Below are 48,045 nucleotides of genomic sequence, written 5' to 3'. Positions count from 1 at the left end.
GCGCTTGGAGCCGTTTTATCGTAAATCTCGGCGTACGGCCTGCCTCGCTCCTTGAGTGGCGGATTGTCATAGGCGTGGATCGCGTAGTGAATGACGCCAGGATGTTCTGGTACCTTTTGATGAAGCGCGTCGAGCGTATCTCCCACCTGCGACTTTACTTTGATTCCGTCGGCCCCTCGCGGCGCCGTTGCAAGGCGCGCCAGCGCCGCAAACGCCGCTGCGTCCAAGTCGTCTGCATGTTGGTCCGCAGCTGCCACCTGTTTCTCCGCCCACGATTTAAGCTGAGCGCGGTAGCCTTCCTGGCTTGAGGCGTAGAAAGCAACAGCGGCGTCGATCAATGCTTGTTCAACGGCGCTTTCGGAGGACATTGACGCGAGTCTTTCCGCTGCAGCAGACCCTCTCTCTGTTTCGGCTTCACTGGGAGTGCCCGGCCAAAGAGGGTGAAAGTTCGACATCGCGATGCCCCACTGTGCAATGGCACAAGTTGGATCCGCAGACGCTGCTTTGTCGAACGCTTCTTCGGCTTGAATGTACATCATGTTGTGAATGAGATTCAGACCTTCGTTGAAAGCCTGGTCCGCTTTTGGGTTGCATGTCGTCTGGAAATTAGCCTCCGCTGAGACTGCGGGCGCGAAAACAAAAAACGAGCTAATACAGGCGACAAAAGTATTGCGGGCTTTGGTATGCAAATGCTGCATCTATCGTCTCCATATAAAATATTGTTCGAAATTGTTTGAGCGTATGGCTCGGCGGCATCATACACAAAATTGTGCGATATGTCCGAACTGTCATCTAAGCGGCGATGCGCTCTGTTCGATCGAATATTTTCTTACGCGGCGTGTCCGCGTTATCCGCTGAGCAGTTGTTCAAGCAAAACAAACGTGCCGCAGCGCAGCTAAGGACAGCTTAGTCCGCAATGCGGCAATTTAGTGAAGTCCGCCCGACGTCTGCTGTGTCCGCAATTCGGTCATAGACCGATTTTCGAACAGTGTTGGCTATTTCGGAAAGCAATCGTTGCCAGTGTTGGCCATTTATAAGTCCGATCCCTTAAGAAAGGGTTTCAAAAATACTCATTTACTCACCCCCCTCACAGAGGGAATGAGTACTTTAGTAAAACGCGATTTTCAGCGTTTTCTCTGAGCCTTATAAGTCGATGAAAACAATAGCGTAATCACTAATTCCTCATTTTCCAGCGCTCCTCTTATCTGCGACAGTTTTTAGAGACCAAATCAATTGGTCTGAAATTTTTAATGTTTTTCGACACCCTTATCAGGGGGCCGATCATGAACGGACATGAGCGCCGAAAACAGGCCGCTAAAGACCGCAAGAAGGGTGGCACGGTCACGATGGAGGCGACGCCGATCTTCCCCGAGTTTCGGGAGGGCAGACCCGAAACATGGGAAGTTCTGCGCAAAGTGTTCCGCAGCGTGTGCAAAAACACGCACGCCTGCGCCACCTGTGACGAGGCGTGGCGCGACGGGCTCGGAGTTGGATTTTGACAGGCAAGGGAAAATCCCGAAAATAACCCCCCACCCGGACGAAATACGGGGGCGAGTGGAGCTGGGCACCCGCACAGCCCGTCACCCCTTCCGAAAAATTTTTTCGATTTCTTTGGAATAAACAACCTCAGACAGCGGCAGGCTGATCGCTCACGCGTCTCCAAGAGCTGCAATTCATCTGAAGTTCAGTAGTTTGACTTGTCGGCAAAGAAGCCACATCCGCACAATAATCCAAAATGAGGTCCAACTGACGCCAAATCTCTGTGGTGACTTCACGATGCAAAGGTCAACTCTGCAACCTCCCTGTTGGACTGGCCGGCGCGTTTGCGCCGGTCTTTTTCTTCTCAGTCACGTGCCCTCAAAGTCGACATATTTTTTAAGGCCACTTTGGGCTCAACGCAGTCGCCTGACGGATTTACTCAGATGGCTGCTTTGGACTCAAACCGGTCGTTCGCTGCAACTTGCTTGAAGGTCTACTTTGTGGACAAAGCGGCCGTTAGTTGCACCGCTGCACAGGACCTTGGAAAGAGTGCTTTAAAGTTGAATAGTCACGTTTCTCTTTCGACTGTTGCGCCTGGCACTTTTTCGAAGCTCGAAAAATTAACAGGTTTTGGCCAATATCGCGAACGAACGCGCGTAAGAATTTTCAAACCCATCGCTAGAGAATTGAGCGTTCGAAGACAAACCGAATGACACGAGCCTTCGGCTGTAACAAGATGATGGTGGAGGTGTAAGTGATGGCGGATGTTTTCGATCGCATTGCAGATTGGCTGCAAAAGCTGGCCTTTTTTGATGCTGATCTTGGTGGACTAGTCGAGCAGTTAAGTAACAGGCTGATCGATGGTGGCGTGCCGGTCACGCGTGTTTCCTTGGGCCGCCTGATGATGCACCCTGTAATTGGATTGCTCGATGCAACGTGGGATGCATCGAACCATCGTATTGAATGGACCGTTCTTCCACGCAGCTCGGTAACGGCTGATCTCTTCGACAAAGCACCCTTCGGAGAGAATTCGAAATTGGCCAATGAGATTGCGAAACAGCACTTTAATGAGGAAGTTTGGGACTTGGCGGACGGACTTGCGAACGGCACAATCAAGTTTCCTTTCATGCGAGCAAATCTGACAGACCAAGCGACCCGTAACAAATTTCCGCTTTTCCGAAAACTCGCTGAAGCAGGTGTCACCGACTATGTCGTATGCAGTGCGCCATTCGGCAATCGTACCGTTGTCTTTGACGGAGAGATGGAGTGGGCTTTGGGCGCGTCTGTATCTTTTGCTACAAAACGTCGTTCTGGCTTCACAGCCCGTGAGGTAGATGGTCTGTCGCGGCTATCTTTGCCTTTGCTTGGTGCAGCGCGTGTATTGTCGGAGCAGTTCTTGGCAGCTGAGTTGATGGAGGTCTATCTAGGCAAGTTGTCCGGTCGATCCGTACTGAACGGTCAAATAGCCCGGGGAGATGTCAGCATAATTGACTGTGCTCTCTTGTTCAGCGACATGCGCGGCTCTACGGCTTTGAGCCAGCGCTTGTCATCGGAAAAATATGTCGCGACGGTCAACCAATTCTTCGATTGTGTCGGTGGGGCGGTACACGATCACGGCGGAGAGGTTCTTAAATTCGTTGGCGATGGATTGCTTGCGATCTTTCCTTTTGATGGTCAACGAAGACTACCCGAAGACATGTGCGAAGCTGCCCTGTCCGCGGCGCGTGAAGCGTTCCAACGGAATGAAGAACTTGATCCACTAGAACGTGCTGAATTTGGGGTTGGTTTGCACACTGGGGCGGCTGTCTACGGGAATGTTGGCACTGAAAAGCGCTTGGACTTTACGGTAACTGGCCCATCAGTCGCGATAGCCAGCAGGTTAGAGGGCCTGACGCGAAAACTGGAGGCGCGGCTTTTAGCAACGGGCGATTTTGTGAACTTGGTATCTGAAAAGCCGAAAAAAATGGGGCGGCATTCTTTGCGGGGTTTTGAGGAAGACTTAGAGGTCTTTTCTTACGAAATTTTCACATAACACTCAATTGCATTAGGCGATTGGCAATCATTCGTGTAGGCGCGGGTGCTGGAATTAAACCGGTCTGCTTTGGGCTCAGTTCGATCGTTCGCAAAATTTTCCTGAGCGTCTGCTTCGCGGACAAAGCCACCATTTGGTCAATGACCGCTTTCCAGAAGTGGGCTTCGTTCGCGGGGTAAGCGTATTTGTTGGATCGTTTGAAAGCTGCGGGGGCCTTATCAGCCCATATCCGAAACGCCCGTGAGAAGCCTGTTGAGTCGGTATGGCCTAGTCTTTACGCTTTTCGCGGCGTTGAAGTCCCACGGAAAAACGCCGGATATCCGAAGCGAGCCAACGCCTGCAGTAAGTTGGGACTTGCGTCGTCGCTTCTGAATCTTGGAGCGGTAATCTTTAGCTTAACGATCAGTCGGAGTTGCATATCTGATTGCGTTTTTTGAATTCATTCGGAGTCATCCCGGTCCATCGCTTGAAACTCCTGTGAAAACTGGGTTGGTCCAGAAGCCCAACACTTTCACCAATTTCTTTTATCGAAAGTTGGCTGTTTACAAGCAAAGTCTTCGCTCGCTTCGCCCGACATTTTTCCAGTTCTGCTTTGAAGCTTGTACCATTGGCTCGGAAGGTGCGTTTCAAACGGTCGGGGCTTTGCGAATACAACTCTGCAAACCAGTTCAGGGTGGCAGGTTGCTTGTCGAGATGCAGTTCAAGCAAATCGCGGGTTTGCTGAAGAAAGTCGTCGGCGCCTGTGAAGTTCTCCGGGAGATTCTGGCTTTGCCCACCTCCTGACCGAAGCAACAACCAGTTTGCTGGAAACTCGATGTGCGCCCCCATGCGGTTGGTCCTGCGTACCGAAATTTCCTTTTTCTGCCAATCAGGGATACAATCAGGTTTGCAAACCCAGAATTGTAGTTTCTTGGAGTCCCAGTCGGGATCGCAGACGGATCGAACTAGTCGAACCATAAATCCCAGATAATAGCCGTCGACTTGGCCAGGTGGAGAAGATGGCTTGAATGTGCGTTTTGCAACCAACCTAGCGACATGACCGTTGGTCTCGAGATTGTAGTTCGCCATGGACGAAATCCTGCCGACGTCCACAACAAGCGATATTAAAAGATCACCGAGCGTCGCGCTTTGAGTTTCAAGGATCGACAGGTTGGGCAATGTATTGAGAGCCGCATTAGCACCGACGTCAAACCCTAAATGCGGGTTACTCAATGCCTTCGCGAGATTGTCGATCAGATCGTACCAATGCTGCCCTGCCATGAACGCTTCGCCGCGCTGCACGTCCTTCAGACAGAGGCCGGATGGCTCAAGAAATTTTTCAACTTCAAGGCCATGGCTGAGGGCAAGGGACACAAAAGGTTGCGCCATCGAGCATTCAACAGTTGGGAGTTTCATTTGCCGACCTGAACTATCGCGATTTAATTTTTTATTCGCATTTTCGAGCATTTTTTTGGACAATTCAACCATATTGCTAATGACAGTCTGAGCGCCACACGCAAAGATACAATCGTGCAGAGCAGTGCTTTGCCAAGAAGGAAACTCCAAAATGTTCAAAAGATTTATAGTCGCCACTGTTCTTTCAGCGGTCGCAACATATTCATTTGCTCAAGAGGAGAGCTTTCCGATCCTCTTCACCAATGTGCATGTCTTTGACGGGGTGAACGAAGAGCGGATCGAGAATGCCAATGTGCTGGTCGTCGACAACTTGATCGCCGATGTCTCGACCGAACCTCTGGCCGTCGCCAACGCCCAGATCATCGACGGCGGCGGGCGCACGCTGATGCCGGGGATGCATGACCAGCACGTGCATCTTACGGTATTCAATCCGCTCAGCGACGGGTTACGCCAGAACATCACTCCCTTTCACCTTGGCGGCGTCGCCACGATCCGGTCCGAACGCATCCTGATGAACGGATTCACAACCGTGCGCGACCTTGGTGGTCCGGCCAAATCCATCGCCCGCATCATTGACACCGGAATGTTTCCCGGCCCGCGTATCTATTCCTCGGAAGCGTTTATCACTCAGACATCCGGTCATGCCGATTTCCGCAAACTGAACGACCGGCATCCGACACTCTCCGGACAGGGTCCTTCGCATTGGGTCGAGACGGACATGAGCTTTATCGCCGACGGACCTGAGCAAATCCGAATGGCGGTGCGTGAAAACCTGCGTCGCGGGGCAACCCAGATCAAGATCATGGTCAGCGGCGGGGTTACGTCAGAGTTCGATCCGCTGCACTCACTTCAGTATCAGGCTGACGAGATCCAGATGGCGGTCAAGACGGCCGCGCAATGGGGCACCTATGTCACCTGCCATGTGTTCACCGAAGAGGCGATCCGCAAATGCATCGACAATGGCGCCAAGACGATTGAACACATCCCGTTCCTGACCAAGGAGGCTGCCGAGATTATGGTCGAAAAGCAGATCATGTTCGCGACGGCGGTGGCCCCGGTCTACTCGGTGACCACCGAACAAGCGGAAGCCTTTTACACGCCAGCGTCCTTTGTAAAATGGAAAAGCGTGCGCGATGCTGCAGCCAATATGATCGAAGTAATCCAGACGACGCCGGGCATGATCGATCTCTACACACTGGGCACAGACCTTGTGAACAACTGGGATCAGACGCTTGAGCAAGACAAGAAGATGAACGACGAAATCGGGTATCTGCACGAAGCGGGTTTCAGCGCATATGACATTCTGCGCATCGCTACGTCGAACGGCGCCCGCATGAACCAACTGACCGGCTTGAACAACCCGTATCAAGACGGCCCCCTCGGCGTGGTCGAGGAAGGTGCCTATGCAGATCTTCTACTCGTCGATGGCAACCCGCTGGAGGACATCCTTCTGTTGGCCGAGCCGGACGCCAATCTGAAAATCATCATGAAAGACGGCGTGATCTACAAGAATACACTCGATTGAGTGTCGCGCGGGGTGAATTCACCTCGGCACCCCGCGCACCCCGATAGCGGAAGGGAAAGGAAGCCCATGAAATACCTCGGCAAATCTACAATGATGGCGAGCGCAGTCGCTCTCACAACAAGCGCGGCTTTTGCACAGGAGGCCGCAGGTGACATCCCCCCTGTTACACTCTTTAAGAATGTGATGGTTTTTGATGGAGTGAGTGACGGGCTCAAGGACGTCGACGTTCTCGTCGTAGGCAACAAGATTCACAAGATTGACGCTGACATTCCTGAGGGCGGGAAGTGGGAAGTCGATGTGCGCACCGGGGGATCCAAGCGGTTGCCTGATCCAGTCGGCGGCATCGACGGCTACTCCTTCACCGTTCAAACGGAACGCGGCATCGAGACCAAAGAAGTGGATGTGACCGTCATTGACGGAGACGGTCGTACGCTCATGCCCGGGCTTATCGACAGCCATGTGCATGTGAACATGTACAAGAACGGGACTATCCCGGGGCTTCAGGACACCACATGGGAAGAGATTGGCGCACGTGCTGCCGCATTCGCGCAGGAAATGTTGGCGATGGGCTTTACAACGGTTCGCGATATGTGCGGCGCTCATGGTGGGCTTAGAGCGGTTATTGATGAAGGATCACTTCCCGGCCCAAGAATTTATTCCTCCGGCGCATGCCTTAGCCAAACGGGCGGACACGGCGACTGGGGTATCGCTGGTCAGCGCAAGAACGAGAGCAATCTTGAGCGACTGGAGATAACCAGATTGGTGGACGGGCCCGCCGAGGTGCTTCAGGGTGCGAGGAGGAATTTTGCTTTAGGGGCAAACTATCTAAAGATCATGGTCAGCGGTGGCGTGACATCGATCAAGGACCCGATCTATCAGTCTGCTTTCACAAACGAAGAGATTTCTGCTGCAGTAGAGGTTGCAGGCGATATGGACTCATACGTCGCTATGCACGTATTTATGGACAGCGACCTGTCCCGTGCTCTCGATCTTGGTGTCAAAGTGGTAGACCACGGCCTGACTATTACCGAACCGACGATGCAGAAGCTGGTCGAAAAAGAGGCGTTCTTTTCGCCCAACCTGACTGCGCTTGCGCCCGAAGCTCTGGAACACCCGATGCATCAGGACCCGACTTTCCCGCCGACGGCGAAGTTTCTGTGGTTGCGGGAAAACAGCAAGCAGCTCATGGATCTTGTGAAAAAATACAAGCCGAAGATGGTGTTCGATTCCGATTACGTGCTTCTCACGGGTGTCCCTTATCGCCAGTCAATGGATTTTACGAAGGCGTTTGTCGCGCGTGAGTTTGGCAACCTCTGGGCATTGCAGATGATGACCTCGAATGGTGGCGAATTGGCGGCTCTGACCGGACGAGGAAACCCTTACCCTGAAGGCAAGCTTGGTGTGATCGAAGAAGGCGCCTACGCCGACATTCTGATCGTAGACGGGAACCCACTTGAAGACATCTCGGCCATCGGCGCGGTGGATACATGGTTTGATGCGCCGCCGCGCGGACAGGATGTCCCAAGCATTCGAATGATCATGAAGGACGGCGTGATCTACAAGAACACGCTGAACTGACCTCTCCATTACGGCGGGGTCATCGGTCTCTGTCCGCCAACAACTTTTGGAGTCTTAGAAATGAAAACATCCGCGATAGCCATTCTGGTCGCACTCTCAGGTTTCGCAACCCCGGCGTTTGCCGCAGATTGCGATGTTGCACTGCTCAACGGGCGGGTCATGGACCCGGAAAACAATTTCGACGCCGTTCGTAACGTCTGCATCAAGGGCGATAGGATCACGTCGATTACCGAAGATGCAATTTCGGGTGAACGCGAGATCGACGTTGCAGGCCACGTGGTCGCGCCCGGCTTCATCAATACCCACTCGCACTCCTTCGGGGGGTTTGATCAGAAGATGATGGCCCACGACGGGACCACCACGATCCTCGACACGGAAAGCGGTGTGGCCGATGCCGACCTGTTCTATGACAAGTATGAGGGCAACTCCTTTCTCAATTACGGCACCGGGATGGGACATGAAGAGATCCGGCGTGTGGTTATGGACGGCGTACCGGTCGAACTGGCATCCGATCCGACATACATCCTCAAATCGCGCGGGGCGGCCGAGGAAGAAGACGGCCATGCCAGTTGGGCCCTCGATGTCCCGTCCAAGGAACAACTCGAAGAAGTCATGACCATGTACGTCAAGGGTCTGCGCGCCGGCGCGATCACCGTTAATACGACGGTCGGCTACATGGGGTACAACACCTTCCCGAAAGAGATCTTCGCACTCCAGAAGCTTGCCAAGGAATATGACCGGTACTTTGGCGCACATACACGGTTCGGGCCGACCGAGAGCCTGCCGCTCTACTACTCGCTGGGTGCAAACGAGGTGATCGCAAATGCCGTGGCCCTGGATGGCGCGCTGATCCTGTCGCACATTCAGAATCAGGGCTGGGAAGAGATTTACGAACTCGCCCGCCGCCTGCAGCAGCGCGACATGGACATCTTCGCCGAGTACTATCCGGCGATCACCGGAAATCCCAACATCGCAACCCCACAACTGCTGCCCGACAAGATCGAGTCGAACAATATCGTTCCGACGCGGGATATCTTCGATACCTCCACCGGGGAGCTCTATGAAACGGACGAAGAATTCTTCCGTCAACAGGCAGAGGACCCGTCCAAGCCAATCTTCATCACTGTGCGCCCGGAAGCCGATCTGAAGCGCTGGATCCACATGAAGGACATTGCGATCGCCAATGATATCGTCGGCTATCTCGTCGATGGCGAACCGCTGCCAGTTGAGGCCGATTTCAGAGAGTACGGCGGCCACCCGCGCAATGCCGGCACTTATGGCATCGTGTTCCGCGAAGCCCGCGAGCAGGGTATCCCGCTCATGGAGATCGTCAACAACGCCTCTTACATCCCCGCCAAGTACTTCTCCCGCGTCGGTCTTCAGGCGATGCAAGAGCGCGGCCGGATGCAGGAAGGCATGATCGCAGATATCACAATTTTCAACCCCGAGACGATCACTGAGACATCATCGATGAAAAAGGGCATGAACGGATCATTCACCAAGGGGATTCCCTACGTTCTGGTGAGCGGTCAGATCATCATCGACGGCGGCGTTGCAAACACCGATCTGCGGCCCGGAAAGCCGATCCGGTACGCGCGCATCACAGACGGTGAAATCGATCTCGATCTGGGCGACAAGGCATTCTCGTGGCATGCGGATATCGAAACGCCAGAGGATGAACACTCGGAGTTCCCTGATCGGCCGGCAGCGCTCGAAACCACGATACCCGGGAGCCCGGAGCAATGAGGGCTTTCCGGTCGGTCCTCGCCTCCTTTGTCTTCTCAGCCTGTTGGCAGGCCGCAGTTGCCGAACCTTTGGTAACTGACTGGCCCGATCTCGTTGATGAGGCGGCTCAGAACTTCGAGGATCCCTTCCGTGATCTGACCTTCGATCAGCTTGTCGCACTGCGCACCTTTGTGAATGCTCAGGAGAGCCTGACATCCGGAGACACTGCGGAAGATGACCGATCGCAACTGGAAGCTCAGCTCGCCGACGTCGAGGCGGAGCTGAAAGCCGAGGGGATTGATGCCAATTGGCTTATTTCGCAAAGGTGGGTTGTTGCGGATCGGAGAAAGCTGGCAGGAGAAGCCGGAAATCCGGCGAAAGACGGGGAAATCATCAAGCTGGGTGGATTTGTCATTCCGGCACCCGCCGCCGAGGACGGCACGCCTGTGGGCTATCTGGTTCCAGAGCGGGGAATGTGCAGCCACGTACCACCACCACCGCCAAACCAGATGGTTCGCTTGCGTCTGACCAATGGCTGGAAGTCGACCGAGATGTATGAACCAATTGTTGTGACGGGACAGTTGCAAATCCAGCCGTCGGATGAGCGGATGTTGGTAGTCGACGGTTTCGTTTCAATGCGTGCCACCTTCGAAATGGATGTTACTGACGTTCAAACGTTCAGTAAAAATGACGTCCGCCAGTCAGTGGGCACTACCGATCCATCAGCCGCCACCAAGGCTTGGGCGGAAGGTCTCGCCGAAAAGCTCAAGCAAAACCGTCAATCTCAAACAGAGAACCAATAACCTCGTCAGGCTCTTCATCGAAAGGACGTACGATGAAACATCTTATCCTAGGGGCTCTTATGGCGGGATACGCCACATTGGCCACTGCAGAAGATACCCAAAACATGCGCACGTTTTTGTTCATTGGCACGTCCAACAGTGCCGCGTGGGAAATGCAGATTGCAAATCCAGGCGATCGTGCAGCTAGCGTCAAAGGTGGAATTGAGGCGCTTGGCGGGGAGCTTCTCAGTTACTATTGGGGGCTCGGAAACGGGAAAAACTATATCACTGTTTTGCTACCTGACGATCCCACCTTCATTCAGGCGTTTTACGTCAGCCGTCTTGGGGATGGACTGCTGGACGACTACCAGATGATCGAATTGATGAGCAGCGCGGACATGGCCGAAGCGTTGTCCCGCGTGCCCGAGATCAAGGCGCAGGATGATTTGAAGTAGTGTCAGTCGTATCAGGAACAAAACCATGCGCTCAAACCTCAATGTAACAGTTGCAATGGCGCGGTTGAAACAGACCATGAGCGTTTGCGCAGGAGTGGCGGCCATCGCATCCGGGGCGGCAGCCCAAGAGAACAGCACGGTACGGCAACTGGAGGCGGCAGCCACCGCATCGCTCGGGGGGCCAGCGTCGGCTCAGGCGCAATTGGAGCAGGACAGGCTCCGGCGTCTCGAGAATTCCAGATTGCCGGGGCTGGATCGGTTTTTCGATCCCTTCGAACATTCGCGCGAGGCTTTTGCCAAACGCACTGGGTTGAATTTGTCCTTCGACTACCAAGCGCTGTACCAGAAGTCTTCAGACAGCCTGAGTGGCACCGACGAGGCGGCATCCGGGCAGGCGCGGATCATTGGCAACTGGGCACTCTTTAATCGTGGCAGTGAAAATGCGGGTAGCTTTGTCTTCATCCTCGAAAACCGTCATCGGCTAGGAACGGATATCGCGCCGGGCGGTCTCGCGGGCGAAATCGGATATCTCGGTGTCACGGCAACGACCTTCAGCGACACAGATTCAACGCTGTCGGTTGCTTATTGGTCGCAGGCGCTGTCCGGCATCGACGGAGGCTTCGTTGCAGGTCGCATCGACCCCGGCGACTATTCCGATATCCTTGGCTATGTGAATCCCCGCACGACCTTTTCGAATTTTTCAATTCTGTTCAGTCCAGTCCTTCCCATTCCCGATCCCGGCTTTGGCATTGCTGGCGGTGGTTACTTTACAGATCAGATCTACGCACTTGGCGTGGTCAGCGATGCCAATGGATCATTGACGGATATAGACTGGTTTCCCGGCGGTTCGGAGTTCTTCACCTACGGAGAGATCGGCTGGACGCCTGCAAGAGACCAACGATACCTCACCAATGTTCACCTCGGTGTATTCCATGTGGATGACAGAGAAGACGCCGGCGTGCCCAGCAGTCACGGAGCGATGCTGTCGGGCAATGTGACCCTTGACGAAAGCGTTATGCTGTTCGGCCGCCTTGGCTGGTCCGACGGCGATGCTCCGATTGCCAGACGTGCGGTCAACGCCGGGGTCATGTGGCGCCCCGGGTTCTATGACGACTTGTTCGGGTTTGGCGTGACGGTCGCCGACCCAACCGATCAAAGCCTTGACACGCAAACCACCGTCGAAGCGTTTTACCGGCTGGATATCTCCGACAACCTCGCGCTCACGGCAGATGTCCAATATTTGAACAATCCCGGCTTCTCCGATGATGATCCTCTGGTGTTCGGGCTGAGGTTGAGATTCAACTTATGAGACAGAAAAAAACCGAAACTTCTGTCTAGCACTTAGTATTCTGAGAGCCGGCCTCCGCTGATTAACCGGCCCGTCAATTCGATGTAGAATTACAGGCTAATGATGATTGGATGGCTTCTCTGGCAAAGTTGAAAACTTCGTTTTCGAGAAGCTTGTCACAGTTTTAGCCAGACAGGTTCGCGTTGAAAGCCGGATGTAGCGTAGCTTCCTTTCGAAACCCGGCGCTTAAAACCACAATCGTAGCTCGAGCTCAGTGAAAGAGAGGATAAAGCAGACGTTCGCAACCTATCCTCCAACGGCAAGTTTGGGCTCAGAGCAGACGTTCGGCAGAATTCAGTGAAAGTCTGCTACGCGGACAAAGCCGTCTCAGGCCGGCGCTGCAGATTTCGCATTTCCACCGACAACCCACAAACACAACACCGCAAGCAAAACCTCTATCGCAAATGCGGCAAGAATGTTTTCGGATGGCCAACCATCGAGGACGAAACTGATCGTCCTGCCCACGGCGAAAGCTGAGAAAACCGTAGCCCCAAGCAAGGCTGAGGCCTGGACCAACTTTTTGTAAAATGCTCCGCACAAAATGATCAGGCCAAGTACCGCGAGATTGGCAGCAGGTGCACGCAACTCACTCATCAGGTTTGGCTGCGGCGAGAGTACGATGCCGTAGTTGGCGTAGAAAGACTGTGGGTCCAGAGTGATGGCCAGACCTATAGCGAATGCAGTTAATCCGGACATGCCCAAGATAAGTCTGCCTCTAAGTTCAGGTTTCATGTTTGTCTCCAATGTCCTTTGGCCTGGCTTAAGCGGCTTTGGTCCACGCGCCAGACATTTCAGCTTTGTTTGCGAAGTCGGCGAAGTCGCGTGGCGCGCGTCCAAGCGCACGCTGGACCCCGTCCGCGAGGTTCGCATTGCGCCCGTCCAGCGTTTCACGCGCGATGTCCGTAATCACATCAGCAATCATCTCGCCATTCGCATGGGCAATTTCCGCGTGGAAGTCTTCGAATGAAATTGGCAGGTATTGCACAGTCCGTCCCATGGCACGCGAAAGCTCTGCGGCAATGTCAGCAAACGTCATGAGGCGTGGTCCCGTGACCTCGTACAGTTCGCCGTCGTGTCCTTCTTCTGTCAAAGCAGCTACGGCAACATCGGCGATGTCGTCCACGTCGATGATTGGTTCGCGTACATCACCGGCGGGCATCGGCAAGACACCTGCCATGACCGGACCAAGCAATGCCCCTTCAGAGAAGTTTTGTGCAAACCATGCTGCACGAACGATAGTGAACGGAACTCCGGAATTGCGTACGACTGCTTCCGCTCGTTCCGCATGAAACTCGCCACGCCCGGTTAGCAGCACAAAACGCCGTAATCCCTTTTCACGAGCCAATGCTGTGAAGGCTTCGACTTGCTCAACCGCGCCTGGAAAAGCGATGTCAGGAAAGTAAGAAATATAGGCAGACGAGACGCCTTCCAGGATTGCGGGCCAGGTCTGCGGTTGTTCCCAGTCAAATGGCGTTTCACTGTTCCGCGATGCGCGCCGGACTGTCTGCCCTTTTTCTTCCAGACGTGTCGCGATCCGCGATCCGGTTTTGCCTGTTGCGCCAAGTACAAGAATGGTTTGCTGTATCATTGGTCATCTCCATGAGTTCACTTGATGGCCCGAAATTAGGCAATCAATAGAGATGTTCTATTCTTCAGAATCCGATATTCTTATTCGATCGTCCAAATTCGATAGACGAAGAGCTAAATTTCAGCCAAGGTCCCCACATGAACAAGGTTGAACCGCATGTCCCTGACCCAGATGCACTGGCACAGCCGATCGGCGATCCGCTGGGGGAAATCCTCCATTTGCTGAAATTGACAGGTACATTCTATTGCCAGTCCCGCATGACTGCACCATGGGGCGTATCGATACCGGGATTTCCCGGCGTACTGAGTTTTGCGGTCATCACACACGGGCGGTGCTTGATGAAGGTCGGTGACGATGACCCGTTCGAGGTCGAAAAAGGCGATCTGGTCTTGATGACCAACGGAGCTCCGGTCGGTTTCTTTAGCTCAGATGACACGCCGCTTTTGACGCTGGAGGAGTTGCCCATTCGCAAGGTAACCGAGCTTTATGAAACACTGGAATACGGCGGCGGCGGCGCGGAGACGGGCATCATGTACGGCTTGGTCCGAATAGATCACGCCGCCAGTGATATGTTGATGCGTTTGCTTCCGGATGTACTCAAAATCGACCCGTGGGAGGAGGACGCCGGAAGCTGGTTACAGGCAACTTTGCAATTCATCGCAAAAGAGGCGCGGGAATTGAGACCGGGCGGCGAAACCGTGATCACGCGACTGGCCGATGTGGTTGTCATTGAGGCCATTCGTCGTTGGCTGAACAGCGCACCCGATGCAGATCGAGGCTGGTTAAAAGCTGCGCGAGACCCGCAGATCGGGCGCACGATAGTCGCGATTCACCGTGCGCCTGCTGCGGGTTGGACAGTCGAGTCTCTCGCGGAGGTTGCTGGTATGTCCAGATCCGCTTTCGCGGCACGGTTTACTGAGTTGGTAGGCGTTCCAGCAATCCAGTATCTTGCAACGTGGCGTATGCACCTTGCCAGCGAAAGGTTGGTGTCCACCGATCAACCAATCTCGCAGATTGCCGCTGACATCGGATACTTGTCAGAGCCTGCGTTCAACAAAGCCTTTAAACGGGTATTTGGCGCACCACCGGGAAAAATCAGAAAGAACGGAGTTCATTCCGTATCCAGGCGAAACTTGAGAAACTGAGCATCTTCGTATTCGATCTCGCCGATGTGTTTGGCACCGAGTTTCCGGAGCGCACCCAGATTTTTTCTACTTGGTGGCAGCAGAAACGTGACAAAGGGGATACGTTTGTCAGCAATCGCAAAGTCGATTGCCATTTTGGAAATCCGTTTCCCAAGGCCAAAGGCGTCGGGCCGCAAAACCAACCCAAAATCCCATTCGTCATCTTCTTTTTGAAAGCCCCCCCAACCAACATACCGACCGCCTGACAAAAATGCCCAATGTCCAAGACCGTCCCGTGCCCAGTAGCCTTCCTTCTTGGCGATAAACTCTCTTGCGACGTCAACATTCCATTTGAACGTCAAAAGCGGCATATGCTCTGCTACCCGGGGGTCGGACATATGAACCGCAATGTCATTCGGATCGATTTCCGAAAGGCGTGCAAATGAAATCCCATCTTTTATCATTATACTCATTTGATGGCCCGAGCTGTCCCTTGCATGCAAAGTAATTATGGCGCGAATACTGTTTCACAGCTTTCTCGCGACAATGTACCGGCTCGGCAATAACCCGGCTTGATCCGCTGTCTCGACGATATCGAAGCCCGCAAGTTCAATGGCGAGCTGGAGTTCAGCTACGGATACAAAATTTACGAACGGAGCTTTCCCGAGCACCTGCATAATCGGGATCGCTATTCGGCTGATTATGCCATATTTGAACCCTCCACTCTCTGGAGCGCAAACGGTCTTGGAAATGAATACCCCACCGGGTTTTGTAAGGGTCGCAATGTGTTCGAGTGCATGGCCCATATCGGGCACAAGGTGCAGTAGATTATGTGCGAGGACAGCGTCGTAAGAACCGTCGTTAGGATCGTGCTGCAGAACCTCGGCCACTTTGAACGTTACATTCTCCAGCTCTTCTTCAGCGAGTTTTTCGTTGGCGATTTCGATCATCCCCGGTGCGAGATCGGTGGCAGTGACTTGAGCCACATGTGGTGCCAGTAGCAACGCGGTTGACCCCGTCCCACACCCGATTTCCAGCACGCTGTCTTCGGCTTTCAGGTAGGACTTTGTACGTTCGAGCGTGTTCAGATACCCTTCCATATTTCGGATAGGATCAGCCGCATATTTGCGCGAAATCTTGCTCCAAAATGCGGTATCTTTGGACAATGCAGCCATATCGTTTCTCTTTTCCTTTGTTGTCACCGCAGCCAATATCTTAAAACGCCGATTTATTAAATTGCCAGATATTGCAGAACTGTTATGCATTAATGCATGAATTGGAAGGCTATCAACTTCGATTGGAACCAGGCTCGGTCCTTTCTTGCAACGGCAGAAGAAGGCTCGTTTTCCGCCGCGGCGCGCGTGCTTGAGCAGACCCAGCCAACCGTCGGTCGTCAGGTCGCCGCGCTGGAACAGGCGCTTGGCGTCACCTTGTTTGAAAGGGTTGGCAAGTCGCTTAATCTGACAACAGCCGGTGCTGAGCTTTTGGTGCATGTCAGTGAAATGGCAAATGTCGCTAACAGAATTTCTCTGACCGCAACAAGCCAGTCACAAGCAGTTGAAGGGCAAGTCAGGATCACTGCGTCCGACGTGATGTCAGCCTATCAGCTACCGCCTATTCTCAAACAGATCAGGCTCGCGGCACCGCGGCTTGAGATCGACGTTGTCGCAGCAAATGACATACGAGACATACAGCGGCGCGAGGCAGATATCGCAATTCGGCATGTGCGCCCGACACAGCCGGATCTGATTGCAAAGCTCGTGGCAGAAGCGACGGCACATTTTTACGCTGCCCCTTCATACCTCGAACAGGTTGGGCGACCACGAAATGAAGACGAACTTGCTAAGTTGGATTTCGTCGGCTTTGGCGATGTTGACACGATGATTGGATTTCTCAATCCGGCTGACATCGAAGTAACCCGCAAGAATTTTCGGATTGGATCGCAGAGCGGGATAGTGTCATGGGAGCTTGTGCGCCAAGGCTTCGGCATTAGTGTTATGTCAGACGATGTGGCGGCCCTTACACCCGGTGTGGAGCGTGTTCTGCCCGAACGCGAACCATTCAAATTTCCTATCTGGTTGGCCACACACTCTGAGTTACAAACAGCGCGAAGGATCAGGTTGGTTTTTGATCAGCTTGCAGACCATCTCGGCTCGCGGACAAATTATTGAACGTGCGTTGGTCTGGTGTCGTGAACCGGAGTCTGCTTCGGGCTCAGTGCAGACATCTGACAAAAATCGTCGGATGTCTGAGGCGAGATCATAAGCGGACATTCATTGATCGGAACTCTCTCAAAAACCGTGCCGTTCAAAGACTAGTGTCAGACTTTTCTCCTACACCCGATCTGACGATATCCATCTCATCTGAGGCATAGGGCTTTAGCAGTTCAAAGGCCTGCGCTGCGCTGCCATTCAACCAGGCCTCATAGTCACTAGGACGGAGTATGACTGGCATTCTCTGCGGATGTATCGGACGCACAATGTCATTCGCTGAGGTGGTTATCACAGTATACGCTGGAACCTCTTCTGGGCCCTCTTTGCCTTCGTATCGCGAGGCCTGCCACATCCCGGCAAACGCAAATGGTGGGCGAGCCCCGGAGCCCTTGAGCGCGAACCAGTGGTATGTGGCTGGATTGCGCCCTTGCGCCTCGCAGAACGAACTTGCAGGTATGAGACAACGGCGCTCTTCGAAACTGTTCTTCCACAGCCCGCTCTTCAGGACCTTGTCGTCACGCGCATTGTTCCAGGCATGAGGTTGCAAGATGGCGCCAGTCTTTTTTGATTTCTTGGTCGTTCGAAACCCCCAGGACAGAGACACGAGTTCACGCGCCCCGTCTTGGTCCTTCCTGACGATGGGCGCCATGTGCTTTGGGTAGATTGCTGAAAGCGGCTCCGCGTTTCCGAGCCTGTCTTTTTCTACAGCGACGTCGAATAGCTGCCGCATCGCATCTGCCGGTGTCGTATTCGAATAGAGGTTACACATTAATCTGCCTCACTTACCTTAGCGTCTACGAAAAATAAGTGGCGAACAACAGTTCAGCCCACGATGGCGGAAGCCACGGCTTCGCTAATCCTGAATGCATTTGTACAGCATCCCTAGGACATTTGAGAGAGCGACATAGATGCGGGCACCTGTACGACCTTGCCTGGTGCGTCTATCGAATGCGCAAATGATCGCAATTTGGCATCCATTATGCTATATAAAATAGACACTTATTCCTAAATGCTTTCACTTTCTGAGAACAGAGGAGTCCACTGTGCCAACACAGCTCTTCAAGCCCGGTCATTCTGGTAATCCCGGCGGGCGACCTAAACTGGACCCCGAGACAAGAAAGTTGATCCAGTCGAATGGCGAGATCGCTGTAAAACGCATGAACGATCTTTTGTCGATGGATGAACTCTTCAATCGCATAGATGGGAACGGCGAATTTTTATCAGGAAAACTCTCTGGCAAAGAACAAATCGCTTTGTTGGCCCTAGCTCAAGACCGAGCCTTCGGACGAGCAGACGGTGTAAGCGTTACACATACCCACAGCGGAACTGTCGGCATGAGCGTCAATCCAGCAAAGCGGCTTAAAGACATCAGCGACCGCTTTCCAGAAAGGTTGGCCCAGCAGAAGGTGATTGAGCCAAAACTGGATGACGTCGAGTAGTCTCCAACCATCACGTAGCTACTGCCGGGTTTAGAGGTTTGGGTTTGTGCCTACAGGCCATGCGCCCGCGCACGTAACGCGATGCCATGCCGTGGTAGACCCTCCGACTGCTTACCATGAAGACAGGGAGACCGTCGTGATGTTCCCAGACTACATACCAAAAGGAAACCGTGTCCCATTGCGGTGCAGATCCGATCTGTTCGGGGGCGAATGATGAAGAAACCGAAGGCCGAGATCAACAACCCCGTACTGTGTCAGTTGGCGAAGGATCTCGGTGTCGATCCCTCTGAGTTGCTCGCCGATAGCCCGCGCGGCTTGAGCTTTGGACAGACGGTGAAAGAGCGATTGGCGGAAGAAGGCGAATAAGTGGTCTTTTGGCATCCTATGTCCGCACAATGTCCGCATCAAGCATCAAATGAAGCGAATGAATGATTGTTTTTAATTTTTTAAAACAGCTACTTAGATCAATTTATGTTTTTAAACCACTATTAATCCTCGGCTCAGAGCCGTGGCGATGGCGTGGGTTGTGTTCTGCGCCCCGAGCTTTGCGCGCGCGCTTTCGATGTAGACGCGCAGCGTATGCTCGGAAATTGACAGGGAATGAGCGACCTGCGCCCGGTTATAGCCCAGCGCCAGCAAGGTCATTGAATCCACTTCTCTGGGCGACAGTCCGCGCGGCGCATCCGGCTGCCTGTCACTTTCAAACTCCAGCGCCTTTCGATTGAAAAAATGTGCGATCAGGATCAGTTCGCGCCCGTGCGTTTCCATGAAGCCTTTCCAGGTTTCATCGTCGCAGGAGTGATTCACTGTAAACAAGGCGAATTGCCCGTTGGGGCCGCGGATCGGGATCGAATAACCTTGGTTACCCACTCCGTGCTCCAAAGCATCCCTAAGAAAGTTCTTCGCAACCTTTCCCGACCAATCCAATGTTTTCCAGTCGACGGGATGGAACCGTTGAAAGCACCCCAATATCACGGGGTCAATTCGATGGTAGTTCTTCTCTCGGTACCGTTCGGCCCAGGTATCAGGATAGGTTGTATAGCCGTATTGATCACCGGCACCGTCTACCCAATGATAAACGAGATGTTCGATCTGCAACCGGTCGCGCAGCCGAATGGCGACTTCGCCAAGTTCGTCAAGCGTGTTGGTGTTTTCCAAGTCCTCCAGAACCTGGCTCAAATCGAGTTGTATTCCCATCCGCGGGTGCCCGTGCCTCATGCTTCGCGGACGCGGTCTCGGCTGCGGCGATCAGTTTGGTGTCATCCAACTGTTCGGCAAGCGCGGTCAGGCCGTTCTCAACAGCGAAGGCGTTGAGGTCCGACAACACGTCCAGTATCCACTCATTTTTCGCCATCCAAAGTCACTCCGAAACAGTTAACGAAGGGTTAATACAACTATAGCATGTGTTATATTTTTTGCCATATTCACCGGTTTCTACTCCCCTAAAATAGCGGGAGCCTCACCAGTAAGACCCTGTAATCATTTAATATAGGCAAAAAAGAAAACGCCCGCGAACCGAAATGACGGTTCGCGGGCGACGATGATTGGCTTGCAGAGTGTTTAGCCGCGCGCGTCCAGAACTTCTTCCAGGGTACGCATACCTGTCCGAGGTGCCTGAACCAGAACCGACATGTTGCCGGGCTTATGCTCGTTCCGCATCATCTTCATGTGCGCTTCGGGCAGTTCATTCCACGAGAACACTTCGGACATGCAGGGGTCCAGACGACGCTCGACCATCAACTGGTTCGCAGCCGACGCCTGCTTTAGGTGCGCAAAGTGTGAACCCTGCAGGCGCTTCTGGTGCATCCACATGTAACGCACGTCGAAGGTCAGGTTATAGCCAGTGGTGCCGGCACAGATCACAACCATGCCGCCCTTTTTCACCACGAAGGTCGACACCGGGAAGGTGCTTTCACCGGGGTGTTCAAAGACCATGTCAACGTTCACACCCTTGCCGGTGATGTCCCAGATCGCCTTGCCGAACTTGCGGGCCTCTTTGAACCACTCGGCATATTCCGGCGTGTTCACCGTAGGAAGCTGACCCCAGCAATTGAAGTCCTTGCGGTTCAGAACGCCCTTGGCGCCCAGACCCATCACAAAGTCACGCTTGCTCTCGTCCGAGATCACACCGATCGCATTCGCACCTGCGGTGTTGATCAGCTGGATCGCGTAGGAGCCCAGACCGCCCGAGGCACCCCAGACCAGTACGTTCTGGCCGGGCTTCAGGTCATGTGGTTCGTGCCCGAACAGCATCCGGTAGGCAGTGGCCAGCGTCAGCGTGTAACAGGCGCTTTCTTCCCAAGTCAGGTGCTTGGGACGCGGCATCAACTGTTGTGCCTGTACGTTGGTGAATTGTGCAAACGATCCGTCGGGCGTCTCATAACCCCAGATCCGCTGGCTGTCCGAATACATCGGGTCGCCGCCGTTGCACGCTTCGTCGTCACCGTCATCCTGGTTGCAGTGGATTACGACCTCGTCGCCCACTTTCCAGCGCTTCACTTTGTCACCAACGGCCCAAACAATGCCCGATGCATCGGAACCGGCGATGTGGAAAGGCTGACCGTGGCCATCAAACGGGCTGATCGGCTTACCAAGCGACGCCCAGACGCCGTTGTAGTTCACACCGGCGGCCATCACCAGAACCAGCACCTCGTGGCTGTCCAGCTTGGGGACGTCGACCACTTCTAGCTGCATCGCCGTGTCCGGCTCGCCGTGGCGCTCTTTGCGGATCGCCCACGCATACATTTTCTTTGGAACAAACCCCATCGGAGGGATTTCGCCCATCTCATAGAGGTCTTTTTCCGGCGCGTCGTAGGACGCGATACCGCTGTCGGTGTCCAGAGCCATGTTGGCCTCCTTTGTTCTAATCATTCGCCGCGATGCAGAATCGCTTGCATTAAGTGATGAGATATTGGGCCTTGAGAAATATTGCAATAGATTTTGGGGTCATTTTGTAATTTTATGACCCAGCGGATGCAGAAATTCCCTTTGCACCCGCAGCATGCTTCGCATTTTCATTCAGCGGAGCCGAAGCCGCGTAGTATTCAAGAAGGTCAACACGTTGTCCTGATTGACAAATTTTTCCACTCTCGCGTTTCAAAATCCGACGCTCAACCAACTGGTCCAGCGCGGCCACGATTGAAGCCTGATCCAGAACGTCCAAAGTTCCGTCACGTCGCATAAGATCGGCAATCAGCGTCCGCGCCTCATCTTCCGGCATCCCTCCTTTCTCTCGGATCAGCCAGCAGGCAGCGGGAACTGGCACCAATGGAATCGCATCCCTGATGCGCGCCATAAGCTCTCGCGCCAGGTCTGTCGTCACATCCTTGTCCTTGTCCGCCTGAAACACCTGTAGTGAGATCGGCTGCCCGTATCGGACCGAGGCCACGCCGAATCGCTTGTAGCGACCGACCAGCTTTCGCCCGATCTGTTTGAGTATCCACATCGTGATCACTCCGATCCTGGCGCGGAAGCGTCGTTGGTTGCCAAGCGCGGCCTTCGTCAGAATCGTATCCTCCAGCACTCGATCGTAGTTCAGCGCAACTGGAACAAAGACAACATCCTTGCCTCCGGGCTTGATCCCGTCGATGAGGTATTTGAGCAAACCCAGTTTTGGCCTGCCCAAAGCACCGGTCAGGCTAAGCCCCCCTTCGGGAAACATCGCCTGTGTCACGCCCGCTTCGGTCGCTTGCCGGACGTAGCAGGCAAGCACTTCTCGATACAGTTCGCTGCCTGATTTTCGGCGGATAAAGTAGGCGCCCATTGCACGAATGAGCCTGCTGAGCGGCCACACCCGCGCCCATTCACCCACCGCGTAGGACAGGGCCGATTGATGCGCCGCCAAGTAGGTGACCAGAACGTAATCCATGTTACTGCGGTGATTCATGACAAAAACAACCGTCGCATCGGGATCAATATTCTTGACGGCTTCTTCGTCCTGATAACTAAGCCGCACGTCGTAAAACGCGTTGCTCAACATCCGAGCCAAACGGATTGCGACGCTAAAATAGGCAACGGCGGAAAACGATGGCACGATCTCGCGGGCATAGCGCCGGGCCTGCTCGAAGGACACCGCTTCGGGAACGCCGATTTCCCGCGCGCGATCCTGCACCGCCTTCCCGACCTGCGGGTCATAGATAAGACGCTGAATCCTGTCGTGCCGCTCGGCCAGCTTGAAGGGCTGGATCGGTCGCTGCAGGCGTTTGTTCAACCGCTTGACCGCTCGCTCAAGTCGGCGACGAAAGAACCACCGCACCGATGGGAACAGAAAATGCGAGGCCAGCGTGACCGCGGCAAACACCAGGATCAGCAAAAACAGCCAAAGCGGAAGTTCCACGGTCTGAGTCATGCGCGCACCCTGCCAGCAAACGTTGCGTCCTACAATCAGAAGAACCCTGAATGCCGCGACGCAGCGAATTGACATATCCCGAAAATTGCGCTTTAGAACCCATGAACGTAATTTTCTTACCCACCTGAGATATGAGGCACGTTATGACGCAGACGCAGAAAGATCGCCCCTGGCTCATCCGAACCTATGCCGGTCATTCCACAGCCAAGGCATCGAACGCGCTGTATCGTGGGAACTTGGCCAAGGGTCAGACCGGGCTTTCCGTGGCTTTCGATCTGCCGACGCAAACCGGGTATGACAGCGACCATACTCTGGCACGCGGCGAGGTTGGCAAGGTGGGTGTGCCGGTCAGCCATCTGGGGGACATGCGCGTTCTGTTCGATCAGATTCCGCTGGAGCAGATGAACACCTCGATGACTATCAACGCGACTGCGCCGTGGTTGCTGGCGCTGTATATTGCGGTGGCCGAGGAACAAGGTGCAGATGTATCGAAACTGCAAGGGACCGTTCAGAACGATCTGATCAAGGAATACCTGAGCCGCGGCACTTACGTTTGCCCGCCGAAACCGTCGCTCAAGATGATCGCGGATGTGGCCGAGTATTGCTATTCCAACGTGCCGAAATGGAACCCGATGAACGTGTGTTCCTATCACCTGCAAGAGGCAGGCGCGACACCCGAACAAGAGCTGGCCTATGCGCTGGCAACCGCAATCGCAGTGTTGGACGAGTTGCGCCCACGTGTTCCGGCCGAAGATTTCCCAGCGCTTTGTGGTCGGATTTCGTTCTTCGTGAACGCAGGCATCCGGTTTGTGACCGAGATGTGCAAGATGCGCGCCTTTGTGGACCTGTGGGATGAGATTCTGCAGGACCGTTACGGTGTCGAAAACCCCAAGTTCCGCCGCTTTCGCTATGGCGTGCAGGTCAACTCTTTGGGCCTGACGGAACAGCAGCCTGAAAACAACGTCTACCGTATTCTGATTGAAATGCTGGCTGTGACCCTGTCCAAGAAAGCCCGCGCCCGAGCGGTGCAGCTCCCTGCATGGAACGAAGCGCTTGGCCTGCCCCGCCCGTGGGATCAGCAGTGGTCCATGCGGATGCAGCAAATTCTGGCCTATGAAACTGACCTGCTGGAATATGAAGACCTGTTCGAGGGCAACCCCGCCGTAGACGCCAAGGTGGAAGAGCTGAAAAACGGCGCGCGCGCCGAGCTGGCCAACCTGGATTCGATGGGCGGTGCGGTTGCGTCGATCGAGTATATGAAGTCTCGCCTCGTCGATTCCAATGCCGAACGCCTGAACCGGATTGAGCGGAACGAAACAGTTGTGGTCGGCGTGAACAAATGGACCGACGGAGAGGCTTCTCCCCTTCAGACCGAAGATGGCGGCATCATGGTTGTCGATCCGGCGGTTGAGCAGGAACAGATCGACCGCCTGAACGAATGGCGCACCCAACGGGATGACGCGGCAGTCACCGCAGCCCTGGCTGCACTGCGCAACGCGGCGCAGACCGGAGCCAACGTCATGGAACCGTCAATTGCCGCCGCCAAAGCAGGTGTGACCACGGGTGAGTGGGCCGAGGAAATGCGCAAGGTCTACGGCACATATCGCGGGCCGACCGGCGTTTCGGGGTCTGTCTCCAACAAGACCGAGGGGCTTGATGACCTGCGCGCCGCCGTTGACGCGGTCAGTGACCAATTGGGCCGCCGTCTGAAATTCCTTGTCGGCAAGCCGGGTCTGGACGGCCATTCCAACGGGGCGGAACAGATCGCCTTCCGCGCGCGCGACTGCGGCATGGATATCAGCTATGAAGGAATTCGCCTGACGCCCGAGGAAATCGTGACCGCCGCGATTGACGACAAGGCCCACGTGATTGGCCTTTCAATCCTTTCCGGCAGCCATATCCCGCTGGTGCAGGACGTCATTGACCGTCTGCGGGACTCTGGTTTGAACGACGTTCCGGTTGTGGTCGGCGGGATCATTCCCGACGAAGACGCGGCGAAGTTGAAGGCTATGGGTGTTGCCAAGATCTACACGCCCAAGAACTTTGAGCTGAACGCGATAATGGGCGATATTATCACCTTGGCCGATCCACAAAATATGGCCGCTGAATAACAGCCCTTTTACTTTCCGTTTTCTAAAAACCTATTCCCATTTCAAAAGGGGATAGGTAAAAACCATGTCTGTAATTAATATAAGCCGCTAGGGATACGGCCCTATTGACTTTGGCATGGAGAATAGAAATGGGAATTGATCTGGAAAAATTGTCGCGCAAGGAATTAATTAAACTGCGTGATCAGATCGAAAAGGCGCTTAAAAAAGCGGAAATACGCGAACGGCAAGAAGCGCTGAAGGCTGCGGAACAGGCGGCCGCTCAATACGGTTTCTCTTTGTCAGATTTGGCAGCAGAAGGGGCTGCCGTGGGGAAAGGCTCTAAAGCCAAGGCAAAGTATCGCAACCCCGCCGACCCCTCGCAAACCTGGTCCGGTCGCGGGCGCAAGCCGCAGTGGATACACGACGCGCTTAAGTCTGGCGCAAGCATCTCGGACCTGGAAATCTAATCGGGATTTGAAACAAGATGACAATCCATATTGGCGCTGAAAAAGGCGAAATCGCAGAAACAGTATTATTGCCGGGTGATCCTTATCGGGCAAAATGGGCCGCAGAAACATTTTTAGACGACGCAAAACAAGTCAATAATGTGCGCGGCATGTTGGGTTTCACCGGAACCTGGAAAGGGAACCCGGTTTCCATTCAAGGTAGTGGAATGGGAATGCCGTCATTGTCGATTTACGCGAACGAACTAATTCGCGATTTCGGAGCCAAAACCCTGATCCGGATCGGATCGTGCGGAGGGATGCAAGACAGTGTCAAAGTCCGTGACGTTATCCTGGCGATGACCTCTACAACGCTGAGCACCCCGTCGCGCGGCATCATGAAGGAACTCAACTTTGCCCCCTGCGCGGATTGGGGTCTGCTGCAAGCCGCGGCCCAAGCGGCCGAGGCCAGTGGTACGCCGACCCACATCGGAGGCATCTATTCCTCGGACGTGTTCTATGACGAGCGGCCCGACCTGAACGAACAGATGGTCCGTCACGGCATCCTTGGCGTCGAAATGGAAGCGGCCGAGCTTTATATTCTGGCGGCGCGACACAAGTGCCGGGCTTTGGCCGTTCTGACCGTTTCCGATCATTTGCTGACCGGTGAGGCTCTGCCCTCCTCCGAACGGGAAAGCAGCTTTGGCGATATGGTTGAAATCGCGTTGCGTGCCGCGTTTCCGAACGCCGCCTAAACCTGGAAGGGGCGCTTAGGGCGCCCTTTCGGGATTATTTCCTCAGGCAAGTTTTCGGGGAATCCGCCCCATCCTGCTGCGCCCCGCAGTAGGCGCAGACCCAGACACCTTCCTTGCGGTGCTGACGCCATCGGCAGTCACGTGTCAAAGATGATGTCCGTGACCGCCAGATGAAATACGCAAAAACGCCAGCGGCCGGTAGTAGCAACAGAATGGGCATGCTTATGCATTGCCCAATCTTTGCATGAATTCAAGCGGCGTTGGCGTATTCAAACAGGTCTGGTTCGTGAGCGTCAGACACTAAAGGTTCCGGCGTATAGTAGGCCCAAGCCTGTTCCAGCGCTTCCAACGCCTCGTCTGCTTTGGTCTTGATGTTTTGGTCCTGCATCGGAGCGATCCTTCTTCGATTGAATCACTCCTCCCTGCGCGCAAGATAGTGCCGAGCAGGGGAGGCCAAATCGCATTGTTTTGCAACCTCGCCATGCGCTTGCCGCAAGGCGGCAAGCGCTGATTTTACGCGCAACTTAAACCGCGCGTTCGACCATCATCTTCTTGATCTCGGCGATCGCCTTGGCCGGGTTCAGACCTTTCGGGCAGGTCTTGGCACAGTTCATGATCGTGTGGCAGCGATACAGTTTGAACGGGTCTTCCAACTCATCCAGACGCTCACCCGTTGCCTCGTCCCGACTGTCGATGATCCAGCGATAAGCATGCAACAGGGCTGCGGGGCCGAGATAGCGGTCGCCATTCCACCAGTAGCTGGGGCAAGAGGTCGAGCAGCTTGCGCACATCACGCATTCATACAGGCCATCCAGCTTTTTGCGGTCTTCGATGGACTGTTTCCATTCCTTCGCAGGCCGGTTGGTCTTGGTTTCCAGCCACGGCATGATCGAGGCGTGCTGCGCATAGAAATGCGTCAGGTCGGGGATCAAATCCTTGACCACCGGCATGTGCGGCAGAGGATAGATCTTCACGTCGCCCTTGATCTCATCCATGCCATAGATACAGGCCAGCGTGTTGATCCCGTCGATATTCATCGCGCACGAACCACAAATCCCCTCGCGGCAGGACCGGCGGAAGGTCAATGTGGGATCAATCTCGTTCTTGATCTTGATCAGCGCGTCCAGAACCATTGGGCCGCAGCTATCCATATCAACGAAATACGTATCAACGCGCGGGTTCTGTCCGTCATCCGGGTTCCAGCGATAAATCTGGAACTTGCGCACATTGGTTGCGCCTTCGGGCTTTGGCCATGTCTTACCGGTGGTGATCCGGGAATTCTTGGGGAGGGTCAGTTGTACCATAAGTTCCTCTCCTTAGAACGTCCGCGCTTTGGGCGCGATTTTGTTCAGGCTGATGCCGCCTTCATCCTCGGTGGTCAGAGGATCGACGATAACGGGGCGATAGCTGAGCTCGACCTTGTTGCCTTCAACCCGGCTAACCGTGTGAACGCGCCAATTTTCGTCGTCACGCTCGGTGAAGTCCTCATGCGCGTGCGCACCACGAGATTCCTTGCGCGCCTCGGCCCCTACGATTGTGGCCAGTGCGCTTGGCATCAGGTTGGTGAGTTCCAGCGTTTCCATCAGATCACTGTTCCAAACCAACGAGCGGTCAGTAACCTTGAGGTCATCCATCTTGGCGGCGATGGCCGTCATCTTTTCGACGCCTTCGGCCATTGTCTTGGCGGTCCGGAACACGGCTGCGTCGGCTTGCATGGTTTTCTGCATCTCAAGCCGCAGATCAGCCGTCGGGATTGACCCGCTGGCGTTGCGAACAGCGTCAAACCGGTCAAATGCCTTATCGACCGAAGCCTGGTTCAGTACCGGGTTCGACGCGTCGGCATCGACAACCTTACCTGCCCGGATCGCAGCCGCGCGGCCAAACACCACGAGGTCGATCAGCGAGTTGGACCCCAGACGGTTTGCACCGTGGACCGAGGCACATCCGGCCTCACCTACGGCCATCAGGCCCGGCACAACAGCGGTCGGATCATCGGCAGTCGGGTTCAGAACTTCGCCCCAATAGTTCGTCGGGATACCGCCCATGTTGTAGTGGACAGTCGGCAGAACCGGGATCGGCTCTTTGGTAACATCGACACCTGCAAAGACGCGGGCCGATTCTGAGATACCCGGCAGACGCTCGGCCAGTGCTTCGGCTGGCAGGTGACTGAGGTTCAGGTGAATGTGGTCGCCATTGTCACCGTGGCCACGCCCCTCGCGGATCTCCATCGTCATCGAACGGCTGACATAGTCGCGCGGCGCCAGGTCTTTGTACTGGGGCGCATAACGCTCCATGAACCGTTCACCTTCCGAGTTGGTCAGGTATCCGCCCTCACCCCGTGCGCCTTCGGTGATCAGACAGCCCGAGCCGTAGATACCGGTCGGGTGGAACTGAACGAACTCCATATCCTGCAGGGCCAGACCCGCACGGGCCACCATGCCGCCACCGTCGCCGGTGCAGGTATGGGCCGAGGTCGCGCTGAAATAGGCCCGGCCATAGCCGCCGGTCGCCAGCACCACCATCTTGGCGTTGAAAACGTGCATCGTGCCATCGTCCAGCTTCCAGCAGACGACGCCCTGACATTGCCCGTCATCGGACATGATCAGGTCGATGGCGAAATATTCGATATAGAACTCGGCATTGTTCTTCAGCGACTGACCGTACAGCGTGTGCAGGATCGCGTGACCGGTCCGGTCTGCGGCGGCACAGGTGCGCTGCACAGCTGGGCCTTCGCCAAACTCGGTGGTGTGGCCACCGAAGGGACGCTGGTAAATCTTACCTTCTTCGGTGCGGCTGAACGGAACGCCGTAGTGTTCCAGCTCATAAACTGCCTTTGGTGCCTCACGCGCCAAGTATTCCATCGCGTCGGTGTCACCCAACCAGTCCGATCCCTTGACCGTATCGTACATGTGCCACTGCCAATGGTCCGGCCCCATGTTCGACAGGGACGCAGCAATACCGCCCTGCGCCGCAACCGTGTGCGAGCGCGTCGGGAAAACCTTGGTCACACAGGCAGTGCGCAGGCCTTGCTCGGCCATGCCAAGGGTGGCCCGCAGACCTGCCCCGCCAGCGCCGACAACGACCACGTCATATTCGTGCGTTTCGTATTCGTATGCAGCCATTTCTTTCAGCTCCGGGAATTAGAGGGCAATGCGCGCGATGGCGAAAATGCCAGCCGCTGCCGCGCCGTAGGACAGGCAGGTGGTCAGGATAATCAGAACTTTTTCCATCGTGCCGTGGACGTAATCCTCAAGCATCACCTGAGCACCTTCAGCAAAATGCTTGAAACCGACCACGAGCGTCAGCGCCGCCACAATCGCTGGGAACGGGCGTGAATAGTAATCCAGAACCACATCGTAAGGTTGGCCCAGAACCGGTCCAAATGTGAAAATGAACAGCGGGACAAGGATCAGCAAAGCCACCGAGCTGACCTTCATGCTCCAGAAATGTGCTGTCCCGGATTTGGCCGAACCAAGGCCGGTCGCACGTTTACGGTCCGTAAGATAACGCATGTCTGGCCTCCTCAAGCGACGATAAGCAGGGTCAGCAGGGTCAGAACGACCGAACCGATCACGACGGCCCAACCCAGTTTTTGGGCTGTGGGCAGATCAAGCCCGACCGCATTGTCCCAGATCAGATGCCGTACACCGGCCAGAGTGTGATACCACAGCCCCCAAAGAGAGAGAGCCATCACCAGATCCCCAATGACCGAGGTCAGCCACCAGTTTGCGCGCGCATAAGCCTCGGGCGAGGTCGCGGCGGCCAGAAACCACCACACAATCAGCAGCGCGGCAACAATCAGGGCGTTTCCTGTAATACGGGTCAGGATGGATGTGACCGAAGTCAGCTGTGGACGATAAATCGACAGATGAGGCGATAACGGGCGATTGCCCCGATTAACATCGGCCATGGCGGCTCCTTTTCGGTTGGCTTCCGATGGTTTTACTGTTTTTTGCCGTTCTGTCACGTGCTGCATCTGCAAAAAAGCCCATAATTGACCCAAAACGACGGATATTCCAAAATTGTGATCACACAAAATATTGACGTGATCACAAATGATTCCGTCTCGTTGCAGTGTTAGCGTCCTGACCCCCGAATCTTTGCCGGAGTCACTCCAATCCAGCCGTTTGCTGAGTGACCTCTCGCAGAAGTTTTTTACGGATTCTCTCGGGATAATCCTCGAAACCTGCAGCCGAAACCACAAATGCGCCCTCGCCGACGATCACATTTTCAAAGAAATACGCGGTCAGGTCCGGTTCGCTTTCCTCGATGGCGATCGCGTTCACTGTCACACCGTGACGACGCAGAACGGAATGTATCTCTGTCGGCTCAACCCCTTCATTTGAAATCCCATCACCCGAGATATCAATAAGTTGTCGCTTGCACTCGGACACGGCGCTAAAACTTGTCAGCGTCATTTCAAGCGCCTCGCCGATTGCAGTTGAAAAATTCCTCCAGACCCGAGGGTCAGAGGCCACTTGGCTTGCAAAGGCATCAAGTGTTTCAAAGCTGTCTATGCGCGTCCAGGGGATCGTGACCTTCTGGCGCGAGGTACCTGTCCATTGCACCAGCATCAAGCGGGCCTGCCCGCGAACAAGCGCCTCTGAGACGACGGGGTCGCGCAACCCGGCGGCAAGACCATCCATCTGTATGCGGTATTCGCCAGTATCAACGGACCCTGAAACGTCAACGGCCAAAGCCAAAGCCAAATCGCACGCCATGGCCGGAGGCGTCAGGAAAATGCAGGCGGCGATTGAACGAAGCAAAAGCATGATCGCAGCCTAGCACGAATGTTGCCGACCGCGATCACTTCAACGTGGGTGGTTCTTATCAGGTCGGGATCAAGGCCCAGTAGTCGAGATCCAACAAGACGCTGGGCATATATCGCCCATCTTCGTTTTTCAGCTCGAAAGGCTCTCCACCCTTGGTGGCCACCAACCGCAGGCGTATTGCCCCAACACCGGGCACACCCGTTTCGGCCTTGTCCAGAACCTCGGACCAAGCCTTGATGGTATCACCTGAAAAGCAGGGGTTTGCGTGTGCACCAGCGTTCAGGCCAACGATCATCTGAGCGTTCGCCAGACCATTGAACGACAAGGCCCGCGCCATCGAAATCACGTGCCCACCATAGATCAGGCGACCGTCGGGACGGAAAGTCAGGTCGAAATGCACCTTGGCTGTATTTTGCCAAAGGCGGGTGGCCAGCATATGCTCGGCCTCCTCGACGGTTACGCCGTCCACATGGTCGATCTTTTCACCGATCTCGTAATCCCCCCAACGATGCGCCTCGCCCGCTTGGGCAAAGTCGTAGGCCGAGAAATCCAACCCTTCTGGAATAACCAAATCCTTCGGATCCAGTGCCTTTTTCAGCTCAGGCACGACCACTTCCGGTGCGGGGGCGTCGAGGTCGGATTTCCGCACCATGACCCACCGGACATATTCCATGACAGGTTCGTCGCGCTGGTTCAGGCCACGGGTCCGCACATAAACAACCCCAGTCTTACCGTTCGAGTTCTGCTTGAGCCCGATCACCTCGGATTCCGACCGCAGCGTGTCGCCCGCGTAAACCGGTTTCAGCCAGCGCCCCTCGGCATAGCCCAGATTGGCCACCGCGTTCAGCGAGATATCCGGCACCGTCTTGCCAAACACCACATGAAACGCCGCCAGATCGTCCAGCGGGCTTTGCGGCAGACCAGACGCCCGGGCGAACTCGTCCGAAGAATACAGCGCATGGCGGGCGGGATAGAGCGCGTGATACAGCGCGCGCTCGCCGTTGGTCACGGTGCGTGGTACCGCGTGGTGCAGCACCTGCCCGACGGAATAGTCCTCGAAAAAGCGGCCCGGATTGGTTTTTACCATTATTGCTGTCCCAGTTTCATATCGGGTGAATAGTCGGCCGAGACCTCTTTGGTCACGGCCTGCGCACAGCGCATCACGCTGTTGGCGGCGTCATAGGCATAGGACGGGTCGCCATACAGATCCCACCCCTTTGCCAGCGCGTCGGACACTTTGTGGCAAATGGCCGAGGTATCCTCTTCGGTCAGCAGACGATAGAGTTTTGCCATCCTTCAAACTCCTTACGAGGGAAACGGAGACGGACCGACCAGCCCGTGGATATAGCCGATCACGCCAAGCAGCACGATCGAGGCCACAAAGAACATCGCGTCCTTGCCATAGGTTCCGGGTTCGCCCGGTGTCCAATCGGGTTCGGCGCGGTTGATGACAACCACCTCGGTCAGCGCCCACAGGAACAGGCCACCGAATAGTATGATCGAGGCCAGATCGCCATTCACCAACAAATGCGCAAAGGCCCAAGCGCGGAAACCGGCCAGTTGCGGGTGGCGCATTTTGTTCAGCAAACGGCCCTTTTTGCCAGCGGGACTCATCATGAAGATGGCGATCAGCACCAGCAGGTTGTTGATATGGACCATGAAAGAGGGCGGCGCCCAGACGTAGATAAAATCGGTCATGCGATAGCCGAAGATCATCAGCAAGATCGCCGCCACCAACGCCAGCGCCACCGCGCCTTTGCCACCATTTCCCATCGCCGCGCGCTGCGCTGGCATCACACGTTTGAACAGATGCGCAGCCCACCAAAGCGCCACACCGAGGATCAGAAGTACAAAGCCCATGCTGGCTTACCCCGCTTGCAAAATTGAGATTGCCTCAGCTTTTGCCAGAATTTCACGGGCGGTTGCAACGTGCAGATTTTCAACGATCTTGCCGTCCACCACAGCGACCCCCTGCCCTTGCGCCTCGATCTCTTCAAAGGCAGCAATCTGACGTTGGGCCAGGTCAATCTCGGCCTCGGACGGAGCGAAGGCCGCGTTGGTGATCTCGACCTGCGCCGGGTGGATCAAGGTCTTGCCGTCAAAACCCATATCGCGGCCTTGCGTACATTCAGCGGCAAGACCTTCGTCATCCTTGAAGGCGTTATAGACGCCATCCACGATGATCAGCCCTTCGGCTTTAGCGGCCAGCAGGCACAGGCCCAGAGAAGTCATCAGAGGCAGGCGATCAGGGCGGAACCGGGTCTGCAATTCCTTGGCCAGATCATTGGTGCCCATCACAAAGCCCGCCATCAGCGGATGCGCCGCGATCTCGGCAGCGTTCAGCATCCCACGCGGGGTCTCCATCATCGCCCAGATCGGAATATCGCCGGTGATCGCAGCCAGAGCGTCTACATCTGCGGCTGAATTCACCTTGGGCAGCAGAACCACATCGGCATCCATGTCCCGCACAGCCTCGGCATCGGCGCGGCCCCATTCGGTGTCCAGCCCGTTGATCCGCACGATCTTGACACGCGCGCCATATCCACCCGCCGCCAGAGCCGCCTTGAGCGTTTCACGCGCGTTCTCTTTTTCATCGGCGGCGACGGCATCTTCCAGATCAAAGATGATCGCGTCCACCGGCAGGGTGCGTGCCTTGTCCAACGCCCGATCCTTGGAACCGGGGATATACAGAACAGAACGATAGGGGCGCTGACGGGGGTCCATTGGCCTCTCCCTCTTGAAATAAAGTTGCGCGGAATGGGGCATTTTTTGTCGGAAAGTTCAAGGGCAAAATCGCCGCATTGCAGCATACGCGACGCAACGTGCGTTTGTTTAACCAGATTTCGGTGCATCGCCCCCACCCTTTTGCGCAGTTGGAATCGAAAGGGTGCGACAATGAGAAAGACATTATTCAAGATGACGATGGGGCTGGGCATCATGGCTCTTGCCGCCCAGCAGGTTCAGGCACAAAACTGCGCACCCCGCGAGGACATCATACAGCGGCTGGCCGAAACCTATGGCGAAACGCGACGCGGCATCGGCATAGCGCGGCAAGGCGCTGTTATGGAGGTCTATGCCTCGGACTCGAGCGGCAGTTGGACGATCACGGTGACGCTGCCGGACGGGGTGACGTGCCTTCTCGCATCGGGTCAAGCCTATGAGGACGTAACCGAGGCTCTGCCGCCCAATGTTTAGGTCAGCGCGTCCCAGATCAGTTTGCTGCCCGTCAAGGTCAAAAGGACGTAGGCGATGCCAAAGAACAGACGCTCGGACATCATGAAATGTGCCCGAACGCCCAGCCACGCACCAAGAATGGCGAAGGGGGCCAGTAGCAAATCTGCCAGCGCCGTGTGCCATGTGAACAGCCCGAGATAGGCGAAGGGCACGAATTTCACCGCGTTGATGATCCAGAATACCAAGACGGTGCTGGCCTGAAACTCGGTCTTCGACAGGCGTTGCGACAACAGGTAGACGGCGGCGGGCGGGCCGCCTGCATGACTTACGAAACTGGTGAATCCGGCAACCAACCCGGCGAAAAGACCGGCCGAGGGCGGTAGCCGATTGGCAAAACCGCGAATCCAGCCCTTGCTTTGCGCCACATGCCAGATCACGAACCCGACTGAGATCCCTCCGATCAGAAGACGCAAAAGGTCGTCATCAGTCACACGATAAAGCCAAGCCCCCAGTGCAATGCCCGGCACAGCACCCAGGATCAGCAGGCGCGAATCCGGCCAGCTCCAGCGTTTCCAGTAGGGCTTTAGCGTGGCCACGTCGATCACCATTAGGATCGGCAGCATCAGCGCCAATGCCTGCCCCGGCGTCAGGATCAGCGCCAGAATCGACGAGGATGCAAAGGCCACCCCGGACCCAAAGCCGCCCTTGGATATCCCCGCGAAGATTACGGCGGGAATCGCCACGGCAAAAAACATCAAGTTCAACTCGATCATACGGCCTTCCTGAATCGGGTGAAATCGCGCCTCTTGGACGTTACGAAAAACGGTATGCGGTTGTATGCCACGCAGCAGAACCCTTGCACAAATTCAATTTAGCGACTAGCACAACCGCGATTCCAAAACCCATCGGAGATATTCCAAATGGCCAGACCCAAGATCGCGCTGATCGGCGCAGGTCAGATCGGCGGCACGCTCGCCCACCTCGCTGCAATGAAAGAACTGGGTGACGTCGTCCTGTTCGACATCGCCGAAGGCACCCCGGAAGGCAAGGCGCTGGACATCGCTGAATCCGGCCCCTCCGAAGGGTTCGACGCCAAGATGAAAGGCACCCAATCCTACGAGGACATCGCAGGCGCGGACGTCTGCATCGTCACCGCCGGTGTGCCTCGCAAACCGGGCATGAGCCGCGATGACCTGCTGGGCATCAACCTTAAGGTTATGAAATCCGTCGGCGAAGGCATCGCGGCACACGCGCCCAACGCATTTGTCATCTGCATCACCAACCCGCTGGACGCGATGGTCTGGGCGCTGCGTGAATTCTCGGGCCTGCCCCACAACAAGGTCTGCGGCATGGCAGGCGTTCTGGACTCGGGCCGGTTCGCACATTTCCTGTCGGAAGAATTCAACGTCTCGATGCGCGACGTCACCGCCTTTGTTCTGGGTGGCCACGGCGACACCATGGTGCCGTCGGTGCGCTATTCGACCGTTGCTGGTATCCCGCTGCCCGATCTGGTCGAGATGGGCTGGACCACGCAGGAAAAACTGGATGCCATCGTTCAGCGTACCCGTGATGGCGGCGCCGAGATCGTTGGCCTGCTGAAAACCGGTTCGGCCTTCTATGCGCCGGCTACTTCGGCAATCGAAATGGCCGAGGCTTATCTGAAAGACCAGAAGCGCGTTCTGCCCTGCGCCGCCTATTGCAACGGCGAACTGGGCGTTGAAGGCATGTATGTGGGCGTTCCCACAGTGATCGGTGCTGGCGGCATCGAGCGCGTCGTCGACATCAAGCTCAACGAAGAAGAGCAAGCCGGTTTCGACAACTCGGTCAACGCCGTGAAGGGTCTGATTGAGGCATGTAAGGGCATCGACAGCTCTCTGGCCTGATTTCAGCCTTTTCGACATTCCAAACCGGCCCACAAGTTGGGCCGGTTTTCTTTTGCAACGGCCTCTTGATCTGCAACACTTGCAAGAACAGTATTAGCGCAAACACCTCAAACACCCTTTTTGAATGTGTTTTCCAAGGCCCGGAACCATTTATCGAATCATAAATTCATCTTCCGTCATTTTGTGATCACACCTCAAAAAAGTGTGATCACAAAAAGTAAAAATCTCTGTGAAAATGGGCGCTGCCCGCAAAAAGACCTTTAAATTTGCCCTCTGGACATCTCTATAACGGATTAATCGTAGTCAGACGGGACAGTTTCGATGAACATTCACGAATATCAGGCCAAGGCTCTTCTTCGCAGCTATGGCGCTCCGGTCTCCGAAGGTCGCGCGGTTCTGCGCGCCGAGGAAGCCAAAACCGCAGCCGGTGAACTGGACGGCCCCTTGTGGGTTGTCAAAGCGCAAATCCACGCGGGTGGCCGCGGGAAGGGCTCATTCAAAGAGGCCGACGCCGGTGAAAAGGGCGGTGTCCGTCTGACCAAATCGGTCGAAGAAGCCGCCGAAGAAGCCAAAAAGATGCTGGGCCGCACGCTGGTCACTCATCAGACCGGTCCTGCAGGCAAGCAGGTCAACCGCATCTATATCGAGGCCGGTTCGGGCATCGAGCGTGAGCTGTATCTGGCCCTGCTGGTGGATCGTCAAACCAGCCGCATCTCGTTCGTGTGCTCGACCGAAGGCGGCATGGACATCGAAGAAGTGGCCGAGTCCACGCCCGAGAAAATCCTGTCCTTCTCGGTGGACCCTGTGACCGGCTATCAGGCATATCACGGCCGCCGCATCGCCTTCTCGCTGGGTCTGGTAGGCGCACAGGTCAAGCAATGCGTCAAGCTGATGGGTCAGCTGTACCAAGCCTTCGTCGAGAAGGACATGGAGATGCTGGAGATCAACCCGCTGATCGTGGCCGAAGGCGGCGACCTCAAGGTTCTGGACGCCAAGCTGGGCTTTGACGGCAACGCGGTTTACCGCCACCCCGACATCGCCGAGCTGCGCGACGAGACCGAAGAAGACCCCAAGGAACTCGAAGCCTCCAAGTACGACCTGAACTACATCGCGCTGGACGGTGAGATCGGCTGCATGGTGAACGGTGCCGGTCTGGCGATGGCGACGATGGACATCATCAAGCTGTACGGTGCCGAGCCTGCCAACTTCCTCGACGTGGGCGGTGGCGCCACCAAAGAGAAAGTCACCGAGGCGTTCAAGATCATCACCTCGGACGAGAACGTCAAAGGCATTCTGGTCAACATCTTCGGCGGCATCATGCGCTGCGACGTCATCGCCGAGGGCGTTGTCGCCGCAGTGAAAGAGGTCGGTCTGAAGGTTCCGCTGGTCGTGCGTCTGGAAGGCACGAATGTCGAGAAAGGCAAAGAGATCATCAACACCTCTGGCCTGGACGTGATCGCAGCGGACAACCTGAAAGACGGTGCCGAGAAGATCGTGAAGGCCGTCAAAGGCTGATTGTCATCCCGTTGGGTGGGCTTCAGCCCACCTTTCCCAAGACTTCGGCGGGCTGAGGCCCGCCCTACATAGGAGAACGCCAGATGGCAGTCCTCATCGACGAAAACACCAAAGTGATCTGTCAGGGCTTTACCGGCTCGCAGGGCACATTCCACTCTGAACAGGCCATCGCCTATGGCACCAAGATGGTCGGCGGCGTGACCCCCGGCAAGGGCGGGATGACACATCTTGACCTGCCCGTGTTCAACTCGGTCCACGAGGCCAAGCATGTGACCGAAGCCAACGCCTCGGTGATCTATGTTCCGCCGCCCTTTGCGGCTGACTCGATCCTCGAAGCGATTGATGCCGAGATGGAAGTGATCGTCTGCATCACCGAAGGCATCCCGGTTCTGGACATGATGAAAGTGAAGCGCGCGCTGGAAGGCTCCAAATCGCGCCTGATCGGGCCGAACTGCCCCGGTGTCATCACACCCGACGCCTGCAAGATCGGCATCATGCCCGGCCATATCCACAAGCGCGGCTCGGTCGGTGTTGTGTCGCGTTCGGGTACCCTGACCTATGAGGCCGTCAAGCAGACCACCGATGTGGGTCTGGGCCAGTCCACCTGTGTGGGCATCGGCGGCGACCCGATCAAAGGCACCGAGCATATCGACGTGCTGGAATGGTTCCTGGCCGATGACGAAACCCACTCGATCATCATGATCGGTGAGATCGGTGGCTCGGCCGAAGAAGAAGCCGCGCAGTTCCTGGCGGATGAGGCCAAGAAGGGCCGCAAAAAGCCGGTTGCGGGCTTCATCGCAGGCCGCACAGCCCCTCCGGGCCGTCGCATGGGCCACGCTGGTGCAATCGTCGCTGGCGGCAAAGGTGGTGCAGAAGACAAGATCGAAGCCATGCGCTCGGCCGGTATCGTTGTGGCAGAAAGCCCCGCGACGCTGGGTGAGGCCGTGCTGGAAGCGATTGGTTAAAGCAGCGGCTTAGCCGTCTACTTTGAGAGGAACGTAGAACATGACCTTTGGTGAGGCTGTAAAAACGTGTTTCTCCAAGTTCTTCACCTTCTCGGGCCGCGCCTCGCGGCCCGAGTACTGGTTCTTTTTCCTGTTCATCGTGATCTGGAACATCATCGCCGGGATCATTGACTGGCAGTTCTTTACTCAGGTCACGACGACGGAAACGGACACGACGAAATCCGTCGCTGCTACCTCAAGCCAGCCGGTGCAGTCGATCGTCAGCGCAATCGTCTTTTTCCCGCATCTGGCCGTCGCATGGCGTCGGATGCACGATACCGGGCGCAGCGGACTTTACGCGCTGCTGCCGATCCTGCTGATCCTCGGAGCCGCCGCGGTTCTGATTTTTGGCATTGGTCTGGCGTCCAGTTTCCAACATGGCGGCAACCTGGACATCCTGTTTACCCGCGCCACTTTGCTGGTCGTTGTTCCGACACTGCTGGTTCTGGTGGTGTCGCCCCTCCTGGTGCTGTGGTGGCTGACCCGCCCCAGTCAGCCGGGCACAAATCAATACGGTCCCAACCCCTATGAGGTAACCCAATGACCGAACACTCGCCCAACTCTGCCTTTCATGCCTCAAGCTTTATGCAAGGGCATAATGCCGAATACCTAGAGCAGCTTTATGCCCAGTACACAAAAGACCCCAGCGCGGTAGACGCGGCCTGGGCCGAGTTCTTCAAGGCCATGGGCGACGCCACACCGGACGTCCAGAAAGAAGCCGAAGGGCCGTCATGGGCGCGGACTGACTGGCCTCCGATGCCGGCGGATGATCTGACCGGTGCCCTGACGGGGGAATGGGCCGAGATTGACGCAAAAGCAGCGGGTAAAAAGATCAAGGATAAGGCAGCCGCCAAAGGCGTTGAGGTCAGCGGCGACCAGATCAAACGCGCTGTTCTGGACAGTTTGCGGGCACTGATGCTGATCCGGGCTTATCGGATCCGGGGCCATCTGGCCGCCAATCTGGATCCGTTGGGGATGCGGGCTGCCAGCACCCACCCTGAACTGGACCCCAAGACCTATGGCTTTACCGAAGCCGACATGGACCGGCCGATCTTTATCGACAACGTACTGGGCCTGCAGATGGCCTCAATGCGGCAGATCGTCGATATCGTAAAGCGGACGTATTGCGGCACTTTCGCGCTGCAGTACATGCATATCTCCGATCCCGAACAGGCCGCGTGGCTGAAGGAACGGATCGAAGGCTATGGCAAGGAAATCGCCTTTACCAAGGAAGGCCGTAAGGCGATCCTGAACAAGATGGTCGAGGCCGAGGGCTTCGAGAAATTCCTGCACGTCAAATACATGGGCACCAAGCGGTTCGGTCTGGACGGGGGTGAGGCTCTGATCCCCGCGATGGAACAGATCATCAAGCGCGGCGGCGCCTTGGGCATCAAGGACATCGTCATTGGGATGCCGCACCGGGGCCGTCTGAACATTCTGGCCAACGTGATGCGCAAACCGTATCGCGCCATCTTCAACGAATTTCAGGGCGGCAGCTTCAAGCCCGAAGACGTGGATGGATCGGGCGACGTGAAGTACCACCTCGGTGCCTCCAGCGACCGCGAGTTTGACGGCAACAGTGTACACCTGTCGCTGACCGCCAACCCCTCACATCTTGAGGCGGTGAACCCGGTGGTACTGGGCAAGGTCCGCGCCAAGCAGGACCAGTTGAAAGACACTGAACGCACCGCAGTGATGGGCATCCTGCTGCACGGCGACGCGGCCTTTGCCGGTCAGGGTGTGGTGGCCGAAGGGTTCGGCCTGTCAGGTCTGCGCGGTCACAAGACCGGCGGCACCATGCATATCGTGGTAAACAACCAGATCGGCTTTACCACCGCGCCGCATTTCAGCCGCTCCAGCCCGTATCCGACGGATATTGCGCTGATGGTCGAAGCACCGATCTTCCACGTGAACGGCGACGACCCCGAGGCCGTGGTCCACGCCGCCAAGGTCGCGACTGAGTTCCGCCAGAAGTTCCACAAGGACGTGGTCATCGACATCTTCTGCTATCGCCGGTTCGGTCACAACGAGGGCGATGAGCCCATGTTCACCAACCCGATCATGTACAAGAAGATCAAGACGCATAAGACCACGCTGTCTCTGTATACCGAGCGTCTGGTCAAGGACGGCCTGATCCCCGAGGGCGAGATCGAGGACATGAAAGCCGCGTTCCAGGCTCATCTGAACGATGAGTTTGACGCCGGAAAGGACTACAAACCCAACAAGGCCGATTGGCTGGACGGGCGCTGGTCGCATCTGGACAAGAACAAGGAAGAATATGTGCGCGGTGATACCGCGATCAAACCCGAGACGATGGCAGAGATCGGAAACGCTCTGACCCACGCGCCTGCGGATATCGCAGTTCACAAGACGGTGGCGCGTCTGCTCGATCACAAGAAACAGATGTTCGATACCGGCAAGGGCTTCGACTGGGCAACGGGTGAGGCGCTGGCCTTCGGGTCGCTGCTGACCGAAGGTTATCCGGTGCGCCTGTCCGGTCAGGACGCGACGCGCGGCACATTCAGCCAGCGTCACTCTGGCTTTGTGCATCAGGAGACCGAGGAACGGTACTATCCGCTGAACAATATCCGCGCCGGCCAGTCGCATTACGAAGTGATCGACTCGATGCTGTCCGAATACGCGGTGCTGGGCTTTGAATACGGTTACTCTCTGGCCGAACCCAACGCCCTGACCCTGTGGGAGGCGCAGTTTGGCGATTTTGCCAACGGCGCACAGATCATGTTCGACCAGTTCATCAGCTCGGGTGAATCGAAATGGCTGCGGATGTCCGGGCTGGTGACGCTGCTGCCGCACGGGTTTGAAGGTCAGGGGCCGGAACACTCGTCCGCGCGTCTGGAACGGTTCCTGCAAATGTGCGGTCAGGACAACTGGATCGTGGCGAACTGTACGACGCCTGCGAACTATTTCCACATCCTGCGCCGTCAGTTGCACCGGACCTTCCGCAAACCGCTGATCCTTGTGACGCCGAAATCATTGCTGCGCCACAAGCTGGCGGTCAGCACGGCCGAGGATTTCACCACCGGGTCCAGCTTCCACCGGGTGCTGTGGGATGATGCGCAACAGGGGAATTCCGATACCAAGCTGGTCGCTGACAACAAGATCAAACGGGTCGTTCTGTGTTCCGGCAAGGTCTACTACGACCTGTTAGAGGAACGCGACGCACGCGGTATCGACGATGTCTATCTGCTGCGGATCGAACAGTACTATCCCTTCCCTGCGCATTCGCTGATCAACGAGCTTGAGCGCTTTAAAGGGGCCGAGATGGTCTGGTGTCAGGAAGAACCCAAGAACCAAGGGGCCTGGACCTTTATCGAACCGAATATCGAATGGGTTCTGACCCGTATCGGAGCCAAGCACACACGGCCACGCTATGTCGGCCGCGCAACGTCGGCCTCGCCCGCGACGGGTCTGGCCAGCCAACACAAAGCCCAACAAGAAGCGCTGGTGAACGAAGCGCTGAGCATTGAAGGAAAATAAGCAATGTCCATTGAAGTTCGTGTTCCCACGCTGGGCGAGTCGGTCACCGAGGCAACAGTTGCAACCTGGTTCAAGAAACCGGGCGACGCAGTGGCTGTGGATGAGATGCTGTGCGAGTTGGAGACCGACAAGGTCACCGTCGAAGTGCCCGCACCCGCAGCCGGTGTGATGGGAGAGATCGTCGCCGCCGAAGGTGAAACCGTTGGTGTTGACGCTCTGCTGGCGACAATCGCAGCTGGCGAAGGCGCGGCCCCGGCTCCGGCGGCGGACGAAAGCCCTGCGGCCGAGGCCCCGGCGGCAAGCGCAGCCAGCGTTGACGTAATGGTCCCCACGCTAGGCGAATCCGTGACCGAAGCAACGGTGTCCACTTGGTTCAAACAGGTCGGCGAAAGCGTCGCGCAGGACGAAATGCTGTGTGAGCTTGAAACCGACAAAGTCTCGGTCGAGGTTCCGGCCCCGGCAGCGGGCGTGCTGGCCGAAATCACCGCCCCCGAGGGCACCACTGTGGATGCCTCGGCCAAGCTGGCCGTGATCTCGGGCGCAGGCGCTGTTGCGGCTCCGGCGGCTGCTCCGGCAGCGGCGGCCCCTGCGGCTGCGGCCACGGGCAAGGACGTATCCAACGCGCCCTCGGCTGAGAAAGCGATGGCGCAGGCCGGCCTGTCGGCGGATCAGGTCACCGGCACAGGCCGTGACGGTCGCATCATGAAAGAGGACGTGGCCCGCGCCGTGGCAACCGCTGCGGCCCCCGCACCTGCCGCCGCTCCGGCTCCGGCCCCTGCGCCGCGCGCCCCCGTGGCTGCCGATGACGCCGCGCGCGAGGAACGGGTCAAGATGACCCGCCTGCGCCAGACCATCGCCAAGCGCCTGAAAGACAGCCAGAACACCGCCGCCATGCTGACCACCTATAACGAGGTGGACATGACCGAGGTGATGGCCCTGCGCAGCCAGTACAAGGACCAGTTCGAGAAGAAGCACGGCGTGCGTCTGGGCTTTATGTCCTTCTTCACCAAAGCCTGCTGCCACGCGCTGAAAGAAGTCCCCGAGGTAAATGCCGAGATTGACGGCACCGACATCGTCTATAAGAACTTTGTCCATATGGGCGTGGCCGCTGGTACTCCTACAGGTTTGGTGGTTCCGGTGATCCGCGATGCCGACAGCATGTCCTTTGCCGATATCGAAAAAGCCATCGCCGAAAAGGGCAAGCGCGCCCGCGACGGCAAGCTTTCGATGGCGGAAATGCAGGGCGGCACGTTCACCATCTCGAACGGCGGTGTCTACGGCTCGCTGATGTCGTCGCCGATCCTGAACCCCCCGCAATCGGGTATTCTGGGGATGCACAAAATCCAGGATCGCCCGATGGCCATCAACGGTCAGGTCGTGATCCGTCCGATGATGTATCTGGCGCTGTCCTATGACCACCGGATCGTTGACGGCAAAGGCGCGGTGACGTTCCTTGTTCGTGTGAAAGAGGCGCTGGAAGATCCGCGCCGTCTGTTGATGGATCTGTAATCATGGCAACTCATGTATTGTGGCAGGCTGACGTAGCGGACTTTGATGTCTGGCTGAAAGTCTTCCGCGAAGACCAAAAAATGCGAGAGGCCGCGGGAATCCGCGACCTCCACATCTGGAAGGACCCAGATCAGAAAGACCACGCAGTTGCGTTGTTTGAAATCACGGATCTGGAGCGCGCTCAGGACTTTATTGAATCTGAGGAACTGGCCATGCATCACGAGCGTGGCGGGGTTGCCCATATCAAAGTAAAAATTCTGACACCGGTCTGACTATTCCCGGGTGCGCCATCCCGCGATGGCCGCCCGATTCAAGTTTAACTCCTCAGGTTCTAGGAGAATAAAATGGCAAACTATGATGTCATCGTTATTGGCGCCGGTCCCGGCGGGTATGTCTGTGCGATCCGCTGCGCTCAACTCGGTCTGAAAACCGCCGTTGTCGAAGGACGTGAGACACTGGGCGGCACCTGCCTGAATGTGGGCTGTATCCCGTCGAAGGCACTGTTGCACGCATCTCACCAGCTTCACGAAGCCGAGCACAACTTTGCCAAGATGGGCCTCAAGGGGAAAAGCCCCTCGGTCGATTGGAAGCAGATGCAGGCGTACAAGGACGAGGTGATCGACGGCAACACCAAGGGCATCGAGTTTCTGTTCAAGAAGAACAAGATCGACTGGCTGAAAGGCTGGGGCTCGATCCCCGCCGCAGGTCAGGTCAAGGTCGGGGACGAGGTCCACGAGGCCAAGAATATCATCATCGCTTCGGGGTCCGAGCCGTCTTCGTTGCCGGGTGTCGAAATAGACGAGAAGGTCGTTGTGACCTCGACCGGCGCGCTGTCGCTGGGCAAGATCCCGAAAAAGATGGTCGTGATTGGTGCGGGTGTGATCGGGTTGGAGCTTGGCTCGGTCTATCAGCGTCTGGGCGCCGAGGTGACGGTGATCGAATTCCTCGACGTGATCACGCCGGGCATGGACCCCGAGGTGCAAAAGACCTTCCAGCGTATTCTCAAGAAGCAGGGCCTGAAATTCGTCATGGGTGCGGCGGTGCAAAAGACCGAAGCCACCAAGACCAAAGCCAAGGTCACCTACAAGCTGCGCAAAGATGACAGCGAGCATGTGATCGACGCCGATACGGTGCTGGTCGCCACCGGGCGCAAGCCGTTCTCGGACGGGCTGGGGCTTGAGGCGTTGGGTGTTGAGATGACTCCGCGCGGTCAGATCAAGGTTGGTGCCGACTGGCAAACCAACGTGCCGGGGATCTACGCCATTGGCGATGTGATCGAAGGCCCGATGCTGGCGCACAAGGCCGAGGATGAAGGCATGGCCGCCGCCGAACAGGTTGCAGGCAAGCATGGCCATGTGAACTACGGCGTCATTCCGGGTGTGATCTACACTTGGCCCGAGGTCGCCAATGTCGGCGAAACCGAAGCCACGCTGAAAGAGGCTGGACGCGCCTACAAGGTTGGCAAATTCATGTTCATGGGCAATGGCCGCGCCAAGGCGAACTTTGCTGCCGACGGCTTCGTCAAAATTCTGGCCGACAAGGACACCGACCGTATTCTGGGCGCGCATATTATTGGCCCTGCTGCCGGTGACCTGATCCACGAAGTCTGCGTCGCGATGGAGTTCGGCGCATCGGCCGAAGACCTGGCCCTGACCTGCCACGCTCACCCAACCTACTCTGAGGCCGTGCGCGAGGCTGCGCTGGCCTGCGGAGACGGCCCGATCCATAGCTAAACACCAAAGGCGCGACGCAACGTCTGTGCGTCGCGCCTAGGTCAAACCAATCTGCTTTACTCGGCAGGTTCGTTGCTTTGTGTCTGTCCAGGCGTGTTTTCGACCTGACGCTTCCGACGCAGCAGACCCCAGGCGTCTCGGAATGGAACGAAATACAGCTTCATGCATGTGTTCAATTCGTGGCCATTGTCTTTTTCGGTCACGCCAAATTTCACGTCCCTATTGTCTTTGGGCATGACATAGGTGTCGAAAAGGACATCCCAAACCGGAAACATGAAAGCAAAGTTCTTGTCCAAATGATCCGGATGACAACTGTGATGCACATGGTGATGGGCCGGGGACCGGAAGACCTTGGACCAGACACCCGGCCAACGCAGCCAGATATGGGAATGCCGTAAGTTGTATCCCACGGCATTGAACAAGAACATCAATAGTGGCACGCCAAGAACAACCGGAATGTTCGGGTGGTAGCCCAGTACTCGAAAGGTAAAACCGGTTACGGCTCCACCCCCTAGGCCGACCGCCAGATAATAAAACATGTTGTCTATCGGGTGCTCGCGAAAATTCGAGATGGGATGCATGACCTCAGCGCTGTGATGCACCTTGTGGAATTGCCAAAGCAATGGAATCTTGTGTTGCAGGTAGTGGAAATAAAACGCAATAAAATCAGTAACTAAAAACAGCACACACATATATACAATAGTGATAGCCGCGCCGACCCAACCGGTCAGGTGTTTTCCCTCCTCGGCAGTTTGGGGGTCGAATCCCCCGCTAGCCCAGTAGTATGAAACCGCAGCAGATCCCGCCAGAAGACCCAGCATAAGAAAATGTCCGATCAACATATGGAAAAAGAAATATCGCACATCCAACCAAGCCGATGGATGCTTCCATACTTTTTTGGGAAATAAGAACCCGAGAAAGGTTTTCTCGCCTTCAACTTCTGAGGAAGTACGGCGCTTTCGGGCATATATCCAAAAGGCGATTAATAAAGATGTCGCCAAATATAAGAAATATATCCGGTTGCCGGGATCAAGCGGATATAAAAGCACACTCTTCGCGTGATCGAGGAAAGCGTTCCAATAAGACTGCAACTGCTGCATCCAAACCTCCGGTTCAGCTTATCCTATTCTAGCGCTATGAATTGTCTACCCGTGTGGCAATTCCGTGAAAAAGTGTAGACCCTTCACCACATCGTCTTGGCGGCGCGCGGACCCCATTCCGCATCATACTGTGCACCGCCTTCCTCGCCTTTTGACGCCTCGGCCAGGATTTCACCGACGGATGGCAGCCCGGTACTTTCGTCCCCGCTGGTCCATGCCCCTGCGCGCATCAATGCGCGGGCGCATTGCGTGTATATCTCTGCAATTTCAATCACGATCACAGTCGCAGGACGACGGCCAAGTTTTTCAAACCGGTCCCGCAAGCGTTCATCCACCGTCAGACGCGCGTGGCCGTTCACACGGACGACATTGTTGGACCCCGGCACCAGAAACATCAGGGAAACACGCGGGTCGCGCACGATGTTGCGCAGACTGTCCAGCCGGTTGTTGCCCCTCCAGTCGGGCATCGCCAGCGTCCTGTTGTCCAGTTCCATCACCACCGGCCCATCATCGCCGCGCGGACTTCCGTCCACCCCTTCAGGGCCAACCGTGCTGAGGATGCACAAGCGCGACGCCATGATCCATTTTCGGTATAACGGTGTAAGCTGGGCCGCCACTTTGCGCAGGGACGGCGCTCTGGGCGTGCCATAGAGACTCTCGAGTGTTTCGATGTCCTCAATGAACTCCATCAGGATCAAACCCCACTTCCCGCATTAACGCGTTCGAGCGGCTCTCGATCACATCTTCCAGCCGTTCAAGAAACGCCTCGCGCGCGACGCCCGGTTCGATCGGCTCAAGAAAATCGACAATCGCCAATCCGGGTTTTCGCATGATCCCCGTTCGAGGCCAAAAGACCCCCGCGTTTGTTGCTGCAGGGACGCAGGTGAAACCCAACCCTTCGTACAGCACCGCCGTACCCACCTTGTATGGCTTTTGCACACCCGGAGCCACCCGCGTGCCCTGCGGGTAGATGACAAGCTGACCGGGTTCTGCGAATTCGGTTGCGACATCCTTGACCATCTTGGCCACAGCCGCGCCCCTTTTACCGCGATCCACGGGGATACAACCGAGCCGACGCGCATAAAGACCAATTATCGGCGTCCAGAGCAGTTCCCGCTTCATGATAAACTTCCCATGCGGGACAGCGTTGAAGATGATCATGATATCCAGGAAAGACTGGTGTTTGGCCCCGATCACCACCTCATCCACGGGCACTGCACCCCGGACTTCGCAGCGGATACCCACCATCCAACGCGCCATCCACATCGTTGATCGAGCGTAAATCTTGCACGCTTGCAGCGCGCCGCGCTTGGCGAAAAGGGCATAGGGCGCGAAAACAACACCCAGGACAAGCATCCAAGTGTAGATCACGATCATGAAGATCAAAGACCGAACCCATTGCAATGCTGCGGTCATCATGAAAGCTCCGTCAGTTTACGGGTTGCGGCGCTCCAGGTGGCCAGAAACGCGACGGCGGCGCCCAGTACGGGGATCATAGCTGGCAAAAACCAGCCAAGCCCCTGAAATCCAAGCCCGGT

The 48,045-nt window shown here is 56.1% G+C and carries 49 protein-coding genes and 1 pseudogene (1 of these 50 cut by a window edge); 24 read left to right on the top strand and 26 right to left on the bottom strand.

The features are described 5' to 3' along the window. A pseudogene (locus tag ACR0LH_RS12335) lies at positions 1–698 on the bottom strand (hypothetical protein); the annotation flags it as partial. 585 nt (positions 699–1,283) lie between these two features. Here ACR0LH_RS12335 and ACR0LH_RS12330 point away from each other — a divergent pair. Further along, positions 1,284–1,499, top strand: a complete 216-nt coding sequence (locus ACR0LH_RS12330) for a hypothetical protein (protein ID WP_170414917.1) — start codon at positions 1,284–1,286, stop codon at positions 1,497–1,499. 737 nt (positions 1,500–2,236) lie between these two features. Then, positions 2,237–3,511, top strand: coding sequence for an adenylate/guanylate cyclase domain-containing protein (locus ACR0LH_RS12325; RefSeq protein ID WP_170414920.1), 1,275 nt, complete (start codon positions 2,237–2,239; stop codon positions 3,509–3,511). A 402-nt stretch (positions 3,512–3,913) separates the two neighbouring features. Here the strand turns inward: ACR0LH_RS12325 and ACR0LH_RS12320 are convergent, their stop codons facing one another. Continuing rightward, positions 3,914–5,083, bottom strand: a complete 1,170-nt coding sequence (locus ACR0LH_RS12320; RefSeq protein ID WP_480721162.1) for an AraC family transcriptional regulator — start codon at positions 5,081–5,083, stop codon at positions 3,914–3,916. On the opposite strand from ACR0LH_RS12320, the gene ACR0LH_RS12315 reads away from it, so the two are divergent. The 6 genes from ACR0LH_RS12315 to ACR0LH_RS12290 all read left to right on the top strand — a co-directional run bounded on the left by ACR0LH_RS12315 (position 5,058) and on the right by ACR0LH_RS12290 (position 12,280). Continuing rightward, complete coding sequence (locus tag ACR0LH_RS12315; protein ID WP_480721161.1) at positions 5,058–6,431, top strand: metal-dependent hydrolase family protein; 1,374 nt, start codon at positions 5,058–5,060, stop codon at positions 6,429–6,431. The two genes, ACR0LH_RS12320 and ACR0LH_RS12315, sit on opposite strands and share 26 nt — an antisense overlap. Positions 6,432–6,497: 66 nt before the next feature. After that, the gene (locus ACR0LH_RS12310) at positions 6,498–8,009 is read left to right on the top strand and encodes a metal-dependent hydrolase family protein (RefSeq protein WP_170542485.1); all 1,512 of its coding nucleotides are present in this window, start codon (positions 6,498–6,500) and stop codon (positions 8,007–8,009) included. A gap of 60 nt (positions 8,010–8,069) precedes the next feature. Next, on the top strand, positions 8,070–9,755 hold the full coding sequence (locus ACR0LH_RS12305) for an amidohydrolase family protein (RefSeq protein ID WP_170482504.1): 1,686 nt from the start codon (positions 8,070–8,072) through the stop codon (positions 9,753–9,755). Then, complete coding sequence (locus ACR0LH_RS12300) at positions 9,752–10,537, top strand: DUF3299 domain-containing protein (protein WP_170482507.1); 786 nt, start codon at positions 9,752–9,754, stop codon at positions 10,535–10,537. Before ACR0LH_RS12305 ends, ACR0LH_RS12300 begins: the two co-directional genes overlap by 4 nt. A gap of 32 nt (positions 10,538–10,569) precedes the next feature. Next, positions 10,570–10,971: a hypothetical protein gene (locus tag ACR0LH_RS12295; protein WP_170482510.1), complete on the top strand. Its 402-nt coding sequence runs from the start codon at positions 10,570–10,572 to the stop codon at positions 10,969–10,971. Between the two features lie 94 nt (positions 10,972–11,065). Further along, positions 11,066–12,280, top strand: a complete 1,215-nt coding sequence (locus ACR0LH_RS12290; protein ID WP_480721160.1) for a carbohydrate porin — start codon at positions 11,066–11,068, stop codon at positions 12,278–12,280. A 366-nt stretch (positions 12,281–12,646) separates the two neighbouring features. On the opposite strand, the gene ACR0LH_RS12285 is transcribed toward ACR0LH_RS12290, so the two are convergent. Further along, entirely contained in the window at positions 12,647–13,051 is a 405-nt protein-coding gene (locus tag ACR0LH_RS12285; RefSeq protein WP_170412893.1) for a DUF4345 domain-containing protein, read from the bottom strand. A 28-nt stretch (positions 13,052–13,079) separates the two neighbouring features. Then, positions 13,080–13,907, bottom strand: coding sequence for an NmrA family NAD(P)-binding protein (locus ACR0LH_RS12280; protein WP_171127093.1), 828 nt, complete (start codon positions 13,905–13,907; stop codon positions 13,080–13,082). A gap of 137 nt (positions 13,908–14,044) precedes the next feature. Here ACR0LH_RS12280 and ACR0LH_RS12275 point away from each other — a divergent pair, with 137 nt between their 5' ends. Then, complete coding sequence (locus ACR0LH_RS12275; protein ID WP_170620607.1) at positions 14,045–15,052, top strand: AraC family transcriptional regulator; 1,008 nt, start codon at positions 14,045–14,047, stop codon at positions 15,050–15,052. On the opposite strand, the gene ACR0LH_RS12270 is transcribed toward ACR0LH_RS12275, so the two are convergent. Together ACR0LH_RS12270 and ACR0LH_RS12265 are read right to left on the bottom strand one after the other, a co-directional pair. Beyond that, a complete protein-coding gene (locus ACR0LH_RS12270) occupies positions 15,019–15,504 on the bottom strand; it encodes a GNAT family N-acetyltransferase (RefSeq protein WP_216598975.1) in 486 nt (161 codons plus the stop codon). The two genes, ACR0LH_RS12275 and ACR0LH_RS12270, sit on opposite strands and share 34 nt — an antisense overlap. A gap of 54 nt (positions 15,505–15,558) precedes the next feature. Further along, complete coding sequence (locus tag ACR0LH_RS12265) at positions 15,559–16,206, bottom strand: class I SAM-dependent methyltransferase (RefSeq protein ID WP_253282732.1); 648 nt, start codon at positions 16,204–16,206, stop codon at positions 15,559–15,561. A gap of 96 nt (positions 16,207–16,302) precedes the next feature. Between ACR0LH_RS12265 and ACR0LH_RS12260 the strand changes: the two genes are divergently transcribed. Continuing rightward, a complete protein-coding gene (locus tag ACR0LH_RS12260) occupies positions 16,303–17,202 on the top strand; it encodes a LysR family transcriptional regulator (protein WP_170412903.1) in 900 nt (299 codons plus the stop codon). 136 nt (positions 17,203–17,338) lie between these two features. On the opposite strand, the gene ACR0LH_RS12255 is transcribed toward ACR0LH_RS12260, so the two are convergent. Continuing rightward, a complete protein-coding gene (locus ACR0LH_RS12255) occupies positions 17,339–18,013 on the bottom strand; it encodes an SOS response-associated peptidase (RefSeq protein WP_170620609.1) in 675 nt (224 codons plus the stop codon). A gap of 274 nt (positions 18,014–18,287) precedes the next feature. On the opposite strand from ACR0LH_RS12255, the gene ACR0LH_RS12250 reads away from it, so the two are divergent. Then, positions 18,288–18,683, top strand: coding sequence for a hypothetical protein (locus tag ACR0LH_RS12250; protein ID WP_170414934.1), 396 nt, complete (start codon positions 18,288–18,290; stop codon positions 18,681–18,683). A gap of 213 nt (positions 18,684–18,896) precedes the next feature. Next, the gene (locus tag ACR0LH_RS12245) at positions 18,897–19,049 is read left to right on the top strand and encodes a hypothetical protein (protein WP_170414937.1); all 153 of its coding nucleotides are present in this window, start codon (positions 18,897–18,899) and stop codon (positions 19,047–19,049) included. Positions 19,050–19,160: 111 nt separating this feature from the next. Here the strand turns inward: ACR0LH_RS12245 and ACR0LH_RS12240 are convergent, their stop codons facing one another. From ACR0LH_RS12240 to ACR0LH_RS12225, 4 genes are all read right to left on the bottom strand, one after another. Next, positions 19,161–19,880 carry a LuxR family transcriptional regulator gene (locus ACR0LH_RS12240; RefSeq protein WP_170485045.1) on the bottom strand — a complete coding sequence of 240 codons (720 nt, stop codon included), beginning with the start codon at positions 19,878–19,880 and terminating at the stop codon, positions 19,161–19,163. Next, positions 19,819–20,037: a hypothetical protein gene (locus ACR0LH_RS12235; RefSeq protein WP_480721157.1), complete on the bottom strand. Its 219-nt coding sequence runs from the start codon at positions 20,035–20,037 to the stop codon at positions 19,819–19,821. Before ACR0LH_RS12235 ends, ACR0LH_RS12240 begins: the two co-directional genes overlap by 62 nt. Positions 20,038–20,243: 206 nt before the next feature. Then, positions 20,244–21,530: a crotonyl-CoA carboxylase/reductase gene (ccrA, locus tag ACR0LH_RS12230; RefSeq protein WP_170387533.1), complete on the bottom strand. Its 1,287-nt coding sequence runs from the start codon at positions 21,528–21,530 to the stop codon at positions 20,244–20,246. A gap of 112 nt (positions 21,531–21,642) precedes the next feature. After that, positions 21,643–23,031 (bottom strand): 1-acyl-sn-glycerol-3-phosphate acyltransferase, encoded by a 1,389-nt coding sequence (locus tag ACR0LH_RS12225; RefSeq protein WP_480721155.1) that lies wholly within the window; start codon positions 23,029–23,031, stop codon positions 21,643–21,645. Between the two features lie 143 nt (positions 23,032–23,174). Here ACR0LH_RS12225 and ACR0LH_RS12220 point away from each other — a divergent pair, with 143 nt between their 5' ends. The 3 genes from ACR0LH_RS12220 (at position 23,175) to deoD (ending at position 26,319) form a co-directional block, all read left to right on the top strand. After that, positions 23,175–25,142 carry a protein meaA gene (locus tag ACR0LH_RS12220; protein WP_480721154.1) on the top strand — a complete coding sequence of 656 codons (1,968 nt, stop codon included), beginning with the start codon at positions 23,175–23,177 and terminating at the stop codon, positions 25,140–25,142. Between the two features lie 128 nt (positions 25,143–25,270). Beyond that, positions 25,271–25,588, top strand: a complete 318-nt coding sequence (locus ACR0LH_RS12215; RefSeq protein ID WP_480721152.1) for an H-NS histone family protein — start codon at positions 25,271–25,273, stop codon at positions 25,586–25,588. A gap of 17 nt (positions 25,589–25,605) precedes the next feature. Next, positions 25,606–26,319, top strand: coding sequence for a purine-nucleoside phosphorylase (gene deoD / locus ACR0LH_RS12210; RefSeq protein ID WP_480721151.1), 714 nt, complete (start codon positions 25,606–25,608; stop codon positions 26,317–26,319). Between the two features lie 250 nt (positions 26,320–26,569). Here the strand turns inward: deoD and ACR0LH_RS12205 are convergent, their stop codons facing one another. From ACR0LH_RS12205 to ACR0LH_RS12160, 10 genes are all read right to left on the bottom strand, one after another. Then, positions 26,570–26,707: a hypothetical protein gene (locus tag ACR0LH_RS12205; protein ID WP_170485057.1), complete on the bottom strand. Its 138-nt coding sequence runs from the start codon at positions 26,705–26,707 to the stop codon at positions 26,570–26,572. A 136-nt stretch (positions 26,708–26,843) separates the two neighbouring features. Beyond that, positions 26,844–27,623 (bottom strand): succinate dehydrogenase iron-sulfur subunit, encoded by a 780-nt coding sequence (locus ACR0LH_RS12200; RefSeq protein ID WP_170414955.1) that lies wholly within the window; start codon positions 27,621–27,623, stop codon positions 26,844–26,846. Between the two features lie 12 nt (positions 27,624–27,635). After that, complete coding sequence (gene sdhA, locus ACR0LH_RS12195) at positions 27,636–29,441, bottom strand: succinate dehydrogenase flavoprotein subunit (protein WP_170387519.1); 1,806 nt, start codon at positions 29,439–29,441, stop codon at positions 27,636–27,638. An 18-nt stretch (positions 29,442–29,459) separates the two neighbouring features. Further along, complete coding sequence (gene sdhD, locus ACR0LH_RS12190; RefSeq protein ID WP_170387518.1) at positions 29,460–29,831, bottom strand: succinate dehydrogenase, hydrophobic membrane anchor protein; 372 nt, start codon at positions 29,829–29,831, stop codon at positions 29,460–29,462. Between the two features lie 11 nt (positions 29,832–29,842). After that, a complete protein-coding gene (sdhC, locus tag ACR0LH_RS12185; RefSeq protein ID WP_170387516.1) occupies positions 29,843–30,229 on the bottom strand; it encodes a succinate dehydrogenase, cytochrome b556 subunit in 387 nt (128 codons plus the stop codon). 199 nt (positions 30,230–30,428) lie between these two features. After that, positions 30,429–31,091 (bottom strand): DUF1194 domain-containing protein, encoded by a 663-nt coding sequence (locus tag ACR0LH_RS12180; RefSeq protein ID WP_480721150.1) that lies wholly within the window; start codon positions 31,089–31,091, stop codon positions 30,429–30,431. Between the two features lie 58 nt (positions 31,092–31,149). Next, positions 31,150–32,178 (bottom strand): MaoC family dehydratase, encoded by a 1,029-nt coding sequence (locus tag ACR0LH_RS12175; protein WP_480721149.1) that lies wholly within the window; start codon positions 32,176–32,178, stop codon positions 31,150–31,152. After that, a complete protein-coding gene (locus ACR0LH_RS12170; RefSeq protein WP_480721148.1) occupies positions 32,178–32,384 on the bottom strand; it encodes a DUF1737 domain-containing protein in 207 nt (68 codons plus the stop codon). Before ACR0LH_RS12170 ends, ACR0LH_RS12175 begins: the two co-directional genes overlap by 1 nt. A 12-nt stretch (positions 32,385–32,396) precedes the next feature. Beyond that, entirely contained in the window at positions 32,397–32,951 is a 555-nt protein-coding gene (locus tag ACR0LH_RS12165; protein WP_170414967.1) for an NnrU family protein, read from the bottom strand. Between the two features lie 6 nt (positions 32,952–32,957). Beyond that, complete coding sequence (locus tag ACR0LH_RS12160; protein WP_170485071.1) at positions 32,958–33,815, bottom strand: HpcH/HpaI aldolase/citrate lyase family protein; 858 nt, start codon at positions 33,813–33,815, stop codon at positions 32,958–32,960. Between the two features lie 171 nt (positions 33,816–33,986). Between ACR0LH_RS12160 and ACR0LH_RS12155 the strand changes: the two genes are divergently transcribed. Continuing rightward, positions 33,987–34,286 (top strand): hypothetical protein, encoded by a 300-nt coding sequence (locus ACR0LH_RS12155; RefSeq protein ID WP_480721147.1) that lies wholly within the window; start codon positions 33,987–33,989, stop codon positions 34,284–34,286. On the opposite strand, the gene ACR0LH_RS12150 is transcribed toward ACR0LH_RS12155, so the two are convergent. Continuing rightward, positions 34,283–35,038 (bottom strand): sulfite exporter TauE/SafE family protein, encoded by a 756-nt coding sequence (locus ACR0LH_RS12150; protein ID WP_170644875.1) that lies wholly within the window; start codon positions 35,036–35,038, stop codon positions 34,283–34,285. The two genes, ACR0LH_RS12155 and ACR0LH_RS12150, sit on opposite strands and share 4 nt — an antisense overlap. A 147-nt stretch (positions 35,039–35,185) precedes the next feature. Here ACR0LH_RS12150 and mdh point away from each other — a divergent pair, with 147 nt between their 5' ends. The 8 genes from mdh to lpdA all read left to right on the top strand — a co-directional run bounded on the left by mdh (position 35,186) and on the right by lpdA (position 45,407). Further along, complete coding sequence (gene mdh / locus ACR0LH_RS12145) at positions 35,186–36,148, top strand: malate dehydrogenase (protein ID WP_170414978.1); 963 nt, start codon at positions 35,186–35,188, stop codon at positions 36,146–36,148. 321 nt (positions 36,149–36,469) lie between these two features. After that, entirely contained in the window at positions 36,470–37,663 is a 1,194-nt protein-coding gene (gene sucC, locus ACR0LH_RS12140; RefSeq protein ID WP_480721145.1) for an ADP-forming succinate--CoA ligase subunit beta, read from the top strand. Positions 37,664–37,746: 83 nt separating this feature from the next. Beyond that, positions 37,747–38,628 (top strand): succinate--CoA ligase subunit alpha, encoded by an 882-nt coding sequence (gene sucD / locus ACR0LH_RS12135; protein WP_170353524.1) that lies wholly within the window; start codon positions 37,747–37,749, stop codon positions 38,626–38,628. 40 nt (positions 38,629–38,668) lie between these two features. Beyond that, positions 38,669–39,211 (top strand): DUF805 domain-containing protein, encoded by a 543-nt coding sequence (locus tag ACR0LH_RS12130; RefSeq protein ID WP_480721144.1) that lies wholly within the window; start codon positions 38,669–38,671, stop codon positions 39,209–39,211. After that, complete coding sequence (locus ACR0LH_RS12125; protein WP_480721142.1) at positions 39,208–42,165, top strand: 2-oxoglutarate dehydrogenase E1 component; 2,958 nt, start codon at positions 39,208–39,210, stop codon at positions 42,163–42,165. The genes ACR0LH_RS12130 and ACR0LH_RS12125 overlap by 4 nt, the downstream gene beginning before the upstream one ends. Before the next feature lie 3 nt (positions 42,166–42,168). Continuing rightward, positions 42,169–43,674 carry a 2-oxoglutarate dehydrogenase complex dihydrolipoyllysine-residue succinyltransferase gene (odhB, locus tag ACR0LH_RS12120; RefSeq protein WP_480721141.1) on the top strand — a complete coding sequence of 502 codons (1,506 nt, stop codon included), beginning with the start codon at positions 42,169–42,171 and terminating at the stop codon, positions 43,672–43,674. A gap of 2 nt (positions 43,675–43,676) precedes the next feature. Next, a complete protein-coding gene (locus ACR0LH_RS12115; protein WP_170414993.1) occupies positions 43,677–43,946 on the top strand; it encodes a hypothetical protein in 270 nt (89 codons plus the stop codon). 72 nt (positions 43,947–44,018) lie between these two features. After that, positions 44,019–45,407 carry a dihydrolipoyl dehydrogenase gene (gene lpdA / locus ACR0LH_RS12110; RefSeq protein WP_480721140.1) on the top strand — a complete coding sequence of 463 codons (1,389 nt, stop codon included), beginning with the start codon at positions 44,019–44,021 and terminating at the stop codon, positions 45,405–45,407. Positions 45,408–45,463: 56 nt separating this feature from the next. Here the strand turns inward: lpdA and ACR0LH_RS12105 are convergent, their stop codons facing one another. The 4 genes from ACR0LH_RS12105 to ACR0LH_RS12090 all read right to left on the bottom strand — a co-directional run. After that, a complete protein-coding gene (locus ACR0LH_RS12105; RefSeq protein ID WP_480721139.1) occupies positions 45,464–46,507 on the bottom strand; it encodes a sterol desaturase family protein in 1,044 nt (347 codons plus the stop codon). 83 nt (positions 46,508–46,590) lie between these two features. Further along, the gene (locus ACR0LH_RS12100) at positions 46,591–47,196 is read right to left on the bottom strand and encodes a pyridoxamine 5'-phosphate oxidase family protein (RefSeq protein WP_480721138.1); all 606 of its coding nucleotides are present in this window, start codon (positions 47,194–47,196) and stop codon (positions 46,591–46,593) included. Then, on the bottom strand, positions 47,183–47,923 hold the full coding sequence (locus ACR0LH_RS12095) for a lysophospholipid acyltransferase family protein (RefSeq protein ID WP_480721171.1): 741 nt from the start codon (positions 47,921–47,923) through the stop codon (positions 47,183–47,185). The genes ACR0LH_RS12100 and ACR0LH_RS12095 overlap by 14 nt, the downstream gene beginning before the upstream one ends. After that, positions 47,923–48,045: the 3' end of a cell division protein FtsX gene (locus tag ACR0LH_RS12090; protein ID WP_480721137.1), read on the bottom strand. It continues 777 nt past the right edge of the window; only the last 123 of its 900 coding nucleotides appear in the window; the start codon falls outside the window, past its right edge — the gene reads right to left on this strand; its stop codon occupies positions 47,923–47,925. The genes ACR0LH_RS12095 and ACR0LH_RS12090 overlap by 1 nt, the downstream gene beginning before the upstream one ends.

The organism is Ruegeria sp. CL6 (genome assembly GCF_056536465.1).
This window is presented reverse-complemented; position numbering and strand designations above follow the sequence as displayed.

Coding starts and splice junctions, on each gene's coding strand:
- ACR0LH_RS12095 (WP_480721171.1), bottom strand. CDS start 47,923: ATGACCGCAGCATTGCAATGGGTTCGGTCTTTGATCTTCATGATCGTG.
- ACR0LH_RS12205 (WP_170485057.1), bottom strand. CDS start 26,707: ATGCAGGACCAAAACATCAAGACCAAAGCAGACGAGGCGTTGGAAGCG.
- ACR0LH_RS12220 (WP_480721154.1), top strand. CDS start 23,175: ATGACGCAGACGCAGAAAGATCGCCCCTGGCTCATCCGAACCTATGCC.
- ACR0LH_RS12305 (WP_170482504.1), top strand. CDS start 8,070: ATGAAAACATCCGCGATAGCCATTCTGGTCGCACTCTCAGGTTTCGCA.
- ACR0LH_RS12215 (WP_480721152.1), top strand. CDS start 25,271: ATGGGAATTGATCTGGAAAAATTGTCGCGCAAGGAATTAATTAAACTG.
- ACR0LH_RS12170 (WP_480721148.1), bottom strand. CDS start 32,384: ATGGCAAAACTCTATCGTCTGCTGACCGAAGAGGATACCTCGGCCATT.
- ACR0LH_RS12125 (WP_480721142.1), top strand. CDS start 39,208: ATGACCGAACACTCGCCCAACTCTGCCTTTCATGCCTCAAGCTTTATG.
- sdhC (WP_170387516.1), bottom strand. CDS start 30,229: ATGGCCGATGTTAATCGGGGCAATCGCCCGTTATCGCCTCATCTGTCG.
- ACR0LH_RS12235 (WP_480721157.1), bottom strand. CDS start 20,037: ATGGCGAAAAATGAGTGGATACTGGACGTGTTGTCGGACCTCAACGCC.
- ACR0LH_RS12100 (WP_480721138.1), bottom strand. CDS start 47,196: ATGGAGTTCATTGAGGACATCGAAACACTCGAGAGTCTCTATGGCACG.
- sucD (WP_170353524.1), top strand. CDS start 37,747: ATGGCAGTCCTCATCGACGAAAACACCAAAGTGATCTGTCAGGGCTTT.
- ACR0LH_RS12130 (WP_480721144.1), top strand. CDS start 38,669: ATGACCTTTGGTGAGGCTGTAAAAACGTGTTTCTCCAAGTTCTTCACC.
- ACR0LH_RS12255 (WP_170620609.1), bottom strand. CDS start 18,013: ATGTGTAACCTCTATTCGAATACGACACCGGCAGATGCGATGCGGCAG.
- odhB (WP_480721141.1), top strand. CDS start 42,169: ATGTCCATTGAAGTTCGTGTTCCCACGCTGGGCGAGTCGGTCACCGAG.
- ACR0LH_RS12330 (WP_170414917.1), top strand. CDS start 1,284: ATGAACGGACATGAGCGCCGAAAACAGGCCGCTAAAGACCGCAAGAAG.
- mdh (WP_170414978.1), top strand. CDS start 35,186: ATGGCCAGACCCAAGATCGCGCTGATCGGCGCAGGTCAGATCGGCGGC.
- ACR0LH_RS12295 (WP_170482510.1), top strand. CDS start 10,570: ATGAAACATCTTATCCTAGGGGCTCTTATGGCGGGATACGCCACATTG.
- ACR0LH_RS12265 (WP_253282732.1), bottom strand. CDS start 16,206: ATGGCTGCATTGTCCAAAGATACCGCATTTTGGAGCAAGATTTCGCGC.
- ACR0LH_RS12200 (WP_170414955.1), bottom strand. CDS start 27,623: ATGGTACAACTGACCCTCCCCAAGAATTCCCGGATCACCACCGGTAAG.
- ACR0LH_RS12165 (WP_170414967.1), bottom strand. CDS start 32,951: ATGGGCTTTGTACTTCTGATCCTCGGTGTGGCGCTTTGGTGGGCTGCG.
- deoD (WP_480721151.1), top strand. CDS start 25,606: ATGACAATCCATATTGGCGCTGAAAAAGGCGAAATCGCAGAAACAGTA.
- ccrA (WP_170387533.1), bottom strand. CDS start 21,530: ATGGCTCTGGACACCGACAGCGGTATCGCGTCCTACGACGCGCCGGAA.
- ACR0LH_RS12180 (WP_480721150.1), bottom strand. CDS start 31,091: ATGCTTTTGCTTCGTTCAATCGCCGCCTGCATTTTCCTGACGCCTCCG.
- sucC (WP_480721145.1), top strand. CDS start 36,470: ATGAACATTCACGAATATCAGGCCAAGGCTCTTCTTCGCAGCTATGGC.
- ACR0LH_RS12285 (WP_170412893.1), bottom strand. CDS start 13,051: ATGAAACCTGAACTTAGAGGCAGACTTATCTTGGGCATGTCCGGATTA.
- ACR0LH_RS12150 (WP_170644875.1), bottom strand. CDS start 35,038: ATGATCGAGTTGAACTTGATGTTTTTTGCCGTGGCGATTCCCGCCGTA.
- ACR0LH_RS12240 (WP_170485045.1), bottom strand. CDS start 19,880: ATGGGAATACAACTCGATTTGAGCCAGGTTCTGGAGGACTTGGAAAAC.
- ACR0LH_RS12115 (WP_170414993.1), top strand. CDS start 43,677: ATGGCAACTCATGTATTGTGGCAGGCTGACGTAGCGGACTTTGATGTC.
- sdhD (WP_170387518.1), bottom strand. CDS start 29,831: ATGCGTTATCTTACGGACCGTAAACGTGCGACCGGCCTTGGTTCGGCC.
- ACR0LH_RS12260 (WP_170412903.1), top strand. CDS start 16,303: ATGAATTGGAAGGCTATCAACTTCGATTGGAACCAGGCTCGGTCCTTT.
- ACR0LH_RS12245 (WP_170414937.1), top strand. CDS start 18,897: ATGAAGAAACCGAAGGCCGAGATCAACAACCCCGTACTGTGTCAGTTG.
- lpdA (WP_480721140.1), top strand. CDS start 44,019: ATGGCAAACTATGATGTCATCGTTATTGGCGCCGGTCCCGGCGGGTAT.
- ACR0LH_RS12315 (WP_480721161.1), top strand. CDS start 5,058: ATGTTCAAAAGATTTATAGTCGCCACTGTTCTTTCAGCGGTCGCAACA.
- ACR0LH_RS12105 (WP_480721139.1), bottom strand. CDS start 46,507: ATGCAGCAGTTGCAGTCTTATTGGAACGCTTTCCTCGATCACGCGAAG.
- ACR0LH_RS12270 (WP_216598975.1), bottom strand. CDS start 15,504: ATGAGTATAATGATAAAAGATGGGATTTCATTTGCACGCCTTTCGGAA.
- ACR0LH_RS12175 (WP_480721149.1), bottom strand. CDS start 32,178: ATGGTAAAAACCAATCCGGGCCGCTTTTTCGAGGACTATTCCGTCGGG.
- ACR0LH_RS12310 (WP_170542485.1), top strand. CDS start 6,498: ATGAAATACCTCGGCAAATCTACAATGATGGCGAGCGCAGTCGCTCTC.
- ACR0LH_RS12155 (WP_480721147.1), top strand. CDS start 33,987: ATGAGAAAGACATTATTCAAGATGACGATGGGGCTGGGCATCATGGCT.
- sdhA (WP_170387519.1), bottom strand. CDS start 29,441: ATGGCTGCATACGAATACGAAACGCACGAATATGACGTGGTCGTTGTC.
- ACR0LH_RS12280 (WP_171127093.1), bottom strand. CDS start 13,907: ATGATACAGCAAACCATTCTTGTACTTGGCGCAACAGGCAAAACCGGA.
- ACR0LH_RS12300 (WP_170482507.1), top strand. CDS start 9,752: ATGAGGGCTTTCCGGTCGGTCCTCGCCTCCTTTGTCTTCTCAGCCTGT.
- ACR0LH_RS12160 (WP_170485071.1), bottom strand. CDS start 33,815: ATGGACCCCCGTCAGCGCCCCTATCGTTCTGTTCTGTATATCCCCGGT.
- ACR0LH_RS12275 (WP_170620607.1), top strand. CDS start 14,045: ATGAACAAGGTTGAACCGCATGTCCCTGACCCAGATGCACTGGCACAG.
- ACR0LH_RS12225 (WP_480721155.1), bottom strand. CDS start 23,031: ATGACTCAGACCGTGGAACTTCCGCTTTGGCTGTTTTTGCTGATCCTG.
- ACR0LH_RS12325 (WP_170414920.1), top strand. CDS start 2,237: ATGGCGGATGTTTTCGATCGCATTGCAGATTGGCTGCAAAAGCTGGCC.